The sequence below is a fragment of the Francisella uliginis genome (assembly GCF_001895265.1).
GTDB classification, from domain to species: domain Bacteria; phylum Pseudomonadota; class Gammaproteobacteria; order Francisellales; family Francisellaceae; genus Francisella; species Francisella uliginis.
In genome coordinates this window covers 57,672-115,342 of record NZ_CP016796.1, presented here as the reverse complement: position 1 = coordinate 115,342, position 57,671 = coordinate 57,672, and the positions used below count along the sequence as shown (strand labels likewise).

Below are 57,671 nucleotides of genomic sequence, written 5' to 3'. Positions count from 1 at the left end.
TAAATCTACCAGTTCAGCTTCTAGCGAGATACCCTCACCATAGATAAGCTCAAACTCTGCTTGTTTAAATGGTGGAGCTACTTTATTTTTGACAATCTTAACTTTGATCTCATTACCGTTGATATCAGTACCATCTTTAATAGCACCACCTTTTCTAACTTCTAAACGCACAGATGAATAGAATTTAAGAGCATTTCCACCAGTGGTAGTTTCAGGGTTACCGAACATAACACCTATCTTCATACGAATTTGGTTAATAAACATAACCAAAGTATTTGATCGCTTAATGTTAGCTGTTAACTTTCTCAAAGCTTGTGACATTAATCTTGCTTGTAGACCCATATGAGAGTCACCCATATCACCTTCAATCTCAGCTTTTGGCGTCAAAGCTGCTACTGAGTCAACGACCACTATATCAACTCCTCCGGAGCGTACAAGCATATCAGCTATTTCCAAAGCTTGTTCACCAGTATCTGGCTGAGAAACAATTAAATTCTCAACATCAACACCTAAAAGTTTAGCGTATTTAGGATCTAATGCATGCTCTGCATCAACGAATGCTGCTGTGCCACCTTGCTTTTGACACTGAGCAATAGCTAATAAAGTAAGAGTTGTCTTACCTGAAGACTCATGACCATATATTTCGATTACACGACCCTTGGGATATCCACCAATTCCTAGTGCCACATCTAGAGCTATAACACCTGATGGTACAACTTCTATATCATGAGCCGCTTGCTGATCTCCAAGCTTCATAACAGAACCTTTACCAAACTGTTTTTCAATTTGGGCAAGGGCTGACTCTAGAGCTTTTTCTTTACTCATAATTACTAATCCCTAATTTATATTAATGCTGTTTACCATCTGTAGATTCTTGCAATGAGTCTTGATACATAGCATCAAAATTCACTGCAGATAAGCATAACTGAGGGAACCCTCCACTTAATACTAAATCAGAAACTGCTTCACGCGCATAGTGATAAAGTATATTTGGACAAAATGCTTTTTTAGCATGCTCAATTTGCTCTTCTTGCATATGAGATACTGTAAAAATACCTGCTTGTTTTACTTCTATCTCAAAAGCAGTCATTCCATCATTTTCTACTTTTATTTCAAGAGTTAAAACACTTTCGTAAGTGTTTTCTTCTGGAAGATTTACAGCATCTACTTTTAAGTCAGTATGTAACTCAGGTCTCCACGCTGTAGCCCAGATTTTATCAGAATTAGGTATAGAAAAAGAAAGATCTTTTACATAAACTTTTTGAATTTGAAATTGTGGTTGTTGTTGATCCATTTTAATGATCCTTAATAGTTTTTATTTCGCTAATGATTTAACTGGGTAGCTAGCTTGCATCCATGCACTTAAGCCACCTTTAAGTACAAATACCTGCTCAAAACCTTCTTTACGTAGCTCTTGCATCGCCTTTGTAGCATTATCCCCATAAACTACAACTGGCTTTGACTTATACTTAGCCATTTTTTTATGCTTCTGTGAAATTTCATCTAGCTGGATATTTTGTGCGCCGATAATATGAGCTTTAGCAAAAGCTTCCTGGTCTCTTAGATCCAAATATACACCTTTACCTTTATTTACAGTCATTACTGCATCTGCAACAGATAATGTATACTGAGATTTCTTAGTTTGAGTTAGCTCAAAAACTATATATATCGCTAACAACAAGATAAAAGATAAACAAAACACTAAGTTTTGTGAAACAAAATAGCCTAAATTTTCCATACGTAATTGTCTTTTATAATTATTTCTAAATATAGATTAAGATTATACATAGCTTTAGATCTAAAAAAAAGAAGCATTTAATTTAATAAATAGAAGGATTTTAAGAAAGATAAAAAATATTATTATAGATTACTGCATTTTAGCAACGATTTGCTTAGTAACATCGATACCATCTACGTTATATAAGCTCATTTCAGCAGGTAGTACAGCATCACAACCTTTATCCTTAGCAACATCTCCTGAAGCTTTTGTTAAAGCATCTTTGAATGCATCTGCATCATCAGAAGCCATTTTTTGAACCTCATTCATTAAGTTTTGGTACTGCTGCATAGCTTTTTCAAGATCTGCTTGTGCTTGCTGCTTATCTTGATCTTCTGTTTTATCTGCAGCTTCTGCTTGAGACTTATCACCTTTAGCATCATCAGAAGCAACATCATCTTTCTCTTCAGTGTAAGAGTTTACTTTTTGTTGTAAAGTAGTGATTGTTTTCTTAAGCTTATCCATTTGAGGTTTTAGCTTTTGTTGATCTGCTGTAACTTTTGCTTTACCAAGTGGAGAAGTCTCGAAAATATCTTGAACATTTGCGAAACATACGCCACCAGCCATAGCTGTTGAAGCAGAAACCATTAAACCACCAGCAATCATTGCTCCTAAAACTGTCTTTTTCATAGTTTTTCCTTACCTTTGTTAGTTTGAAAACTTCTTTTAATATCGATTATAGTCATGGTTTTTAGATGTTTCAACATTTATTTAAAGCTAAAGCTACTCTCTGACAAAGCTTTGTAGTAAACACTATTGCCTAACTTATTTGATACTGCTGTTAAAAAATCTAATGGCTGAGTATAATCAACAACCTCTAAATTTTCTAATTTCTCTCTTTTAAGTTGGTTAACAGATGCAAACCCATCTATAAGCCCTATCTTTTTAGCTTCTATACCACTAAAAGGAGCTCCTGAAAAAGTTGTTGCCATAGATTTATCTTTTAATCTATCACCTCTAGATTCTTCAACTGCATTTATAAAAACTTTATGTGTCTCATCAAGGAGTTTTTTAAACTGTTTTGTTTGACTAGGCTTTTCTGGTGAAAAAGGATCTAAGAAATCCTTGTTATTTCCCGATGTGTAAGTTCTTCTTTGAATACCTAATTTGTCCATAAGACCCGTAAAGCCAAACCCACTACCTACAACGCCTATAGATCCTGTAATTGTCATCTTATTTACATAAACTTCTTTAGCCCCAACTGCTACATAATACCCACCACTTGCACAAACATCTGTACATACAGCATACATAGGTATCTTAGGATGTTTTTCTTGAAGATATCTCATATGAGAATATATTTCATCTGACTGTACTGGAGATCCTCCTGGACTATCTACTTCAACAATTACAGCTTTTGTAAATTTACTTGCATAAGCATCATCTAAACTCTTAATAATCCTATCTGCATTTGCCTCAGAATCTTCAGCTATTACACCTTGAACTTTAACTAAAGCTATATGAGGAGAAAGTTCTTTAGATGAGGATCCAAATAACCCTGGAACTATCATGATTAATATAAACAAAACCACTATAGTTCTAACAAAAAGTTTCCAACGTCTTTTACTTTGTACATCCTTAATATGTACTTTTGCTAGTTTCTCTAAAGTCTCATTAGAAATGTTATTTTCCATTTCAGCTCCATATTTGTTAATATTTACAAAATAAATTTTAAACGCATTTTAATAAAAAAACATTAGCTAAATTCGGAGATAATAAAATGCCAATGACTTTAGAAACAAAATCTAATAATTTAGGCTTAAAAAATATTCAGAGACACATTTTTTTATGTTGTGATCAAGAAAGACAAAAATGCTGTGCAGGAGATGTTTCGTTAAAATCATGGGAATATCTAAAAAAAAGGCTTCAAGAGTTAAATTTATCACAAAAAGGTCATATTTACAGATCAAAAACATACTGCCTAAGAATCTGTCAAAATGGTCCTATTGCAGTCGTTCACCCTGATAATGTCTGGTATCACTCATGCACTCCAGATGTCTTAGAAGAAATTATCCAAAAGCATTTAATCAATGGTGAAATAGTCGAAAAATACGCATTTAGTAAGCCTCAAGAATAATTTCCAAACCTTTCCTATCTCTATACAACTCTTCACTTGTTAACTCTTGTAGATGCTTCTAATCATATGTATATTTGAATTTATTATGAGATATTTCATATAAGAGATATTCTATGAACGAATATATAACCGGCAAAAAGGTTTTTAACACTGTAAAACAAGCATCTAACGTTGCTGAGTATGTTATTGCTAGGCTTGTAGATTTAGGAATTACAAATTCATTCTGTGTCCCTGGAGATTTTTCATTCTCAATTGATAGAGCCCTTATTAATAATCCAAAATTAACAAATATCATCAATGCTAATGAGTTAAACGCTAGCTACGCAGCAGATGGTTATGCTCGAGCTAAAGGTGCTGCTATAATATCTACAACATATGCCGTTGGAGAACTTAGCGCCCTAAATGGAATAATGGGATCAAAAGCTGAAAATTTGGCTGTATTTCATATAGTTGGCACCCCTAACGATATTGCTGTTGCTAAAAGAAGGCAAGTACATCATACATTAGGTGATGGTCAGTTTAATACTTTTTCAAATATCTCTGCCACCTCTGCCTGTGTTTCAGCGAAAATAACCCCAGATAACGCGCGTAGAGAAATGAATAGAGTTATCGCAGAGGCTTTTAAACAACGCAAACCTGCCTATATCTGTATATCGCTAGATGATGGTAAAAGAAAAGTTACAGATAACACACCAGATGACTTTGATTGTTCTAATATACAAAGCGACTCTTTACAGCTTGAAAAAGCTTATAAGTTTTTACATGATAAGCTTAGCGGTACAAAAAAAGTCGTCGCTATCCCATCTATTAAACTTGATCGATTTAATGTAACTGACAAAGCTATTAGTTTAATTGAGAAATTAAACATCCCTTTTGCAATAATGCCTCATGATAAAAGTGTAATATCAGAAAATCACCCTAACTATGTAGGCTTTTATGCAGGCAGCCTGTCTGATAAAGGTACTTCTAAAATAGTTGAGGTCGCTGACATAGTCTTAAACATAGGTGATGCACTATGGTCAGACTTTAACACCTCGGCTTTCACAAACAAACTTGATTTAGATAAAGTGATAAACTTAGCTCCTAGTTTCGTCGAATCACATGAAAATTATTTCAAAGATGTCTATCTATCCGATTTGATAGATAAGCTACTAGAAATGCCAGAAAACATAAATTATCAGCCAAAACATTCAAAACCTAAAGTAAAACAATATTCTTTAGAAAAAAAACCAGTTACTCTAGAAAATCTATATGCACAATTAAGCGATTTTCTAAAAGACTCGGATAATATTGTTGTTGAAACAGGATCTTCATCATTAAACTTTGTCAAACACCCTTTACCACAAGGTACAAAATACTATAATCAAACATTATGGGGATCAATTGGCTGGGCAACACCTGCAACCTTAGGAATTGCTTTAGCAAAACCAAGCTCAAGAACCATATTACTGACTGGTGAAGGTTCGCACCAACTAACTCTTAATGAATTAGGAGTTATGGGAAGATATGATATAAATCCTATAATTATCTGTATTAATAATAATGGTTATACTGTTGAAAGAGCTCTAGAGCTTGATCCAGACCCTAATTATGATGATATAGCTCAATTAAACTACACCCTATTACCCAAAGCATTTGGATGTAAAGACTGGATGTCTATCAAAGTTAGCACAGAAATTGAGCTAGCTAATGCTTTGAAAAATGCTGGCAAACATACCAAAGGTGTTTACATTGAAGTTATAGCAGATAAATATGATTATGGTGAGACACTTGATTTCTATAATCATAATCTTAAACAGATGTATGGTGATGGCTAAAAACAATACCATCAACAACTTATATTGTCCTTATAGCTATAAGCTTGTCGAAATTTAACATATCCTTTAATTAAGTAAAAAAACAAGAGTATAATTCATATTCAAGATCTATAGTGATATACTGTATTTCATAATCTTCAGGGCAGGGTGAAATTCCCTACCGGCGGTAACTGTTCTACAGAAGCCCGCGAGCGCTTTCTAAGGTAACTTAGAAAGGTCAAGCAGATTTGGTGAGAATCCAAAGCCGACAGTATAGTCTGGATGGAAGAAGATTGGTAAAACTCAGAGTAATTTAATGCTTATACCAATATAGCTATTGGTTTTTGTGTTATGTCGCGTTTTCCTTTCCCCTGCCCTAAATGCAACTAAAAATTAGATGGGCAAATGAAAAATATTGACAGATATTATATGCAACAGGCTTTAATTTTGGCAAATAGGGGTAGACTAACAGTTTCCCCAAACCCAATGGTTGGTTGTATTATAGTAAAAAATGGCGCTATTATTTCTGAAGGCTGGCATTCTATAGCAGGTAAATCTCATGCCGAGATATACGCTTTAAACAAAGCAGGTAGCCAAGCAAAAGACTCTACAGTATATGTAACTCTTGAACCATGCTGTCATCAAGGTAGAACGGCTCCATGTACAGACGCACTAATTAAAGCAGGTGTTAAAAGAGTTATTGTTGCAACTCTTGATCCTAACCCTAAGGTAGCAGGTAATGGTGTCAAAAAACTTAAAAATGCTGGCATAGAAGTTAATGTAGGACTTTTAGAAAAAAAAGCACAACAACTAAATAAAATATTCTTTCACTACCAGAAAAACAAAACACCATTTGTATATGCTAAATGGGCAATGTCATTAGATGGCAAAATAGCTGTTAATGCGGGTGATTCTAAGAAGATCAGCTCTGATGAGGCTTTTATAAATACTCATCAATTACGTAATATTTGTGATGCTATCCTAGTTGGCAAACAAACGCTTATTGAAGATAATCCAAGCCTAAATGTGCGTATAAGCATTAATAAACTTAAAAATCCTACAAGATTTATTCTATTTAGCAAAATTAGTGAAGTTGATAATAACTGGAAAGTTCTAGATCAAAACATTGCTAAGACTATTTTTGTTTGTAGCGAGATTTCTGATAAAGCAAAAACTCAGCTTAATCATCTAGGAGTCGAGTATTGGGAACTATCCTCTGGAAATAATCAAGTTTGTTTGGAAAGCTTATTAGAAAAAATGGGGAATATGGGTCTAACAAGCCTTCTTATAGAAGGTGGTAAGAGAACTCTTGAAAACTTTATTAATCAAAAGCTTATAAATGAATTTGATACTTACCTAAGCCCAGTAATGATAGCCGATCATAACCCCAAAGAAAGTTTATGTTTTAATAAAGTGTCAAGGCTAGGTGATGACATTCTTATAAACTCTAGTTTTAAGGAAAATAAAAATGTTTAGTGGTATTGTTCAACAGCTCGGAGAAGTAAGAAAAATATCTACACACAAAAATGTTAAGTATTTTGAAATCGCTTTTAGTAATAGTCAAAAATGCAAAATAGGTGATAGCGTAGCAATAAATGGCGTTTGCTTAACTGTTACGCAACTAAAAGATAATGATATAGCTAGTTTTGATGCTGTCCCAGAAACTCTTGATAAAACCAATTTAAACCAACTTGAGCTAGGTAGCTGTGTAAATACTGAGCTTGCTCTTTGCTATGGAGATACTGTCGGCGGCCATATGGTTCAAGGCCATGTTGATGAAAAAGGTATAATTAAAAGCATCTCTGATGTTGGTGGTGCTTGGTTGATTGAAATATCCGCTTCAAGAGATTTTATTAAATATTTAGTAAATAAGGGTTTTGTAACTATTGATGGTATGAGTATAACAATAGTTGAAGTTTTAGATAAATCTTTCACAGTAACACTTATACCTCATACTATTGATGCAACTATTGCAAAAAATTACATCCAAGGTTCTATAATAAATCTTGAGGCAGATGCAACAGGAAAATATATTTATAAATATATACAAGGATTCAAAGAAAATGTTTAAACAAATAAAACACAATGTTGAAAATGCTATAAACGCTCTTAAACAAGGTACTCCTGTGGTTGTGCTTGATGACTACGATCGCGAGAATGAAGGAGACATGATACTACCTGGTCAAAAAGCCACTGAGGAAAATATCGCTTTCATGTTAGAGCATACAAGTGGTATTGTATGTTTATCTATGGATTCAAAGCAAGCCAGCCAACTAAACCTATCGCCTATGGTTGCTGCTGATAAAAATAATAGTACATTCTCAACACCTTTCACAATAACAATTGAGGCTAAAGAAGGTGTTACAACAGGGGTATCTGCCAAAGATAGAGCACATACTATTCAAGTTGCATCAAAACCAGATGCTAAAGCTGATGAACTTGCTCGCCCTGGCCATATTTTCCCTCTTATTGCAAATGATAAAGGTGTATTAGGTCGTAACGGCCATACCGAGGCAACAGTCGATCTTATGAAGCTTAGTGGTTTTAATAGTGCTGGTGTTTTATGTGAGCTTATGAACAAAGATGGCTCTATGATGAAAGCTCAACAACTTGAAGAGTTCGCTAAAAAACATAAACTACCACTACTAACAATTGCCGAGCTATATCAATATCGTTTAGCTACTGAAATCCTTATTGAAAAGTCAGCCAGTTCTATAATTCCTTTTGATCAAGTTGGTGAGCTTGAAATGACTGTATATAAAGACAAATTCAGCAATGAAGAAGTTGTTGTATTATCTAAACCTTATAAAGGTGACAAACCTCTTGTAAGAATGCACTCATCATGTATAACTGGAGATCTTTTTGGATCATTGCGTTGCGACTGCCAAGCACAACTTAAAAAAGCTATGCAAATGATAAATGAAGAAGGTGGATATCTAATATATTTAGATCAAGAAGGTCGAGGTATTGGTCTAACAAACAAGTTAAAAGCATATAATCTACAAATGCATGAAAATATGGATACTATTGAGGCAAATGTTGCTTTAGGTCTTCCTATCGATGCTAGAAAATATGATCTAGCTATACAAGTACTAAAATATAACCAGATAGATAGTTGTAGACTTATCTCTAATAACCCTAAAAAAATTAATGCTTTGGAAACTGTTGGAATACATGCAGAGCCAGTAGCTTGTGAGGCTTTTGTTAATTCACATAATAAAAGCTATTTAATGACGAAAAAAGATAAAATGAAACACACCATCAAAGGACTATAAGGTATAGGCATGGAAAAATTAGCAATTGTTGTAAGTGAATTTAACTCTTTAATTACAGATAAAATGTTAGAAGGAGCTTTGGAAGAAGCTTACTCTCAAGGATTAAAAGACAGTCAAATTTATATTAAAAAGGTCCCTGGAGCTGTCGAGCTTCCATATGCTGCTAAGCTTTTAGCTGAGACATCAAAGTTTGATGCTGTAGTGCTATTAGGTTGTGTAATTCGAGGTGAAACGGATCACTATGACTATGTATGTGACCAAGTAAGCTATGGTACTCAAAGAGTTATGCATGAATATAATTTACCAGTAATTTTTGGTATATTAACTACACATAACAAAGAACAAGCCTTAGAAAGAGTCGGCGGTAAAAAAGGTCACAAAGGTAAATACTGTGTCCAAGCAGCGTTGACTATGGCAAAAATGAAAAAAGATATATTAGAACAAGGAGTATAAATATGTCTTTGGAAATCTTAAAATATCCTCACCCTGTTTTAAAAGAGGTAGCTGAGGAGGTTAAGAAAGAAGAAATAAACGATCAACTACGTGCAACTCTAGATGAAATGCGCGAGATGATGCTTGAAGCAAATGGTGCTGGTCTAGCAGCAATACAGGTAGGTATCAAAAAAAGATTTTTTATAATGTTTGATAACTTAGATGATTCTGCTCCAGAGATTATAGCTATTATAAACCCTCAGATAATAGAACAAGATGGTGAAGTGATTGATGAGGAGGGTTGTCTTTCTTTCCCTGGAGTCTCTGCAAAAGTAAAAAGAGCTACAAGCATTAAAATATCTGCTTTAAATGAGTATGGTGAAGAGGTTATAATTGAAAAAGAAGGTTTTTTAGCTCGCTGTATACAACATGAGATAGACCATCTCAATGGTATAACATTTTTTGATCACCTAGGCTCTCTTAAAAGGAAAATGATAGAGAAAAAATATAAGAAACTTATGAAGGAAAATTCTCGAATATAGTTTTTTAACCATTTTGGTAAACAAAGCTTTACTTTTAATGGCAGCTAGGCAAAATTATTTTTGTAAAAGTGTAACGTGGAATTAATATGCGCAATTTTTTTAAAAAAACATCATTACTTTTATTTGTTCTAATAGTAGCATCATGCGGCATGCTAACTGGCGATAAATTCGTTTATGTCGGCCATGGGAAAAATACTCCTGATTATCAGCTATACTATGATAAAACTCGCAAAATGTTTGTCCTTATAGATAAAAGAAATGGCTGTTTCCAGAAGGATGATACGGGAACATGTTTTGCTTTAACATTACAACAAGCAAGAGAGTTTAGGCAAAAAGTATTAGTCAAAATGATTGAGATAGATCTAAGACTAGCAAAAGATAATTATGGTAGCTATGCTATCCATGAGCTACAAAAAGCTGGAATAACAACTGTTAATAAACCAATCAAGATAGAAGATGTATATGCAACACCTATTAGACAAATTGTTATCGATAGAAAGCAGCAATATCATCTAGTCAGACAAAAGTACAAAGTACAGGCTAATCTTGTTGCAATGGTTATGACTGATGATAATGGTGAAAAACGTATAAAAGTTGCTTATACTGTTGACTTCCCTGGATTAGAAAAACGCTATGGTACAGAACTTAGACCATTTGTTATAGATCCTGAATATTTATATACTCATATGACGATAGATACAGTACATGAAGCACACTATATGCAAAAAGATGTACTAAACAATCAAAAACAAGTTAAGAAAGAAATTGCGAATTATCTTAATGACGTTGTAGATCAGGACCAAAAAGCCAATGCTAAGGGAGATCCTGAGGAAAATATTGCTAATGAGATAGCTGCCCAAGATAGTGACATAGTAACTAAGAGTGATCTTAAAAAAGATAAGTCATCGAGCAATATAAGCAGTGGCAGCTCTGTAGCTACCGCTAAAAGGCTAGATGATGAAGATACAGATAACAATACATCTAATTCTCAAAGTAGTAGTGATTCTACAACTAGTAAAAGCACAGATAGCAATGCCTCTAGTTCAGTAAATAGTGGTAGCTCTATAGCAACAAACGACTCTGAAGATAGTGGTAGTGATTTTGGTTCAGTAAATCAAAAGAATACCGCTATTATTGGAAAACTAGATAGTGAATAAAAATGGTTTCATTACAATCTAAGCCAAGCCTTACTTTTCTTAAACTATAATCCCTCCACCTAGACAAACATCTTCATTATAAAAAACTACTGACTGACCTGGGGTAATAGCTCTTTGCGGTTGCTCGAAGAGTACTTTCACTAAACCACCTTGCATTACACTAACTTCACAAGGCTGATCTTTTTGTCTATAACGAACTTTAGCTTTACATTTAAACTTATCTGCAGGAGGATGGCCTGCAACCCAGCTTAAATCTATGGCCTCCAAAGAATCTTTGAAAAGCATCGGATGATCATGGCCTTGTACAGCAACAAGTACATTATTTTCTAGGTCTTTTTTTGCAGCGAACCAGGGTATTTCAGGACGATTTTTTACACCTCCAATACCTAGACCCTGCCTTTGACCTATTGTGTAATACATAAGCCCATCATGCTTGCCAATCTTTATACCATTTTCATCATGAATTTCACCTTTTTGAGCTGGTAAATATTTAGATAGAAATTCTTTGAACTTACGCTCACCAATAAAGCAAATGCCCGTACTATCTTTTTTGTCAAAAGTAACAAGATTATTATCTTTTGCTATTTGACGAACTTTTCCTTTCTCAATATCCCCTATCGGAAATATTGTTTGTTTTAACTGCTCTTGGCCAAGAGTATATAAAAAGTATGTTTGATCTTTATTATCATCCAAACCTTTGACAAGCTGTACAGAACCACCCTCTAATACGCGTGTACGCGCATAATGGCCCGTCGCTATATAATCACCACCAAGCAGATGAACATAACTTAGAAAAGCTTTAAATTTGATTTCTTTATTACATAAAATATCAGGGTTTGGTGTTCTACCTGCTTTATACTCAGTTAGAAAATGCTCAAAAACATTATCCCAGTACTCTGCTGCAAAATTTATTTTTTTAAAAGGAATGCCTATAGAATCACAAACTGCTTGAGCATCAGCGATATCCTGCTCGGCTGAACAAAATTCTTCGGTATCATCCTCTTCCCAATTTTTCATAAAAACACCGGTTACATCATAGCCTTGTTGCTTTAGTAACAAGGCTGAAACTGATGAATCAACGCCCCCTGAAATACCTACTACTACTTTTTTTGACATAAAATACTCTTATAAATACTTATTGATACAAATTATATATTAAACATAGTAGTCATTACAAAATATGCCAATAAATTTATTGTAATGATTGAGATTAACAAAGGCTTTATAGATAATATCAACATTCTTTATAAGACAAACACAAGTTATCTTAATGACGAGTATCATTAAAAACAAAAACAAGCTTAAAGCTTTACGATATATATTACTGTTCATAATCTTTTCTATAATTATAGGACATTTTTTAGCAGCAATTGCATTAGCTCTATATGCCATACAGCAATATTTATTAAGAAAACTAAAACCTAAAAGACCCAAGCTCTGGGAAAGTATTAGTTCGATAATAATAGTACTAGTCGCAATAGTACTACCGGTAATATATAAAGCAGGATATACAACTTATCACTGTGATAATGTAAAAGATACCTTAAGTGAAATTTTTAATAGAGTAAATAATAACTCTTTAGTTGGAGATTCTATTTCATTTTCTAATATTGAGCAAATTGATTTTTCTAATAACACGAGAACATGCCAGGCAAAAATTTTTATCAATAAAAAGCCTATAGGAAATACAAAATATATTATTGAGAATAAAGGGTTTAATCGTAATTTAGTAAGAATTACATCTTTTACCCCATCGTCAGATTAATAATTTTAATTTAGTCGAGATTATTTCTTTAATACTGATAAGAAGGCTTCCTGAGGAATTTCAACAGAACCAATATTTTTCATTCTCTTTTTACCTTCTTTCTGCTTCTCTAGAAGTTTCTTCTTACGCGAAACATCACCACCGTAACATTTTGCTAGGACATTCTTACGTAAAGCTTTAACAGTACTTCTAGCAACAATAGTACCGCCTACAGCTGCTTGGATAGCAACTTCAAACATCTGTCTTGGAATAAGCTCTTTTAGTCTTTCAACTAGCTCTCTACCTTTATATTTTGCTTGATCTTTATGTACAATACTTGCCAAAGCATCAACCTTATCGCCATTGATAAGCACATCTAGACGCACCATATTCGCAGCTTCATAACGAATAAGCTCATAGTCTAACGAGCCATATCCTTTAGTTACAGATTTTAAAGTATCAAAAAAGTCAGAAACAACCTCAATCATTGGCAAATCATAAGTTATTGAAACTTGATTACCAACATAGTTCATATCAACTTGTGTTCCACGCTTCTCAACACAGATTGTAATCACACTACCAACAAAATCTTTTGGCACAAGGATATTAGCTCTAACAATTGGTTCATGTATCTCTGCAATAGCCCCTGGTTCTGGTAATTTTGATGGATTATCAACCTCAATAGTTTCACCATCCTTTTTAACTGCTTTATAAACAACAGTTGGTGCTGAAGTGATTAAATCAAGGTTATACTCTCTCTCTAATCTTTCTTGGATAATTTCCATATGCAACATACCCAAGAAACCGCACCTAAAGCCAAACCCTAAGGCTTGAGATACTTCTGGTTCAAAGAATAATGAAGCATCATTTAAACTTAACTTCTCTAGTGCTTCTCTAAAATCTGGATAATCATCTGAACTTATAGTAAACATCCCTGCATAAACTTGAGGTTGAACCTTCTTAAATCCTGGCACCGGCTTATCTGTAGGGTTATGCGTATGTGTAAGAGTATCACCAACAGGAGCACCGTGAATATCCTTGATACCCGCGATAATAAAGCCAACCTCTCCTGCCTTTAGATGATCAAGATCTTTCATTTTCGGCGTAAATACACCTACTCTATCAGCCTGATAAGAGACTCCTGTTGACATAACTTTGAACTTCTCACCTTTTTTCAAAGTACCATTTTTGATTCTAACTAATGAAACAACCCCTAAATAGTTATCAAACCATGAATCAATGATTAAAGCTTGTAGCTTATCATTAACATCACCTTGTGGTGCAGGAACTTTAGCAACAATTGTTTCTAAAACATCTTCGACACCTATACCAGTTTTTGCACTACACGTAGTCGCACCTGTGGCATCAATACCAATTATATCTTCAATCTCTTCAGCAACTCTATCAGGCTCAGCTGATGGAAGGTCTATTTTATTTAAAATAGGTATAACCTCTAAATCTTGATCAATAGCTGTATAGCAGTTAGCAACAGTTTGTGCCTCAACTCCCTGAGCTGCATCAACTACAAGCAAAGCTCCTTCACAAGCTGCCAATGAGCGTGAAACCTCATATGAGAAATCCACATGTCCTGGAGTATCAATAAAATTAAGTTGGTATGTTTGACCATCTTTAGCCGTATAATCTAAGGTTACAGACTGTGCTTTGATTGTAATTCCACGCTCTCTCTCTATATCCATAGAGTCAAGTACTTGTTCTTTCATCTCACGCTCAGTCAATCCATTACACACCTGGATAAATCTATCTGAAAGAGTTGATTTACCATGATCAATATGGGCTATTATTGAGAAGTTTCTTATATTTTTCATATATATGTATACTTTATCAGTTATTTATAATTTATAAATCTAGCTAACTATTATGCTATAAAATGATATTAAAATGTAGTGATAGTGCTATTTAAATAAGTAAATATTCATTAATTATGTTATATTTTTTATTGACAAAAAAGTTCAATGTATGCAAAATACTTTAGCTATTATATTTATATATTTGTGTTTCTCGATTTATCCCCCAGAGAAACTAAAGTTATAAAAAGTTAAAAAAATTAAAACTGGAGAATAAAATTGGCTAACTCAAAACAAGCGAAAAAAAGAATTATTCAAGCTGAAAGAAATCGTCAACACAATGTTGCTCGTCGTTCAATGATGAGAACTTTCTTGAAAAAAACAACTAACGCTATAGAAAAAGGCGATGTTGAAGCTGCAAAAGAAAACTTCACAAAAGTAGTTCCTTTACTAGATAAGTATGCTACTAAAGGTTTAATCCATAAAAATAAAGCAGCTAGACATAAGTCTCGTCTAAGTGCTAAAATCAAAGCTCTTTCTGCTGCTTAATTATTTTTTATCACTTTTCTATAAATATTTCCTATTTCTTGTATTATTATATCTTTTAGAGTTACAAAAAGTGTAATAACACAATACCTACAATTAAAATTTGTTATACACTGATAATATTCAGATATCGGAAAAATTAGATAGGTTTAGTAAAAACCTACACCCTACTCTTGTTGAAACAATTAAAATAGATACTGAATTTTATTTTGGCCTCTAGAATACAGGCTCTTTAGTTGGTGGTGCATAGTTCCCAGAGATCCCAACTAGTTTATCTTGGTTATTGAATGTCAATATTAGCTTTGATTCGCTAAAGTTACTAGACTGCATATCTTTTTTATAAGTGTTTATATAGATAAATTTATTAGGATTAAAGGTATCAATAATATCTGGCGAACCTAATATATATATAACTTCACTCTTTGTCATGTTAGGTTTAATTTCAAGAAGCTTTTTATTTGATATTTTTTTACCTTGAGGAACTGGCGCAGTATATGGTTCTATACATCCTGATAGAAAAAAACTAATAGTAGCCAAGATAATAATTTTTGTCAGTTTTTTTAGGTTCATTTTATTAATCTTCTAGGCCTGCAAATAATTTTTGATCAATAATATCACATAAACAATGTATTATAAGGAAGTGATTTTCTTGTATACTTGCAATACTATCAGATGGAACTCTCAATTCAATATCTTCTGGATTATACATGTTTTGTAATCTTCCACCACCTGCTCCTGTTAAAGCTATAACTTTCATTTCTAAATCATGAGCCTCTTCAACAGCTTTAAGTATATTCTCTGAGTTACCTGTAGTAGATATAACTAATAAAATATCATCTTCATTACCAAGTGCCGCAACTTGTTTAGAAAATACCTCTGCAAAGCCATAATGATTACCCACTGCGGTAATAGTTGCCATATCTCCTGTCAAAGAAATGGCAGGTAACGGAGGTCTTTCCATCTCAAAATGATTTAATAATTTTGATGAAAAATGCTGTGCTATAGCACCAGAACCACCATTGCCACATACCAAGATCTTTCCACCATTCTCTAGGCAGGAGACCATTGCTTTTGCAGCCTGAGCTATCGCAGGTGGCAAAACATTCGCTGTTTCTATCTTCGCTTGTATGCTACTTTCGAAATAACTATTAACCTTATCTAAAGAAGTCATTTTTTACTCTATATTTAAGTCCTAGAAAAATTTTACTATATTAGATTTTTGATAGCCAGTGTAATAGCCAGTATTTCAAATTAATCTATGTTTATATTAAAAAGTCATTTTTTATATTACAATATCTATAAGGTTTTTTTAGAGGTTAGCAATTTTTTACCGTGCAAATTAATAAATCTCACTCCGGCATTTCGTTATTAGAGATTTTGTTTGTAATTGCTATAATTGCGTTAATAGCTTCAATATCTATCCCTGTCTATTCTAATTATACCATTAGATCAAAGATATCTAATCAGTTAAGTTTTATGGGTGCAATTAAACAAGATGTCTCTAATGCAATCATTAATAATTCTAGTGTCTCCACTATTAACATAGATGACCCTCACATAAATGTTGATGATAATGCAGATATTTATCGAGATATTGGTAGCTCTGGAGCACAGACCGTTACAGGAGAGGCGTATATACTACTTAGATCTACTGTTAATGGTAGTATTATAGAATGGAAATGCATAATTACTGGAGAAAATATCACACAATCGATGGTTCCATCAACATGTCGTGGCTATGGTATCAACTTTTATAATGCACTTAGTCAGAACTCCTTAATTCCTGATGGATATGGTTTCCAATGGGGAGATAACCCTGCCCCAGATGGTTTTTTAGCATTTATAGACTCTGATCATCCTTTTACGGGTGATTGGTATACTGATGGTGGCAAGCTTGAAGTCTGGAATGGTTTTGAAAACTCTGATGGCAGAGAGGCTGCTATTGAGCTAGATGGGCACGCAAATGAAATTGTTGAACTATCTCATGATCTAAATACCGAAGGATTTAAAAAAATGAACTTAAGCTTTGAATATTACTCTCGTACAGGAGGTGAATCAGGAGGCTTTGAGGTTCTTTTGGGTGATGAAGTAGTTTATACACAAGAAGATTTTTCACCTGACTGGCAAAATATCAGTATTGATTTAGAAAACAATGATGATGCGCCAAACAAGAAACTGACTATTCGAGAGGCTGGAGCCGATGACAGTGTAGGCGCTATTATTGATCTTAAAACTATAAAAGTTACCCCTACCGAATTAATCTAAAGCTGCTATAAAAATATTTATCTTAAGCTTTTTCTAGGTACTCTAAGAATAAAACTAATTTTAGCTGTCCTAAGTAAAGATAAACTACTACAATCTAGGCAATTCTCAAATGCTGTTACAGTAATTGCTAATTTTGCAGATTCGACAAAAAATTATAATAAAATAAGCATTCCAGCAAAAAGTGTAGTTATTCTACGAAATAATAAAATAGCCCAACGTTTTACTGCTACAGGCTTTAAATAAACTTTATTATTTAATATTTTACAAAGAAAACTTGATTAGAAATGAATCTTAAGCATCAACTTGTATAATTTTGATAGCAGTACCAGTATTCTTCTTTATGGATTGAAAAATATCATTGTTTTTATTTTTTGCTATCAAATTAACACTTAAAGATGCCTTTAATTTTAAAGTCGTATTTTTGTTTCTAATAGAGTTAAAAACTAAACTCATTTCATAGCCTATTTTTTGCTCTATTGACATCCATAAATCTTTTATTGTTTCTCTTATTTCCTTATCATCTATCTTGCACAAAACATCTTCCATCCCAATCCGAGTAACATAATCAAGACATTCAGGCTTATAATGCTTATTTATTAATATTTCTAAATCTTTAACTCTATTATCCGCTGTCAGTATACAAAATTTAGTTATCATCTTTATAACCCCACTATTAAATTTTATATTAAAACTACTTGAGGTTTTTAAACAGGGATATATTAGAAATTATATTTTTATTTAATAAAACTAATACCAGTCCCAATTCAATAACCGCTAGCCCCTTTTATAAATTCGTAACAAGCTATCTGTAATTAAGTATACTTAAAAAATCTTAATTGTCAATTTACATAAATAAAATATATACAAAAATACATATAAGTTAATTTACTGAACAATAGTTTTGGTTTTATCTAAATTCACTCTTTAAGACTGTTGATTTAATCTGCCAATAAATTTATGAATTTTGTAAAATATAGCTATAGCAGTAGATATTTATATTTTAACAGTTATGGATTTTTTCTTTTTAGGATTAGAAGAATCATTAGGTAGTGATAATAAGTTTGTAAAGCTAAACAAGTTAGTTACCTTTGAAAAGTTTAGGAAAACACTTAAAGGTATCTATACTCAAGATATGACAAGGCAAGGTAGACCCGCCTATGATAGTATAATGATGTTTAAACTTTTGTTACTAGGGCAGTGGTATAGTCTAAGCGATAGAGAATTAGCATCTAGTTTAAGGCTAAGAATTGATTTCATGTATTTCACAGGTTTTACGCCAACGTCTAACTTACCTGATTATAGTACTATTAATAAGTTCAGAAACTTATTAATAGAAAAGAAAAAATATAAAAGGCTACTTAAAGAATTTAACAAACAGCTAGAAGCATTAGGCTTATCGATAAATAATGCCAAAGGTGCAATTATAGATGCTACCTTAGTTGAATCTGCAGGCAGACCTAATAAGCATATGGATAATCCAGTAGAAGATAGAAAAGAAGACAAAACCTCTATTCCTGATATTTCATATGGTAAAGATGTAGATGCAAGATGGATTAAGAAAGGTAATAAGAGTCATTATGGCTATAAAGTTTTTGCTAGTGTAGATGATAAGTATGGTTTCATACAAACAATACATACAGAGTCAGCAGAAGTCTATGAGGCTCATAGATTAGAAACAATGTTAGAAGATATTAACTGTAAACAGTTATTAGCAGATAAGGTATATGATACTGCTGCTAATAGAGAATTACTAAAAGCTAACAAAATTAATAATCGTGTACTTAAAAAAGCAGTTAGAAATAAACCACTAACTAAGAGACAAAAATTACGAAACATTCTTATATCTAAAGTTAGATATAAGGTTGAACAATGCTTTGGCACGATGAAAAGAAAGTTTAACTTTACTAGAGCTAGTTACTTCTCTACAGTAAAAGTAAGTGCACAAGCTTTGTTAAAAGCTATATGTTTTAACGCATTAAAAGCTGTCAATTTAATGGCTTAACTAGGATAGGTGTATTCATATCGGTACAAAATGCCGATATGAAACACAAAATAAGGATTTTAAAGTCAGATTTCTCTAAAAATACTCAAGATTAAGAGACATGAAAAAGGTCTTAGATTAACTCAACAGCCTTTTTTTTGTTTAAAAAGTTCTAGAAATTAAATAAATGTAATATTATTCACCAATTGCGTATATAAGATTGAGTAACTATATTAGAAATTTAGTCTGATATAGTTAATCCGAATGACTTATGTAAAATAAAACCTGTCATTCCGGACTTGATCCGGAATCTCCTAGCCAAAGTAAAGAGATCCTGAATCAAGTTCAGGATGACCGCATAAAAGTACACAATACAATCGGATTGACTATAAAACTGTAATAACGAATCAACTCTGCTACCTATTTTACTAAATAATTGCAACAGATCCTCTTAAAAAGTTACTATACGAAGAGAGATTTTTTCCAGGATATTGATTTTCTAATATTTCTTTAAGGACTTTATCTATTTTTTGAATCGACTGAATAGACTCTAAAGGTGATGATACATTATCTTCACTATGAAAATACTTAAACTTTATATCCTCACCTATCGCAACATTTGGACATGTACTTGCTAAATTTGTTAATTCTTTATTCAGCTTAACTAGCATTGCTAGCTCTTGATTTGCGCTCTGAATACCTCGAGAAATATATCTAATATTTCTTATATCTGGAACTGATAATGAATAATATATTGGTATATTATTTTCTCGCATACTAACATCATATTTTTTTGCATACATAATGATTGGGGCATTCTCACCAATTTGATAAACCTCATTATAAGCATTTTGTATCTGCTTTATTGGTAAGTAATCTTCATTATCGTGGGCAAAAACATACCCATGTTTAGACAATGACAGAATGTTTAAAATGCGCCTTACGGTTTCTATACTATATGGTCCACATTTGATAGATCTAATCTTATTAAGATAGCTATCCCAAAATTTTTCGATATTAAACCTATATTTTTCTATAAAACTCTGTTTATAAATATATTTATAAAATTTGCACCACTTTTCGTCATCAATATGCTTAAACCAAGAGTCTGAGAAAAAAAGTAACTCTGAAGTCCATTTATAAGGCTGTAACTTACTATTAGCAATTCCTTTAAATACTTCCCAATGTTCATATATGCTCTTCTTTGGTGAAGGTACATCTATTTTATAATGGGATAAAAGTCTTTTATGAGACCTGCTATCTGATATCTTCGGTACCATAAACGCACTTCTTACACCAGAAACATATTTTGATGAACAATAAAAAGGAAAACCTTCTAGAAATGTTATAGTTTTATCTAAAAATAATAAGTCTCCTGGCACATAAGTATGAAAGTTTGAGGGCTCTCCATCATAATCATCGAACCTCTCAGTAACACGGCTTAACTGCAGAGCAAGTAACAGGTTTTCATCAAGATTTTCACTAAAAAACCTGCTTATATCTTCTCCATAATTACTTTGCATAAGAAATAAAGGGTAATTACTGTCTGGAGAAATTTCACAAATAATATTATATAATTCAGGAGAAATATCTCTCACCTTTTCAGAAACTTCCTGCCAGACTACACTTTTAATCATTACTCAATTACAACTCCTTTGGTAAATACTCATCTAACATTACATTTATATTTTTCACTAAATATGGCTTCTCATAATACTTTGTAATTCCATAAAGTTTATAGTCTTTTTTAGAATTAGCTTTGCCAGAATTAACCAATATTGGACAAATAAAGTTATTTCTTACTTTTTGGATTTGTCTAATCTTAAGTGCTAATTCATAACCATTACAGTCTTCTAAACCAATATCTAATATAATAAAATCATAACATTTAGAAGTTATTAAAGAAATAGCCTGACTCTCATTCGAACAATTCTCAATAGCATAACCATATATTTCAAGCAATTCATTGAGCGATCTTTCAGAATCATAGTCATCTTCAATAGATAAAAAGTTAAGTGGTTGATCTTGACTCAGCTTTTCAAGGAAATACTTTCGCGTAAAAACATTCCAACTTTCGCCAATAACCTTATAAAAATCTGCTTTTACTTCATCTAAAGATAAATATTCTGTAAATACATTACTATTAACATCTTTAGTTTCACAATCTGATACACTTAAAAAACAGATATTCTGAAAAGTAAGAGTCGATAGGTCAAAATCAGATGTAAGACTATCTTGATCAATTAGAACTATCTGATAATTGCCATATTCAAGCACTTCATTTAATCTATTAATTTGATTCGCTGGCAGATAATCCAATTTATACAATGGGTTCGACTTTATTTGTAAATTTTCACCTAGATATAAAACGTTAAAATAAAATAAATTTGAACCTTGTTCCACATCTTCACAACTAGTGCCGATAATATTATTTAAAACATTTTCCATCCTATTAGATAAACGTATTAAACCTTTAATAGACTCTTCCTGTATAGTTAAATGCTCCATACTAGAAAGTGTTGTTGTATAAGCATATAAACCATTTAGAATTTCCTTAAGCTGATGAGTTTCAATTTTATCCATAATATTTATACCCAAAAAAGAAAATTAGTGCATAAGGTTATTATATATAAACTCTAAACAGTTTCGAGCTTAATCTAGTAAATTCTCAAAAATAATATTATTTTTTTTTTGGTTAACTTAAATATAATGCTTAGAAGTTTAGAATTAAATAAAAAACTAACTATTTTAAAACTTATTATAGATAATTAGGACCAAACAAATAATAGGTAGTATGGCACACATCAGTAAGAAGCTCCAAATGTATTCAAATGGTATATACCCCATTATAGAAACTCCTATAACAGCCGTCAGCATATTTATAAAGTTCATTGCCGCAGAAGCATTTGATTTACATTCGATTGCGGTCGATGCAAGATGTGATGCTGTAGGATATATAAAGTTACATACAAAATACATCAACGTTATTAGTATAAAAAATATAATAGGGGTCATATCATTACTTAGCTTTAACCCAATCGTAATCGCAATCAAAATAAGAAAACAAATCAAAGCTATAATAAGTATTTTATAGCTCTCATATTTATTTATTATTTTAGCTACTAATATAGAGCCTAATATAATTCCTATGATAGTCATAGATGTCCATATACTATATTCAGCACTATTTAAATTAAACATACTATGAGCTATAAAAGGCCCTGCTGCAGAATAGCAATAACTAAAAACTGTCATTACACCTAATGTCAATGCAAACACTATTAGCTTAAAGCTACTAAAAGCATCTTTATAACCATCAATAATAGCTGAGACTTTTAAATTAAAACCAAAGTCTTTTTTATTTTCATATAAAAAACTAGCTCCAAACATTATTACAGCATGAAATAACAACACATAGAAACAGTAACTCCAATTGCTATAAGTATTAATTAAACCACCTATTAATGTAGCTAAGGTTACGGACACTGCAAATGATATAGATGCATAAGATAAAGCTAATTTAGCTTTTTGAGGAGCTACTGAGTTATTCAATATAATAAAAGTACACACCAACCCTGCTGATGCCCCTACAGCTGTTATAAATCTTCCCATAAGTAACATAACCATAGAGGATGCTAGTAAACAAATTAGTATACCAATAACATTTATAACCATTCCTATTCTTAGAGTAGTAACATCGCCATATTTCTTTGCTATCGGTCCATATATTATTTGACCTGCTACATATCCTATAAGAAAAACACTCACCAGCCACTCAACCGCGCCGCTAGATAATCCAAACTCTCTAGAAATGCTTGGTAAAGCAGGGTTTATAATAACTGCTGAAGCACTGGCTATACTAATATAAGTTAATAAAATTATAATTTTATAATTTTTCATACTTTATCTTTTATTTATTTTTTTGATAAACATATAGTAAACTAAAAATAATTCTTTACAATAACCAATATATTTAACTTAAGTTTACTTTTTCTAAACAATGAAGAGCTATAAAAAAATTCCCATATCTTTATTTGAGGTTTTTCATGAACTTGTCCTATATGGTAGCTTTACAAAGACAGCAAAAGCTCTTGGTGTTACAAAGGCAGCGATAAGTCACTCAATAAAATTGCTTGAAAAAGAATTAAAAGTTGATCTAATAAACCGAACAACAAGGACTTTATCACTTACCCATGAGGGTAATATCTTATTTGATTATTGTGTTAATCTACAACAAGAAATAATAAAAGTAAGAGATTTAGCAGAGTCATTCCATAATGAACCATCAGGTATATTAAGAATAAGTACTAAACCTTTTTTTGCTCGGAAAGTCCTCTTAAAACTAATAAAAGAATATTCTAAAAAATTTCCTAAGGTACAGGTAGAAGTAAGTGTTGAAGAAAAGCTACCTAATTTTAAGGCTCAGGAAGTTGATATTGTTTTAGGAGTTAACTGGCCGCCCCCAGAAGATATTGTTGCACGTAAAATTGCAAAAACGAGATATGTCTTGTGCGTAAGTCCTGAGTATATTAATAAAAATGGTAGCCCGAAAAATTTAGAAGACTTATCTAACCATAATTACATTCCTCATAATTCTAGAGCTACTCCTTTAGTAAATATCAAAAATAATATTAAAGTTAATATCGCTAATCCAACATTATCAGCAGATAGTACTGACTTTATAAAAGAATGTATTTTAGATGGTATGGGCATAGCTCAATTTCATGAATATATTGTCAAAAAAGAAATTCAAGAAGGAAGGTTAGTTGAAATATTAACCAATGAATTTTTTAATGAACAAGAATTATTCATATATTATCCAAAAAATAAATTTGTCCAACCTAAAATAAGAGAATTCGTCAATCTAGTTATCAATAGTAAACTTCTAGCTACTAAAGTCTAAAAATCATATCATTTTATTATCAATCATTATAGTTTAGAATAAATCAAAACTATTTAATAATATAGTCGTTAATGATATCTGTACTACGTGAAAAAATCATTATTGAATCTTTTTTACTAACACTACTACTTGGAACTATTTCTCTATTAGGATATTTATTTTTACCTAAGGTTTTATATTTTAATTTAATTGCTATGATTGCTTTATCTGCAACACCAATTCATGGGGCTTATAAAAAACCTTACTCATATATACTAATCTCGGTTATATTAACAACGATTTCATTAATAATAGGTATATACATATCAAACAAGTCTGAGTTAATACCTCTCTGTACTATAGCTATGGGTATTCTAGCAGTATATCTGCCAACTCGTTACCCCCAAATTCCAGAAATTCTCACTAAATTCTGTTTCATTGCATATATCTCAAGCGCATTAACACATAACTCCAACAATCTAAGCACTATTTTGTTTGCTTTTTGTATAGTTGTAATAGTGTTACTTTTTTACTATTTCATAACTAATCAATTACTATATAAAAAACAAAAAACTCTTATTAGAGAGAAAGTCCAAGAGCCTTACCATCATTCTCTATATGTTGTAATTATTTCTCTAATTATTGGATATTTTATAACTAACCTCATGATTTTCTATTTACCAAACACAAGTTCTTGGTGGATTTTAATGACTATTGTTTTAGTTATAGGCTTCTCTTATGAAGGAATAAAAAAGACGGCTATTAAAAGAGGTATTGCTAATATCATAGGCCCAATTTTAATTGTTCTTATGATGATACCAATAAAAGAGTATTTCCATCTACAAATCGCTTTACTACTTATATTATTTTTTTTAGTAAACTGCTTAATTTCTTACTATCTATTATTATCTTTATTTGTTTCATGCATGATTATTAGTTGGCATATTGTTATATCATCGTCACAGCAGTTATATGCAATTGCACTAAGCAGATCACTTGAAACTCTAATCGCCGTATGTATTGTATTAAGTGTAAGTTGGATATATAAAAGAACAATATTTAGACTTTATAAAAATTAAGTATTTGCTCTACTTAGAAGAGAAAAATTATTTAGCTGGCCTTTCTCCAAATAGACTACTACCTATCCTCACATCTGTACTACCATGCTGTATAGCTAACTCATAATCAGCACTCATTCCCATAGATAGCCTACTCAACTTCAAACCTTGAGGTAACCCAGTGTTAACTTGATCAAAAAAGCTTTTCATCCTCTTGAAACTCTCTTGTGGTAAAACAGATTTGGCTGGGATACACATCAACCCAACAACCTTTATATTAGTTAAACTTTCTGATCTTTTGATACAATCAATAACATCATTACATTGTGAAGACTTAAAACCTGACTTATTAGGATCATCATCAATATTTATCTGTAAAAACACATCCACCGTTTTTTTTAGCTGAGATGCCGATTTATTGATTTTTTCAAGATGCTCTATTTTTTCAACACTTTGTATCGAATCAACATACTTTACTATATGCTTTATTTTCCGTGATTGTAAAGAACCTATAAAGTGCCATCTCAAGTTAGGAAGTTGTTGAGCTTTTTGCTCAAGCTCTTGGAAGTAATTTTCACCAAAATCTTTTTGTCCTAGATCTGCTAAATATCCTATCTTTTCTAGTGACTGGTATTTACTCACAGCTAGAAGATTTGCATGACTAGCTATATTTTTAGTAATTGTTGTATAAGCTTGTTTTATATACTCTTTATTTAGCATCTTTTTTTCTCATTACTATTAGATTTCTTTCAGCTTTTAAGAAGGGAACTTTTATTTTAAATTTTTGCGTATCTAATGGCAGCTTTGCTAGGTTTTGCTCTTCTAAGTCAGGGCCTTTCATTGCCAGCATTTGATTATCAGCAGTTAAAAACTGCTTACATAACTCATAGAAGGTATCAACGGAACTAAATGCTCGTGAAATAATATTATCAAAACTTCCACCTAACTCCTCAACCCTAGAGTTCATAGGATTTATATTATTCAAACCTAAGGTTTTCTTGACATTTTTAAGAAACATAATCTTTTTACCGACACTATCAACTAATGTGAATTGATGATCTGGATATAAAATAGCAAGAACTACACCAGGTAAGCCGCCTCCAGTTCCAACATCTATAGTTGATGAACCTTTTAGATATTTAGCAACAGCTAAGCTATCAAATAAATGCTTGACCAACATATCATCAATATTTTTGATCGCCGTCATATTATAGACTTTATTCCATTTTTCTAATAATTTTAGGTAGTCTATCCATAAGTTAATTTGAGTTTCACTAGCTTTAATATCTAACTCTATCAAAGCTTGTTTAATTTTGTTATTCATATCCATTTTCTAGAAATATAGTTCTTATATAAGCTATAATAAGTTATATTATAAGCTTTATAAAAAATAGTTGGGATTTAAAATTTAATTAAATCCTAAAACTGATGCGTATAGTATGATTTTATCAAGGAAATTTGGTGCCGCAATGATTATCTCTGGCACCTGTATCGGAGCTGGAATGTTAGCTATTCCAGCGACCGTCGCTAGCTGTGGTTTTTTTATTGGTTCTGTATTAATTATTAGTATTTGGGCTTTAATGACATTTACAGCTTTAGTTCTAGCAGAAGTAAACTTAAAAATGGATGATGGCTCAAACTTCATAGAGATGACAAGTAAAACGCTTGGCCCTATTGGTGTTGGAATAGTCTGGGTTTGTTATGTTCTACTACTTTACTCTCTTGTTGCTGCCTATACAGTTGGCGGAGGAGCTTTATTATCTACAACATTAGATAGCTTAAATATTAATCTATCTGAGAAATTTACTGGCATTATTTTTATATTAATACTTGGGGTATTTATCTATATTAGCACCAGAGTGGTTGATCATGTCAACAAACTCATGTTGACAGGTAAGCTTCTAGCATTCTTTTTATTAATTGCGGTGTTAGTTCCTCACGTTTCAACTGATCACTTAACATATCAAATTAAAAATCCAAATTTTATTTGGGCAGCATTCCCAATCCTTTTAACTTCTTTTGGCTTTCATCACATTGTTCCAACACTTAGAACATACGTCGGTTCAAATAGAAGTTCTCTACGCCAGGCAATTATATTAGGTAGTTCAGTACCTTTAGTAATATATTTACTTTGGATCTTTGCAACTCTTGGATCGCTACCTGTAGCAACGCCAACAGGAATCTTAGGTAAAGAATCTGGCGAGATAACATCTGTAATAGTTACTCACTTTAAAGGAACATCAAGTTACATTTCCACAATATCATTCTTTTTTGGCTTTTTTGCTTTAGCAACTTCTTTTTTAGGTGTGGCATTAGGATTATTTGATTTTAACCGTAGTACATATAAAATCTCAAAAAATTTACATAAACATAAGGTTCTTGCTTTTGTAATTACTTTTTTACCAGCATACCTATATGCAGTCATATATCCTGATGGTTTCAAATCAGCATTAGGCTACGCAAGTATTTTTGTTGCTGTGTTGCAAGTTGCTCTACCTGTAATGATGCTTTGGGTAATTAACTACCGTAAGAAAAAAGATTTTTTTAGTACATCTACTATAACTATAGTCGTAGTAGCTATCGCAATTATTATAATTTCTTTACAAGTTTTCAGCTCTTTTGAATTACTACCTACGTTAAACTAAAGACTATGGTTCTTAATTTTCATATTGTAGGTTATTAAAATCACAATACCTACAAATATTGGTAGAATAACTGAAGGGAATAACATCAAAGTGAAGTGCTCGCCTGATATTCTTACCCAAGCAAAGCCAACAGCATTTCCTATAACAAACATTGTCATACAAGTAGCAAAGAAAGGTATCTTCCAAACATTTGATCTATCGCCACGTAGAACTCGCCCTATCTCAATACCAAAATCTGTTGCTGTACCTGTCATATGGGTTGTCCGAGCAAAGCCTCCGAAAAATATCGTCGTAAAACTATTTTGCATACCCATAGCAACAGCTAAGAATAAATCATCAATCACACGATGATTACTAAAAATATCTATTAATAATGTTCCAGTTAACATCACAGCACTCTGCAAAACCAAAGTCTTGGTATGGTCTTCTGAAATAACATATGCATCAGTCTTCATTATGACGCCATTTACAGCGGCACCAACAACAAAGCCAAAGACAAGAATAGCCACTTTATATACAAAGAGCCAATCAGACCCAGCAATACTATGCCCAAGAATTCTTAAGTTACCTGACATTACAGCCACACTGGCACCAAAAGAGTTATACAAAACTACACTATCAATCCAACCAGAGTTAAAAATTAATATAACCGTAATAAAACAGGTAAAAGCCATTTTTTTCGTCAACACAATGTAGCTCCTTTTTATTAGCGTTTTAGAAATATTATATAGGCTTTATAATAAAAATCATTTTTTTATTTTAGTTTCCTTAGCTTGAGTCTTTACTAAGCATTTTAAACCTTGTGTTTTCTTAGATAAAGATCGAACTAAAGAAATTCTTTTTGTAAATAATTGTTGAGTTAAACGCATATTTACCCTCCCTTTAATTTTTTTAAAACCAACATCTTATCCAACTTTCCAGAAGAGGAAAGATAAATAATACAAAGAGAGTAAAACCTTGTCAATATAAAAACACAAAAAAACAACTATTTTATACTATCATCTATTAGCTCATCAAACTTCTCTTGAGATAAGAATTTTAGCTGTTTATTTGCTTCTTTTAGAGAAATATCTTCTTGATAAGCATAGTGTGCTAGTTCTGATGCTTTGTCATAACCTATAAAAGGGGCAATAGCTGTCACTAGCATTAAAGAATTATGTAGATAATAATTTATTTTTTTCTTATTAGGTATCATTCCTTTAATCAAGTAATCTGAAAAATTAAGCATACTATCTGATAACATCTGAACTGACTGTATAATGTTAAATATTATTAATGGTTTATACACATTCATCTCTAAATATCCAGCTGAGCCTGCCATAGCAACAGCTACGTCTAATCCCATAACTTGAGTTGCTACCATAGCCATGGCTTCACACTGAGTTGGATTGACCTTACCAGGCATAATGGATGATCCAGGCTCATTTTCAGGCAATATCAGCTCAAACAAACCTGCCCTAGGTCCACAACTAAGGATACGAATATCATTAGCAATTTTAAATAAAGAGTTAGCTAAGACTTTTAATGTGCTCATTAAAGCGACTAAAGCATCATGCGACCCTTGTACTTCAAATTTATTAGCTGCTGTAATAAAAGGTTGTTGTGTGATTTTGGCAATATTTTCGGCAACAAGTTTAGCGAAACCTTGTGGTGCATTGATTCCTGTTCCAACTGCTGTACCTCCTAAAGCCAACTCATAGACATCCCCCAAAGCTAGCTCTATGCGTTTAATATTTTTCTCAAGCAATGCCGCATAACCACCAAATTCCTCACCTAACTTCATAGGTACAGCATCTTGCATATGGGTTCTACCAATTTTAGTTATATCCATCCAAGCTTGCGCTTTGTCCTGTAAGTGACTCCTCATATATTTAACTGTTGGAAGTAGTTTCTGAGAAACTGCTATTACTGCAGCAATATTCATCGCTGTTGGAAAGCTATCATTTGAAGATTGAGACTTATTAACATCATCATTTGGATGAATAGGATTTTTAGTTCCTTTTTTATTACCATATAACTCATTTGCTCTGTTAGCTATGACCTCATTAACATTCATATTTAACTGAGTACCGCTACCTGTCATCCAAACATATAATGGAAAGTTATCATCTAACTTACCTTCTAATACTTCGTCAGATGCCCTAATGATCAGGCCACTCTTTTGCTCTGATAGTATACCTAGTTTATGATTTGTAATAGCAGAGGCTTTCTTAATAATAGCCATAGCTCTAACTACTTCTAATGGCATCTTATCATTGCCAATTGAGAAATATTTTAATGATCTTTGGGTTTGAGCACCCCAATACTTATTATTCTCAACTTTAATATCTCCTAAACTATCAGTTTCTACTCGCATCTCTTACTCCCCTATACACATATATATCAAATTTAACATTTTTATGCTGTGCTCAGAAGAACTATATATTTTTAAGTACCTTCTAGTTAAAATTAAATACTATTAAAAAACTCTCAAAAGGATAGATCATGCAAACTTTAGATGCATTAAAAAATCGTAAATGTGTTAGAGATTTTTTGTCTAAGCAAATTCCTCAAGATATCTTTGAAAAACTTTTCGAGGCTGCAAAATGGACACCTTCAAGTAAAAATACTCAACCATGGAAAATTGCTGTAGTTAGTGGTCAAAAGAAAATAGATCTAATGAATAAAATTCTAAACGCTTGTGAAAATGGTGAAAAACCAAGGATGGAATATAATTATGATGGTGATACCCCCTTAGAGGGTGAATTAAAAGAAAGAGCTATTAAGTGTGGTCACGATCTATATACTGCATTAAATATCTCTCGAGAAGATAAAGAGAAACGTATCAAACAATGGAAAAAAAACTACATCTCCTTCGATTCTCCATCAGCTATTTTTATATTTAAATATCCTACTGACAGTATTAGTAGTTATATGGACTGTGGCATGCTAGTACAATCTATCTTACTTGCCGCTACAGATTTAGGACTTGCAACATGCCCACAAGCATCACTAGGACATTATCCTGATATTGTTAAAAAAGAACTAACTGGCTTTGATGACTGTACACTAATATGTGGAATAGCCATAGGTTATGAAAATACCTCAGCAGCTGTAAACAACTACCGTACAGAAAGACAAAGTATTAAAAACCTTATCAGTTTTTTCTAATCTCTTTAGTAAACTTCAATATGATGCTATTATTAAAACATTAAAATTAAATTTAATTTAATGATAGATATGGGCGTACTCAGCAAAGATATTATTGAAGCAACTCGCTACTTCCTAAAATTAGTTGAACTAGGCTCGTATAGTTCAGTCAAAAAATATTATGGTGTTGAGCTTAACACTATAAAAAATAAAATTGAAAATTTAGAAAGGTTTCTTGATATAAAGCTTATTATGAACATACAAAACCGTATCTCACCAACAACTGATGGTATGAAATACTACCACTCTTGTAATAAGACTTTTAAAGATCTAGAAGATACTATCCAAAATGTAAAGCAAAGTGGCTTTAGAGAGCGCAAATCAATAAAGATTCTTGGAGCTCCATTATTTCTAAAGATTGTTATTGATTTAGTACTTCCACAAATCCAAGAGATCAATGAAGAATCTTTTAACTTTGCTTTAGATAGTTATCAAATTGATAACCTAAATGGTAGTCAATATCAGTTTGATTCATATAGTGTTATTCAAATTTTTAATAAACATCTCGAGTTTTTAGACTTAGATGATTGGATAGTTTGCTCATCAGTAGAAGCTATAAAATTACCTGCTCACATATATGGTAATAAAGAACTTATCAAAGATATGCATAACAATCCTCAAAAGATTATGGAAGCACCTATCGTTTTTAATAGATATGACTTTTCTTTAGGAGTTACCGAGTTTAAGCATGGTTCAGAAACTTATAAATTTAATTTAGATAATGTTAAATATACAGTTGATAATGAAATACAAAAAGCAAACCTACTTAAAAGTAAAAATGTAATTGGCTTTATGCCTAAATTCTATCATGATGCCGTACTAAGAGACTACGAACATATGGCAAAAATAGAGGGAGTTGAAGTTGAGTTTCCTCTAGAACCACATCTAGTATTAGTATATAAACACTCAAAATATAAAGATGAGTTGATAAATATCGTTAGGGCTGGTATTGATAAAATAAGACGCAAATATATATATACATAACCAAAAACTACTTCTTTAAAACTCTATTTACTATTAAGCTTTCGATAGTAGCTACACTAGCATGAATAAATATAATAGCTAAGCCAATATAGGCAAAATATTCATGTAGTTCTTTAATTTCGATAACATCTGCTCTTGGCATCACATCAAGAATTGAAGGTAAGCCAAAAGGAATTACATAAGTTCCTTTTGCACTAATCAAACACCAGCCTAAAATAGGCATCAATATTAACCACACATACAAAAATACATGAACAAGCTTTGAAGCAATACTTCTAAAAGAATTATAGTACAACCTTTGGCCTATAATTGGAAACGTTACAAATTTTCTAATCACAAGTCTTAAGATAGTTAAAAATAAAACTAAAAATCCTATATATAAATGAGAGCTCTTCATAGCATCATGAAATAGTGTATGTTTGCCAAAAGTACTTCTAAACTCAATAGATATAAAAGCTAGAAATATCAAAATAACAGTAAGCCAATGTATGTAAACCATTAACCGATTAAGCTTTGTATGCATGCAACTAAGTAATAATTATTAAATAATCTATGATTATAATGATTTTTAGAAATAAAAGGAAAAATAATTATATAAAGCTCTTCTTAGAAAGTACCAAATATATTAAATAATATTATATAAATAACACTAGTAACAGCTATACATGCCGGAATAGTTAAAATCCATGCTATAGCCATTTTTCTAACAACTTTCCAGTTAACACCAGAATCAGCATAACCAGCACCCATTATTGAACCTGATGCTACTTGAGTTGTACTAACAGGTAAACCTATATGAGAAGCTGCTAGAACCAAAGCACCTGAGCTTAACTCGGCAGATACAGCATTTACCGGCTCCAGCTTAGATAGTTTAGCACTTAAGGTCTTTATTATCTTCTTTCCTCCTGAAAGAGTACCTAACCCCATTGCAATACCACATAATATAATTACCCAAGTAGGTACTTCAGTAGTACTTACTAGTCCTGCACTTAACAAAGCTAACGTAATTATTGACATTGTTTTTTGGGCATCATTTGAGCCATGAGAAAAAGAAAGTAAACTAGTAGATACAACCTGCATCTCTCTTATATATTTATTTGTCCTTCTAACACCACTTAATCTGATAAAAATATTCAGTAGAACTATACAAATAATTAGCGCTAAGAAAAAGGCCATTATTGGCGAACTAACCATAGGAATCAAAACCTTATTAACAACAGTCATATAGTTAACATCTTGATAACTAGCTCCGATAATCACAGCTCCAACTAATGAACCTATTAGAGCATGCGATGAACTTGATGGAATACCAAAACTCCAGGTAAAGAAGTTCCAACTAATAGCTCCTAAAAGAGCTGAAATTAATACAATATCTGTAACAACATTGGTATCTACTAGACCTTTTGAAATAGTTGCAGCCACTGCAGTTCCAAAGAAAGCTCCTAAGAAATTAAAAAATGCTGCTAAGCCTATTGCTTGACCAGGCGTCAAAGACTTTGTCGCAATTGGTGTTGCAACTACATTCGCCGCATCATGAAAACCATTAGTAAACTCAAAAAATAAAGCAACTATAATAATCGCGACTAAAACTATTGAAATCATATGGCAAATACCTTTTTAAACTTCTTTGACATGAATTCTCATTATTGACTCAGCTATTGAAGTACAAGTTGAAATAGCATTCTCAATAGCTTTGTAGATATCTTTAACCTTCATTATAAATATTACATCGCCCTCTTCAAAGTGAGAGAAGCGTTTAAGAGCATGAGCCAGGTCTTCCAAAACATTTTCATCTAAAGCTGTCAATCTAATATATAAGTTTTTCAAATCTTTCTTATTGCCTTTTGCAAAAGCTTTCATCATATCATCTAAAACTTTTGTCATTTTACGCAATGTTTCAACACAGTTTGCTAAGTATAGATTTACATCACCTCTTTCCTCTTCCATCAGGATCTGCATATACCTATGTATCTTAACAATTCTTTTATTTAGCTTTAGTAATAAAGTTATTACATTATGTAACTCAACTCTATCAATTGGTGTAACAAAATGTCTCGCTAATTCATGATCCATCTTATTAGCAACTTCAACAGTTACTGTTCTAGTTAACCTTAGCTCTTCAGAAAGCTCTGATAGAGTTAGGTTATCTTTTTCTTTAACTATTTGGCCTAGAATTCTAGCTGAGTCTTCAACGGCTTCTGTTGCCTCTATCATTAACTCAAAAAATATCTTATCTTGACTTGGGATCAGACTCTTAACCAGTTTGCGCAACATTTATATAATCTCCTAACTATGTTTTTGCATATTTGACACTCAAAGTTTATAACAAAGAAATAAGCAAAGACAACAAGAAATTATTATTTTTTTTATATTATTATTTTTATTGTTTTAGTAGCAAAACTAATATATTATATTGTGCTTTTTAGTGAGAAAAACTCTTTTTTAAGAAAAGAGAGAATATAGTTTAAACTACTCTCTTAAAAATTGAAAGAGTATTTTTTATGTTAAGAATTTAAGCTCTTATATTCACTAATAAATAAAATTCATATAAAGAGTTACAACCCATATTATAAACTCTATAGTAAAAGATACAAAAACTAATGCTGAGCCAGCATCTTTAGCTTTCTTTGCTAACTCATGATAATCCTTTGTTATCAAATCAACCACTCTTTCTATAGCGCTATTTATAATCTCTGAAAATACTGGCAAAAATGATACTAGTTGAAGAACAAATTTAGAGTTTATACTTAAAGGAAGTATCCAAATAAAGATAGTCAAAACTACAAATAATAAAAGTTGTAACCTAAATGATTTTTCATTTCTGAAAATATCTGATAAACCACTAAGTGCATACTTTGTATTATTAAAAAGAGTAAATTTAGGTTTATTTAACATCTTTAAAAGCCCTTATATAGAAAATTTAAATCATTTTCTTTAGATCATTCATAATATCAAAGGCTTCATTAGGCTCAACAAGTTTAAACCTAAACTTAGTCCCCGGAGCAAATTGCGCAAGCTTACTTATATCTGGCTCAATAACATTTACAACTCTAGGATAGCCTCCTACGGTTTGGCGATGCCTCATTAAGACTATAGGTCCTCCTGGAGATAGTTGCACTGTTCCATCAGAGACAGGCTGAGATATCATTTCAACTTTCTGTGTATCTAAGTTTGTCCCATTTAAAGGTAGTCCCATTTGACTAGAGTTTGGTGAAATCTCCCATGACTGCTCAAAAAAAGCGTTATCTTTTAAAATAAAATACTCTGGCCCCTTTATTACTCTTATGAAATTATTCTGATAATTAAGATTTACAAATTCATCTAATTTTTCAGACCTTTTACTACCAATCAGTTGCTGTAAATCTGGCTCAAATGCTATAGCTAAAACAATTGTTCTAAAGCCTTTTTTTGTACCTTTAAACTCTAAATTCTCATCCTTACTAAGCTTACAAACTCGATTATATGGAATATTTTGTGAGTCAGTTTCTGTTCTTTCATAAGAGGCTCCACATATAACCATTAGCAGGTCTCTATTGGCTTTTATTTTAGATGGATAAATCATTTCTATTGCTTGAAAACTATTAGGCTTTTTCAATAAATTATAAGCCGTAATAAAGCTTAATTGATCCTGTGCACCTTTAGGAGACACTCCCTTATCTTGAGTCCCAAATTCTCTTAATGAAATAGGAAAAGACAATCCTCCATTAACTGAAAAAAGATCTGTCATAACTAGCCTTTTGCTTGATTAAGTTCTTTTGCTAACTCTAAAGCTATCTCGCTATCAGAATGTATACATATCGTTTGTGAATCAAAAGCTATTTTTTCACCATTCACATTTATAAAACCTCCTGCTAACTCACGATACTGCTTAACTGCTTTTTGTACCTCTTTAATTTCTGCATTTGGTTGACCCCTAGGTACAAGCATAGGATTATTATTCTTATCTAATAGATAACCTCTTTCAGCAAAGCTTTCTTTTATTGTTTTTATACCATTTTTTTCAGCATATTCTTTCAAAAGACCGAAAGGACTAACCAATAGCTCTTGAACGTCATTTTTGACACACCAAGAAACAAATGTTCTAACTAAGTCTTCATTAACATTAAGCTCGTTGTATAAAGCTCCATGTGGTTTTATTGCTTTTATATTTCGACCAAAAAGAGCAAATTGCTCATCAAAAGAGTTACATAACTCATTATCAGGTATTTTGATAACTTTTCTACCAAAATTTTCTTTATCTGGATACGATATATGCGCTGTTATTTTTACATTATTCTTTTTGCAAAGATCTACGTAGTAATCAACACTTTGTTTATCTCCAGCATGGCCTCCACAAGCAATATTTGCAATGTCTATATATCTCACCAATTGATCATCAACAGCATGAGCAACGCCTCTTTCACCTAGATCACAATTTATCAAAAGCATTTTATATCTCCCTAAAAACTATTTTATCTCCAGGCCTAAGCTTAGAGAAACCTTTAAAATCTGATATACCAATTATATTCCACCCACTAGGTGTTTGCTCTGGAAAGATAGTTGTTTGAGCCCCTCCAATACCAACAGATCCTGCAACAATTCTATTCCTAGGAGTCTCTAATCTAGGTAATGACAGGCTTTTATCTAGTCCTAGTAAATATGGCAAGTATGGTTTAAAACCAAGCATCGCAATATGGTACTCATTTTGAGTATGTCTTTTTACAATTTCAGACACTGCCAACCCAAGTTTCTCTGCTGCTAACTCCAAATCTTGACCGTTATATTTAACATCTATATTATGAGTTTGTGACTCTATCACCTGATTATAATCAACATTCTGTATTCTATTTAAGATAGCCTCTTTAAGCTCAAGAGGATCACTATAATCAAAATGAAAAGCAACAGAATTATATGATGGTACAATATCATAGATATTAAACTTACTACAAAACTGATCATCTGCTATGATGCTTTTATATATTTTAAGGACTTTTAAGTTATCTTCTAAAGATAACTCATCGCCTAAGTTATAAACAAAGCAGTTTTGACCTAAAAAATACTCTTTCATAACAACTATTACCTAATTAACTTTACTAGTAATTTCTTTACAAGTCTCTGGCTCAAGCTTATATAAAGTAAATAAACCTACAACAGCACTTATACATATAATCCCAACAGCCATATAATCAGATATATGCTGAGCTAGATAAAAACATACAAAAGGTAAAAGCCCTCCATAAACTCCAAAGCCAATATTATAAGCTAAAGCAAAGCCAGTATAACGTATATCCTTAGGAAAACTCTCAGTGAAGATTACCATAATATTGCCATAAAATATTCCAAAAATAGCAGCCATCACTATAAAGAATAAAATTAGCAGATCACTATTAGACTTATATAGCCCATATATTGGTAAAGGTAATAACAACATTAAAACTAAGCCTGTAGCTATTATAGATTTAATATTAAAAAACTTAGTTAATTTAGCAGAAAAAGTACATGAGCCGATAAAAACAACTAAACTTATTGTTGTTAGAATAGCGACATCAACATTTTTATGGCCAAGTATCTGTGTAATAATATTTGGCAATATTGTTATTTGGAAATATGCAACAACAGCACCAGGGAAACATAACAACATCATAAAGACTATACTTTTCCAATATTTAATAACCAAGTGTACTAACTTTATTTGCTGCTTTTCAGTCTTTTTAGTATCACTATCACCACTATGTTTTATAAAGAAAGACATTACTACAAGGATAATTGCTATAGCAAACAAAATTCTCCAACCTCCTGCTGCCATAAGATCATCAGGAATAAAGTATCTAATAATTTGAAAGCTAACAATTGCCAACAATATCCCACCAAAAGCACTTGCTATTACATTTGCAGATGCTTTTGCTTTACCTAATATAGTATTTTCTTCTTCTACAAGAATAACTACCGAACCACTATACTGTCCACCAATAGCTATACCTTGGAGTATTCTAAATACAACCAGTAATATTGGTGCTAAAAAGCCAATCATTGCATAAGATGGTAATAGAGCCATACCAACAGTAGGAACACCCATAAAAAACGCAGCCCATGCAAGAGCCGTTGTTCTTGATTTTTTATCACCAATATAGCCAAAGATAATACCACCAAAAGGTCTAGCTAAAAAACCTGCAGCAAAAGCTCCAAACGCAGCTAAAAAATTAGCAAATGGACTATCAAGGTTAGGGAAAAATGCATTACCAATATATCCAGCACAAAACGAATATACTGTAAACTCATACCACTCAGCTGAGCTTGCTAAAAGTACTAATAATTTCTTCATTATTCAACTAATTATTTAAGAACAATACTTCTATTTAAGTATATTTTTCGGCAAAAATACACTTTTAATAAGAAATTAATAAAGATTTTTGAAATTTTATTTAATGAAAAGATATAATATTTATAAGAAAATAATTTTTTATTTAAGTCTTACTACTAGAACGTCAACATTTGCTTCATGTAAGATGCTGTTTGCAGTTGAGCCTAAGAAGAATCTGCCTATAGCGCCTCTTCTATGACTTCCTACAACAATTAGATCATTTTTACTTTCTTCAGCTTTTTCCAATAGGCTATTAGAAATCCCACCAATCATTACTGACTTCTCACCGTTTATATTGTTTTTCTCAGCAAATTTTTCTAAAGCTTCTTCAACTTTTGCAGTCTCATAAGTCATCAAAGAGATACTGTCATTTGGTATAACAAACGCTGTATCTAGCTTCGCATCATAGAGCTTAGCAACTTCTTTTGCCTTATCAACTACAGCACATGAATCATTTTCAAGATCTGTAGGTACTAGTAGTTTCTTATAATTATGAGCTTTACTTACAGCAGCTTCATCTTCACTAACCCTTACAGTTAGCACATCACATTTAGCCTTATGTAAGACAGCATTAGCAACAGAACCTAAAAGTAGGTTTATACCATGAGTAGCATGAGAACCTAGCACAATTACATCACATTGACTTTCTTCTGCGAATGTAACAATTTCTGCTGCAGGATTACCAACAAGCACTTCATGCTCAACTTTAATACCTGAAATTTTAGCTACTAGCTTATCTAGCTCTTCTTTTGCTTCTTTCTCTATTGAATGCTGGAAATCGACTATTGATGGCGCAAACGGCGCTACACAATCGATAACTGTAACTACTTTTAGAACTTCTGTATTATTTTTCTTAGCGAAGTCTACAGCAGAATTAATTACAACATCTGCATTCTCATAAACATTTACCGCTAATAAAACCTTTTTATACGCCATGACGACTTCTCCTAACATGTCTTCCTTTAACTTCATTATAACAAACAAAAATAAAAAAGCATTTAATTACACATCAAATTTTATTTTTATAAATTACTTCAAAATATTTCCATATTTCACTAGGTAATTCTTGATTTAGCTCAAACGTATATTCAAGCATTTTCTTAGGTTCTAAAAGCTCTCTAGCATCTAAACATTTTGAAATTGTACCTAAATATAGATATTCATCATTCTTGTTTGTCCTAGCAAAAACATACCTTGTATAAATATCTTTCGTTAAGTTTTTTTCTAACTTATCATTTAAATTCTTCCCTACTTTAGAGTAATAGGTAAATATTTTTGACGAAATAAATTTATTATCATGCTGTGTGAATTTTTTATTTTCATCAAAAGTCATAAAAAGAAGAACTTTATCATCAAAAGCTCTATATCCAGCTAAGTTAACTCCTCCATTGGTATAATCTTGGTTTAGCAGATGAGCAATATCCTTTTTTGAATACTTACTATACATTGCTAAACCTTGGTGTTTATAATGATTATACTTTTCTAGATACACCAACTTATTATATTCAAGCAAATCTCTAAGTTGAGATTCTAGGAAGCTACTATCTTTTATTAAATCTGCTACTACAAGTATAACTTTACCACTACTTATAGATATCAAAGGTTCATAATCTTGTCTTGCAGCATTAACTGTAAATATATCTAAAGATAGGTGTTTTAGAGCATTTTCAAAACTATCGATATCAAAGTCATTTAGTTTTCTTCTAATATCTGACTCAAGTTGAGATACTTCCAATTTATCACAAACTAACAAACTCTCTAAGACTAATATTTCATATAACCTTTTTGCTGGTGTAAATTCTTTAGAAACAAATTTCAAAACTAAATATTGTCTTCTACTAAGCTCTGCGATAGTTTCCTTAAAAGATTTCAATACATCATAGTATGTGTCTTTGGCAGATAAAATCACTTCTGGAGATATAAAATTATATTTTTGAAAATCGACTAATGTTGGTATTCCTCCAAGCTCTTTTTTCAATTGCTTATAATCTCTTTTAATATTTTTTAGCTGTGAAAAATTTGTTACCTGAATATTTTTATAAATAATTTCTTTAGCAATGCTGGTAAATGTTATTGTACTTTGTCCCACTATATAGCTATTTGGTGAGACAACAAACTTTTTAAGTTCATCTCTGTCATAACTATTATTCTGGCTTAATGCTACAGGAATAAGAAAGTTATTATCATAATTTGCAATAAAATCTAGAACCACAACGAAATGTTTATTTTTATACTTGCGTAAACCTCTGCCTAGCTGTTGAATGTAAACTATAGCACTTTGTGTTGGACGAAGTAATATAACTTGATTTACACATGGAATATCAATACCTTCGTTAAAAATATCGACTGTGACTATCACCTCTAACTTATTTGACTCAAGTTGATTTATAATGTCTGATCGATATTTTTCCGAATCTTGGCTTGTTAAGGCTTTGGCACTTATCCCTTTTTCAGTTAATTTAGTAGCCAACTGTTTTGCTTCACTAACATTACTTACAAACATTAATGCACTTCGATGATTACCACTAAACTTATAAATATTCATCTTAGCTATGATATGCTCAACACGATCATCGTTAATCAGCTTTGAGAAATCTTTAGCTAACGACTTTTCTGACTCAATATAGAAATCCTCTATAGCAAAATAATGAAATGGGCACAGTAAGTCTTCTTCTAGAGCCTGATGTAATCTAATCTCATAAGCAATGTTATAGTCAAATAACTTAAATATATCCGCTTCATCTGTGCGCTCCGGAGTAGCGGTCATCCCAAGTAAAAACTTAGGTTTAAAGTAATCAAGTACTCTTTTATAGCTATTTGCTTCTGCATGATGTACCTCATCAATAACTATATAATCAAATTCCCTTTTTAAAAAACCCTCTAAAACTTTTGGATTTTTAAGTGTTTGTATGGTTGCAAATAAGTATTCTGTAGAGTCTTTTTTATCTCCTGTATATAAACCTAGAGTTTTATCTTTAATAACTTTAGCAAAAGTTTCTTTAGCCTTCATTGCTATATTTGTTCGATGAACTATAAAAAGACAACGCTTAGGCTTAATTTTTGCAACATCAAAAGCGCTTAAGAAAGTTTTACCTGTACCTGTAGCGCTTATTATCAAAGCTTTACCTTTACTATCTTTTCTTAAAGCCTCTAGATTATCTAAAGCTTCTCTTTGGATTTTGTTTGGGCTTATTTCACTGTTTTGTAGATATATATTTTGAATAGTCTGTAAACTTTGTTGTTTTTGATATATTTTTCTATACTCATCGATAAAGTCACTAACCAACTTAGCTTGACTAAAGAGTTTATTAAACTCTGATAAAGCTTGTTTGATAATTTCATCATTCTGATTAGCCTCAAAGAGAATATTCCACTCACTATTTACTGTTAGAGCAGATTGAGTTAGATTTGAGCTACCTAACATTACCTGCCAACTTTGCTTATTTCTAAAAAAGAATCCCTTAGCGTGGAAGTTTTCTTTATCTAAAATCTTAAGCTCGATATTATTAAACTCAAGAAGAGTATCCAATGCTTTAGGTTCTGTGAAGTTTAAGTAACATCCCGTTAAAATCTTACCTTTTATATTATTAGCTTGTAGCTGGCGCAAAGATTCTAAGATACACAAAACTCCACTAAGTGTCACAAATGCAACACTTATTATAAACTCATCACAATTATTTAGCTGATCATTTAGTTCTGTTACGATTTTAAAATGTTTTGAATTTGTAAGAAATCTCTTAGAGTTTTTACTCATACTATATTTGGACAGGAACTGCAGAATTTAAATTTGTACTGCCTGAGCTTTTACCCCAACAGTAAATACCTTTATTTTGTTTCGCAATACCACAAACATATGTTTTAGATACACTTAATCTACTAAATTTAATATCTGTTTTAACTTTCTGTGGTTTACTAAAGTGTCCTCTTTTTCCATTACCAATCTCTCCCTGCTCACCATCTCCCCAACAATATGCACTTCCTTGCTTGTCTAAAGCACAAGCATACTTACTCTGACCATATACTTTTTCAAACTTATTCTTATCACTGAAGTTCATACCTAAAGAATCTGAAGTTTGAGCTTGTTGTTGCTCCTCTGGCTCTTCAGTATTCTTATCATTAATACAGTAAATGTTGTAATCTTTATCCATAAAGCATTTTGAGCCACTCTTCTGACTAAGACCTTTGGCTTTTTGAAGTTGTTTATAATGCTCTTCTATTTGTTTAGCATTATCATTATCAGAGTCAGCTTCGATAATATCATGATGACCAACCCTAAGCTCGCCAGAAGCATAATAAGCTATATTTTTATTATATTCATTATTCCTATTGTAGGCTGAAAAGAAACTTTGGGTAAAGGTTTCAAGAGCAAAAGCACTACTATATATCAATAAAAGTGCAATTATTATTATATTTTTTTTCATAAATAATCTTCTTAATATTATTTTTTAAATTTTAACTGGCACTGAGGAATCTAAGTTTACAGTACCTTTTTTACTTTTACCCCAACAGTATACATCATTAGATTTCTTGGCAACTCCACAAGTATATGTTCTTGCCATAATTAATCTACTAAACTGCATATCTGTTTTGACTTTTTGTGGCTCATTGAAAAGACCTTTTTCTCCATTTCCAACTTCACCATTACTACCATCTCCCCAACAATAAGCATGATTATGTTCATCTAATGCACAAGCATAATGTGCTTTTGTGTATACTTTTTTAAACTTAACATTTGTATCAACTTTTTGTGGAGTTTTTGCTTTGCTTTTTATGTTAGGCGTACCAAGTTGACCTCTTTTATTACTACCCCAACAGTAAACCTCATCACCATCGTCTAGAGCACAGTTAAAATCATCTCCTTGACGAATATTTTTAGATTTTTTAAGCTTCTCAAGATGCTCTCTCATTTCCTTACTAAGTCTTTTACCACCATCACTAGTCGTATCTTTCCTAAGCTTATAATCTCCACATCTTATTTGTCCTGAAGCATCATAGCTACAATTATAATTTTCAGACTCATCCTTACTGAAGTTCAAACCATACTTCTGAATTTTTGCATCATCTCGATAATTATTATTTTTAGGTGAGAAGTTATCAGTTGAATGATTATGTTCATCAAAAAAAGACTGCGTAAATGTAGCAAATGCATGAGTACATAAAAGTACAGCAGCTAGAAGAACTATAATTTTTTTCATAAATAAAAGTTAATTTTTAAAATTCCATATAAATGTTAAGTAATGATAAATCAAAATACTCACAAGTAAAATTCTATAAAAAGATTTTTTGCTCCCAATAACGCAAAAAACTAAAGAATCTCTCTTCTTTTGTATAATTCTCTCTATCAACGTAAGGTTTTGTTATAAGTATTGGGTAGCACCCAGCTATAAAGCATGCTAAAGCTCCCGTCAAGAGTCTATCATCAACAAGAGCAACTTCTTGTGGCTCACAAGCTACTGTGTATATAATCTTATTGAGACCATCAGGGTAAGGCTTTTTTGCAACCCCCGATATAAATCTAATTCTAGGAAAGTATTTCTTAAAATACTCGAGTCTTTCTTGAGTTGGCTTATTTGAAAGGATAAATATATTACTCTCGTCAAATTTAGTAACAAAGTCATCTAGCCACTGTTTAACTTCAGCAAGAATTTCTGGCTTACCATGGCTAGCCAACACTCCATCAAAATCTAAAGCCAAATAACTAACTTTCTTGTCACTTAAGAATTCAGGCGTCAAGTGAATAACTCTTTCTAAGCAATTGCTATACTTTAGAGATTTAAGCATTTTTCTATGCCTAAACATTTGTTTAATAGTATATAAAGATCGACTAAGCATTTTTTTTCAAATCCATATCTTTTTTCAAATATAAAGCTTTTTGATAAATATCATTTTTTTTAAGTTTTAATAGCTCTGATGTTAATTTAACAGCTTTTTTTAAAGGTAACTCATCAAGTAGTGCTTCTAGTAATAAGTCTTGATCAATATTTGATGAATCTGATGTACTTATATTATTACAGTCAACGATGACAACAAATTCACCTTTTAACTTTTCTGGATAATCCTTAAAAAACTCTATCACATGAGCTGGTTTACCATTAACAAAAGTCTCAAACTGTTTTGTTAGCTCTTTTGCAACAGCTATATCTACATTTGGTAAAATACTATCTAAGTCCTCTAGTAAATACTCTATCCTATGCACAGACTCATAGAGTATAACTGTTGTATTTAGTTTTTTAAGATCTTGTATTTGCTCTTGTCTTTTTGCTTTCTTTGCAGATAAAAAACCTTTAAACATAAAACTATCAGAAGGCAATCCAGCAGCCGATAAAGCTGTGGTTACTGCACTAACACCAGGAATGGGAACTACTTTGTAATTATCACTACGTAAGTTTGCTACTATCTTATATCCAGGATCAGATATTAATGGAGTGCCTGCATCACTAACTAAAGCAACCTTTTTTCCATCATCCAAAAACTCTTTAACCTGTTGCACCCTGGACTCCTCATTAAAATCATGACACGATACTAGCTTTTGTTCCGCTCGTATATTAAGGTTCATTAAAAGCTTTGCTGTTACACGAGTATCTTCAGCTAAAATCACATCAGCTGATTTTAGTACATCCATAGCACGGAGAGTTATATCTCCTAGATTACCTATTGGTGTCGCAACAACATAAAGAGTTGAACTACCTATACTATTCACCTAACATCTCCACCAGGTTTGTAACATCTCCTGCTCCTTGTACTAAGATAATCGAATTATCATCAATAATTTCTTTTAAAGTAACCAAAACTCTGCTAAAACTATCTACTAAAATACAGTTAGTAAGTTTTTTGGCTATATCTTTACTTTCTGCTCCTTGAATAACCTCTTCACCAGCTGAATAAGTTGGAAGTAAAACTAACTGATCCGATAAACAAAGAGCCTTTGGCCAATCTTTAAATAGATCTCTATTTCTTGTATATCTATGCGGCTGAAAAATATGAATAATCTTTTTATTAGGAAATCTATCTCTAACAGCCGACAAACAGTTAACCACCTCGACAGGATGGTGGCCATAATCATCGATTACTTGAATTTTATGTCCTAAAATAGTTTTTGTATACAGGTCAAACCTTCTTGCTACACCTTCAACACTTAATAATGCTTTTCTTATATCTTTATACTCAAAGCCGAGATCTAAACAGCTAATGATACATGCTGTGGAATTCTGGACATTATACTTCCCTGGTAACTGAATAGTAAAATCTAAATCACTACCCTTATAACAAACTTTAAAATTAGTATAATTATTTGCTACATAGTAATCTTTTATCTGAGCATCGGCTTCTTTCGAAAAACCATATAGAACTATATTTTTATCATCCAATGAATCTTTTGCTAATAAATCATTACACCCTTTATCATCAGCGCATAGATAAATATTCTTAATGGTTTCCTTAGAAAGAAATAGCAAAAAATTGTCTAAAAGATTAGCGTAGCTATTTTGATAAGTTGTCATATGATCGAGATCAATATTAGTAACTACAGCAGATTGCGGATTTAAATGCAAAAATGATGCGTCACTTTCATCAGCTTCAACAACTAACTTATCTGTACCATTAACTTGTATATTTGAGTCAAAATGTTTGACCACTCCACCAACAACAAAACTACTACTCTTATCAAGATGACATAACAATGTTGCCAATATACTAGATGTTGTTGTTTTACCATGAGTTCCTGTTACAGCAATACTATGATTAAAATTTTTCATCAAAATTGCTAAAAACATTGCTCTTTGTAGACACTCTATACCAAGCGTTTTAGCTTCTTGTAGTAAATGATTTTTAGCAGGGATTGCACTTGAATAGACAACCATATCATAACTAGACAAGCTAATATTATTTGTTGTAGTAAAGATTTTGATTCCTAAAGACTTAAGTTTAGATGTCAGCTTAGTAGAGCTACTATCATAACCCTCAACAACAGCTCCAAGATTTCTCGCAGCTATCGCAAGAGCTGAAACCCCTATACCACCTACACCAAGAAATAATATTTTTTTATCCAAACCCGTCTATACAGCAAGTATGCAAACATTTTATATATTAGATATAATATCACACCAGCTCTATCAGTCACAGTCCTCGCCAATATTTAAACACTGCTTTACTTAGCTCTTGCAACATACCTTTACCATCAGCAGCATGTATATTATTATCTTGACACCATTTTGTAAAAGTAGTCCCACCATCTGCGTACATTAAGTCATAAGCAAAAGCGTTTTTAGAAAAGTTAGTTGTTTTTAATGGCAGCATCTCTTGGTAAATACTTGATGATGTCGAGTTAATAACAATATCAAAAATACCTGAGATATCTGAGAAATCTTCAATATTTATGGAAAAATCCAATTTAAATAAATCAGCAATAGCTTGTGCTTTCTGCCTAGTTCTATTTGTAATAGTTAGCGAAGCTGGTGACTCTTTTATTATTGCTGCGACAACTGCTTTTGCTGCACCACCTGCTCCAACTACAAGAATTCTTTTATCCTTAAATTCAACTTTATAATTATTTTTAATGTCATTAACAATTCCTAAACCATCATAATTTAGAGCTATCATCTTACGTTCAGGAGTAAAGATAACATTACTAGCGGCACCGACCTTTTTAGCTGTCGTATCAGAGCCATCAGCTAAGTCAAAAACCTTTTCCTTATGAGGAACCGTTACACTTAAGCCTTTAATTTGATTATTATTTTTAAACTCTGTAATCTTCTCTTCCAGATCTTCAGGTTTAACTTCTACAGCAGTAAAAACAATATCTTGATTATATTGCCTTGCTAACTCCATCTGAATTTTTGGTGATAAACTGTGTTTTACAGGATACCCAATAACATGGTATAAATCTGACATTAATAACTCTTTATCAATTTAGAATAGTAAGATTATATCATGCTAAAAAACATGATTAACTTGATTAGCGCATAAAAAATAAATATCATTAGGCACATAAAAAAGTAAAATATTCAAATATTTAAAATGAAAAAAATAATAATAACGTTAGGTTTAAGTGTATTTTTATCTACTGGTTTTAGCTTACAAGTATCAAGCGGATCAACTCAGAAAGTAGACTCTAATAGTAAAAGAGCCCCTACTACAATGAATGCAGCACCGATAAATCTAACTAAAGAACAACAAGCTAAACAAAATAAAATACAAATAGATCAACCTAAGCAAAAAGAACAACTTGTAGGTTCTAGCTCTTCTACATGGACTCCTGCATACCTTAAAGTTAAAAAGTTCAAAAAATGTTTAAGCACTGAAGAATACAGAGGTTGGCAAGGTTACTGCCTACCAAGCAAGCAACCTAAAAAGTGTCCTGATGCATCATGGAGCGAACTAAACAAAATGAACTTAATTCCTTGCTCAAAAAGCAATTAACCACTTTTACAAATACAAATAATATTTGACTAATCGCGGTCTTTTCTATAGAATACCGAAACTATTTCTGTGATTTATAAAATAAAGAAAATTTTAAAGAGGAAAATAAAATGAAAAGAACATTTCAACCTTCAAACTTAAAAAGAAAAAGAACTCATGGTTTCCGTGCTCGCATGAAAACTCTAAGCGGAAGAAAAGTTATCAAAAACAGAAGAGCTAAAGGTAGAGCTAAACTTAGTGCATAATTTTTGTTTAACAAAACAAAATATACTTAACAAGAGTGAGATCAAACAGGCTTTTGATAGCGTTGAAAATAAGCTAAGCACTTTACACTTTACGTTTTTGCTAAGCAAAAGAAATATTAAAGATCCTGGCATATGCGTGATCTTACCTAAAAAAAGCATCAAAAAAGCTACCAAAAGAAATCTTTGTCGAAGACTTGTTAAAGAGTTTTTTCGTTTAAACAAACTTTTCTTAGACCAAAAGAGCCTGATTGTACTGAGCAAAAAACCAGCATCTCAAGCTACTAAGGAAGAATTGTGGCAATCTATAGAAAAATTCTATCATTTTTTAAAAGAATCACAGTAGTTCCTTTTATACTATTAATCAAGTTCTATCGTTACTGTATTAGTCCCTTTATACCTGCTAGATGTAGATATTATCCAACTTGTTCTGAATATGCTCTAGAAGCTCTAAAATCTCATGGTATACTAAAGGGATTGTATTTAACTACACGTAGGCTCTTGCGTTGTCATCCATTAGCAAAAAGAGACTACTTTGACCCAGTTCCGGCAAAAACAAAAGGTTTAAAAAAATAATGAAAGCTAACCATATAAGAATATTACTATTAGTCACAATAGCAATAATGTTTATATCTCTAATGGGCAGATGGGAACAAACATTCCCTTCAAATAATAATGAGCAGCAACAAACAGCTAAAACTCAAGAGAATAGCCATTACACAAAATCAGCTGACTCTACTAAGACAAGTAACACAACCAAGGATCAAACTCCTAGCTTAACAGCGAAAACTAGCTTCTCAAAATATGATAAAGCTGATAGCGTAACTATAAACACTAAAGTTTTCAAAAACCTGAAAGTTAGCCTGCTAAATGGCGCTATTACTTCAGCATCTTTAAAAGACTACACAATTAGCTTAAAAGATAAAACTCCGATGAACCTTTTAACAGAAAAACAAGGTTCTGAATATATTGCAAAAAGCAGTATTGTTATAGACAGAAAGCCTGTAAATGTAGAGTTTAAGAATCAAGGCATTAAAAAAGAAGGCGATAAGCAGATTCTAATTCTATCTGGCTCTGTAGATGGTCTAAATATAACAAGAACATATACTTTTGATGATACTAAATATAATATTTCTATATCTCAAAAAATTACTAATACTAGTTCAAAATCTATTGATGTAATAGTTGATGATTCACTAGCTAGAGATTTTGATCCTGCCGGAGATAGCTTTAGCTTATTAAATGCTCATAGCTACACATTTACTGGTGTTGCTTATTCAACTCCACAAGATAAATTCAGAAAAGAGTCATTTAAAGATATATCTAAAACTGATGGCAAACCAACAGTTATTGATAACAACGGCCAGGGTTGGGTAGCCTTTTTAGAGCACTACTTTATGACTGCTTGGATACCACAATCATCAAACTCAAAAATATACTACAAAAACCTTAATGGTGATGTTTTTGAAGCTGGCGAATATACTAGCGTTACAATAGCCCCAAATCAATCACAAGATATATCTTCTGTACTTTATTCAGGTCCTATCATTAAAGATAACCTAGTTAGTCTAGCACCAAACCTAGAAAAAACTCTAGATTATGGTATGTTATCATTTTTCTCAGAAATCATTTTCTGGGTTATGAGTCATATTCATGCCTTAGTTGGTAACTGGGGTCTATCTATTATCCTAGTTACTGTACTTATTAAACTAATATTCTACCCTCTTTCTGCTAAGAGCTATCGCTCTATGGCAAAAATGAGAATGCTACAACCAAGAATTAAGCGTCTTCAAGAAACATACAAAGACGACCGCCAAGCTCTTGGTAAGAAAATGATGGAAATGTACAAAGAGGAAAAAGTTAATCCTCTTGGTGGATGTCTACCAATGCTAATCCAGATCCCAATATTTATCTCATTATATTGGGTACTATTAGAATCTGTAGAGTTAAGACATGCTCCATTTATTTTCTGGATTCATGACTTATCAATGAAGGACCCATACTTTGTACTTCCTGTATTAATGGGTCTATCAATGTTCTTACAACAAAGACTTTCTCCAGCTCCAGCTGACCCTATGCAAGCTAAGATAATGATGTTCCTACCTGTAATATTTACATTCTTATTTGCATCATTCCCATCTGGACTTGTGTTATACTGGTTAACAAACAACCTGATAAGTATCTTACAACAATGGTTGATAACAAGGCACTATCAAGCAACACATAAAAAATAACTAAAGCCTATGGATAAATCTTTTCTAAAACCAAAATACTGGGGAATATGGATCATAGTTGGCTTATGTAAAGCTATTGTAAACATACTCCCATATAAAGCTCTAATGCGACTTGCTATTGGCATTGGTTTCTTAGCAAAACCTCTAGCAAAAAAGCGTAATCAAATTGCTGTTACTAACTTAAAAATAGCATTCCCTGAAAAATCAGACCAAGAGATAAAAAAACTTGCTGATGAAAGTTATAAATCAGCATGCATGGCAGGCTTTGAAAGCTTAATATCATGGTTTATGTCAGATAAGAATTTTAAGAAGTTAAATATAGATACTTCAGAATTTGACACTTTTATCAATACCCATAATGACCCCAATAAGACTCTTTTAGCCTTAGGGTTTCACTTTCATTCCTTAGAAATTGCAGGAAGATATGTTGGTGATAACATTAAGCCTCTTTCGATAATGTACCAAAAGCATAGTAGTCCCTTAATGGAGCATATTATTACATCTTCTCGAGAAAAATATATTGATAAATGTTTCCAACGTAAGAATATAGTCTCTGTAATAAAGAGTCTAAAAAGAGGTATGACTATGTGGTATGCTCCTGATCAAGATTTCAAAGAGCATATTATCTTCGTAGATTTCTTTAGTAAACTTTGTTCTACTTTAACAGTGACTCCATGGCTTGCTCAAAAAACTGGGGCAACAGTAGTGCCTATGTATTATGTTAGAAAAAAAGATTTATCAGGATATAAGCTAATTTCTTGTGAACCAATTGAGTTCACAGGAGACCCTTATAAAGATGCAAATATGACCAATAGATTCCTTGAGAATGCTATCCGCAAATACCCAGAGCAGTACCTGTGGCAACACCGACGCTATAAAACAAGGCCTGAAGGTGAAGAGAAAATCTATTAATATTAATTATTTTCGACAATATTAGAAATGCCCGAACATAGTTTTAAAGTAGACAGAGATTAAAAAAATGGATAAATCTTTATTAAAACCAAAATATTGGGGAATATGGATTCTAATTGGCATATCTAAAATACTTGTCAACACGCTGTCATATAAAGCTCTCATGCATCTTGCTGTTTTTATAGGTTACTTAACAAAACCTATAATTAAAAAACGCCAAAAAATAACCATGATTAACTTAAAAATTGCTTTTCCTGAAAAATCAGATAGAGAAATAAAAAAGTTAGCGAATGAAAGTTATAAGTCAGCATGTATGGCAGGGTTTGAAAGTTTAATTGCATGGTTTATGTCAGAGAAAAACTTCAAGAAAATAAAATTTGATGACTCTGAACTTACTACTTTCATAAATGCTCACAATGATAAAAGCAGTCCTACTATTTGCCTAGGCTTCCATTTTCATTCTTTAGAAATTGTTGGTAGACACTCAGGCATAAACTACTCACCTCTAACACTTATGTATCAGATGCATAAAAACCCATTAATGGAACATTTAATCACCTCATCACGAAAAAAATATGTTAGTGAATGTTTCCAAAGAAAAAATATCATTCCAGTTATAAAAAGCCTTAAAAGAAAGACTACTTTGTGGTATGCCCCAGATCAAGACTTTAAAGAGCATATAGTTTTTGCACCATTTTTTGGTAAACTTTGTGCTACTCTTAAAGTAACTCCATGGCTTGCCAAAAAAACTGGTGCTGTTGTTGTTCCAACATACTACGTTAGAAACCCTGACCTATCTGGTTATCGAATAATATCTGGAGATCCTTTAGTATTCACTGGAGATGACCACGAAGATGCAATAATGACTAATAGGTTTCTTGAAAATGCTATTCGTAAATATCCAGAACAGTATCTGTGGCAACATCGCCGCTATAAGACAAGACCTGCAGGTGAAGAAAAGATTTATTAGTTATTTATGATTGATGAGCTATATGTTAAACTTTTAGATAGTACCTTAACTGAAGAATAAAATGAGCAATAAAAATTTTAAACCTAAAAACTGGGGAATATGGCTTATAGTAGGCATAATGAATTGCACTGCAAAGTTGCCTTTATTTACACATAAGTATATTGTGTTAGTTATTGGGTTTATAATTAAACCTTTCTTAAAAAGTCGCAACGAAATTGCTCGAGAAAACCTTAAAATTGCTTATCCAGAAAAATCAGATAAAGAAATAAATAAATTAGTTAAAAAAAGCTACTATTCAATGGTTTTATCAGGAGCAGAAACTAACGCTGCTTGGCTTTTATCAAAAAAAAGGTTTAATAAAATAAAGTTTGAATGGAGTGAAGGCTCTAGAGAAAGATTCGAAAAATACCATAGCGATCCTAATCAAAAACTAATTATATTAGGCTTTCATTTTCATTGTATTGAAATAATTGGTAGATACATGGGTCAAGAATTTCCTCCTTTTACAGTGATGTACCAAAAAAATGGCAACCCTCTTATTGAAGATTTAATAAAAGACTATCGCGAAAGAAACCTTTATAAATGTTTAGATAGCAAAAACTTTATATCTGTAATTAGAAGCCTAAAAAAAGGTTATACTATGTGGTATGCTCCTGATCAAGATTTTGGTTTAGAAAGCTCTGGAATTGAAAATTCAGTTTTTGCACCATTTTTTGGTAAGCTTTGTTCGACCCTTACAGTAACTCCGTGGCTTGCCCAAAAAACTGGTGCTGTTGTTGTTCCAGCATATTATGTAAGAGAAAAATGCTTAAAAAAATATAAAATTGTAACTGGTGAGCCTTTAGAGTTTACAGGTGATGCCTACAAAGATGCTGAAATTACTAATAAGTTTCTTGAGGATGCTATTCGTAAATATCCAGAACAGTATCTATGGCAACATCGCCGTTACAGAACAAGACCAAATGGAGAGCCGCAAATTTACTAAGGCTTATAAGAATGTTAAAAAAGAAGTTATTACTTATAGTTAGAGGCTTTTCTTTAGTTGAGCTAATGGTTGTAATAGCAATTATTGCTATTCTTGCATCTATTGGTATACCAACTTATAACAACTTTATTTTAAAAAGTCACCGTAGTGAAGCAAAATCAGAATTATTATCAGCATCAAATGCAGCAGATAATTTTGAAATTCGTAATGGTTCATTCCCATCTGGTAGTAATATAAATTCTTTTTATCACGCAAATACGCAAAGTGGGCTTTATACATTATCATATTGCTCGGGAGATTCATGCCCTAACTCTAGTGTTGACTATACAATAACTGCTACAGCTCAAGGGTCTCAAACATCAGATACTCCTTGCACAAGTATGGAATTACAAGTTAATGGTGCTATTGTTGATAAAACCCCTACAGAATGTTGGGACTAAAGAATACTTAATTAAAAATCAAGGACTACAAAAATGGCAAATTATAGTACAAATGAATTTAAAGGTGGCTTAAAAGTTTTAATAGACGGTAACCCTATGGTTATTGTTGAAAATGAGTTTGTTAAACCAGGTAAGGGTCAAGCTTTTAATAGAGTTAAACTTAAAAACTTGCTTAACGACCGTATTATAGAGAAAACTTTTAAGTCAGGTGAGTCTGTTGAGGCAGCAGATGTAGAGGAATTAAGCGCCGTATATTCATATTTTGATGGTGATAGCTACGTATTCATGCACCCAGAAACATTTGAACAATATATGGTTTCTGAAGAAGGACTAGGTGAGACTAAAAAATGGCTAAAAGATCAAGATGAATATCAAGTTGTTTTATTTAATGGTCAGCCTATTTCAATTATTCCACCTAATTTTGTAAATCTTGAGATTATCGAAACAGATCCAGGCTTAAAAGGTGATACTGCTGGTACTGGTGGCAAACCTGCAACATTATCTACTGGTGCTGTTGTAAGAGTTCCTCTTTTTGTACAAACTGGTGAAATTATAAAGGTTGATACTAGAACATCTAGCTATGTATCTAGAGTTAAGGACTAGTAAGTTATGCAATCTTCAAATAACTTAATTTGGATTGACCTAGAAATGACAGGTCTTGATGTAGAAGAGTGTAAAATCATTGAGATCGCAGCAATTATTACAGATAAAGACTTAAATATCATTGCTGAGGCTGAACCAATCGCTATTTATCAACCAGATGAAGTTTTAGAAACTATGAATGAATGGTGCATCAAAACTCACGGGGAAACTGGTCTTACGCAAAGAGTCAAGGATAGTAAAACATCTCTTGAAGAAGCTGAACTAAAGATTCTTGATTTTATCAAACAATATGTTCCATACCAAAGCTCACCATTATGTGGTAACTCAATATGGCAAGATAGAAGATTTTTAGCTAAATACATGCCTAAGATTGATGACTATTGCCACTATAGAATGCTTGATGTCACAAGTTTAAAGCTTCTAAACGAATACTGGGGTGATGGTGAGTTTTTTAATAAAAAAGCCACACATAAAGCTTTAGATGATATTCAAGAATCAATTGCTGAACTAAAGTTTTATAGAAAAAAACTACTCTCACTTTAAAGAGCTAATACAAATGAAAAAAATATCACTTTTAATTGTCTCTAGCTTGCTAATAGCTAGTTGCTCTACCCATCCGCTTGGCATATCTGATGAAACATGGCAGGCAATGACTCCTGAGCAACAAGCTCAAGCATACCAAAAGCAAGCTGATATAAATGCAAAGCAACAAGCACAAGAACTAGCATACAAACAGCAACAAGAGCAAGAAATTGCGAATATAAAAGCTAACCCTAAGTATGGACAATATATCCAATGTGTAATTAGAAAAGGTAAATATCAAGCTTTTATTAATAACTGGGATGATATTCAAGCATTTAGTTTTGATGCTATAAAAGGTAAAACAACTACAGCTAACCTAACATACTATCAAAATAATAATAAATTTTTTAATGAGAACCAACAACTCTATATTTCATTCACAGGAACTCAAATTAAAATTTGTAAAGACCAAAATGCTTTTTCAGATGACTGTTCAGTAATAACAGCAACAATGCCTCAATATGCAAAAGGCGCTAGAATAAAAATAGATTCTGGAATTCTTAAAGGTACTGCTAGATGTGACATGGTCTATGATGGCAATAATAGATCTAAAAATGGAAATGCAAACATCATAATCAATGTTTGATAATAATTCTCATTATCGTATACCACAATCAAATATCTTTTGCTATACTTGTTACACAAAATTACTTTTAGCTAATAAATACATTCTAGAGAACTAATTATGAAATATGCTTTGGTTGGCAACCCTAATTGTGGTAAAACAACAATATTCAACTCTCTAACTGGACTTAACCAAAAGGTTGGTAACTGGTCAGGTGTAACTGTTGATAAGAAAATAGGTGCTTTTAACTCAAATGAAAAAAAGATAGAGATTGTTGATATTCCAGGTATTTATTCTCTATCTGTCTCAGACGAGAATTCTATTGATGAGCAAATAGCATATTCTTTTATAGTCAATGAAAAACCAAATGCGATCATTAATGTAGTTGACGCATCAAATTTAAATAGAAGCCTATATTTGACTATCCAGCTTATAGAACTTGGTTTGCCAGTCATTTTAGCTGTTAATATGATAGATGTCGCGACTAAAAAAGGTATTGTCATTCACTATGATAAGTTGGAAAAAGCTTTAGGATGTAAAGTTTTACCTATAGTTGGTTCAAAAAATATTGGCATACAGGATCTAAAGCAAACTTTAGCAAACTCACAAAATACACCTAGCTTTGATCTAACTAAATACTACCCTAAGACTGTTTTTGATTTAGAAAAGCAAATTAGTGAACTACGTCAAAATAAGATAGGTAGCTTATGGCTTACTACAGAGCTTCTAGATGGTAGAGATATTCAAATTGCTCAAGAATTAGATACTGAAAGTTTAGGTAGCTTAGAAGAATCTATAAACAAAAGTCAAACTTTTGATATTGCCAAATCGCGTTATCAAGCAGTTGCTGATATTGTAAATATTTCAACTGAAAATAAAAAAGTTTCTCGAATTAACCTTACAAAAACATTCGATGCAATATGCATGAATAAGTACCTGGGTGTTCCTGTTTTTCTACTTATGATGTACTTAATGTTTTTATTCTCAATTACTTTAGGAGCGGCTGTACAACCTTTATTTGATGATTTCTCTAGCGCTATTTTTGTTGATGGAGTCGCTTATTATTCAAATCTAATTGGTTTACCAATAACTATCACGCACATATTATCACAAGGTTTTGGTACCGGTATTAATACTGTTTTAGCATTTATACCTCAAATTGGCTTTTTATTTATATTCCTATCGATACTTGAAGACTCTGGATATATGTCACGAGCTGCTTTTGTTATGGATAGATTTATGCAGTCAATTGGCTTATCAGGTAAAGCTTTTGTCCCTCTAATTGTTGGCTTTGGTTGTAATGTAGCCTCTGTAATGGCTGCTAGAACTCTAGAGACACGAAAAGATCGCCTTATGACTATCATGATGTCGCCTTTTATGTCTTGTGGTGCAAGGTTGGCTATATTTTCAGTTTTTGCGACAGCCTTTTTTCCAAATCATGGTGCATCAGTGATCTTCTTACTATATATCACTGGTATAGTAGGTGCTATAATAACAGGCTATGTAATTAAATTTACTTTCCTAAAAGGTGATACATCTCCATTTATTTTAGATATACCAAACTATCACGTACCTCATGCTAAAACAATCATGTTATATAGCTGGAATAGACTAAAATCTTTCCTTCTTCGAGCAGGTAAGGTTATTATACCTGTAGCAATTATTGTTGGAAGCTTAAACAGTATTTATATATCTAAGAATGAAACTCTTTTAAGCTATGGAAGTAAAGAGATTACCCCTATATTAAACCCTATTGGTGTCAGTAACGATAACTGGCCAGCAACTGTAGGCTTAGTAACTGGGACACTAGCAAAAGAAGTTGTTGTTGGTACTCTAAATACTATCTACACTCAAGCAGATGACGATGGTATACCAAAAAGCTTTAGTGCCATAGATAGCTTCAAAGAGGCAATAAGCACTACAATTGATAACTTTAAACATATTGATTTTAACCCAATAACTTCAAATGAAGCTGATGCAAATATGAGTACTACTGCAATGGGCAATATGGTTAGTAAGTTTGGCTCAAGTATCGCTGCTTTCTCATATCTACTTTTTGTATTGTTATATATTCCATGTATATCAGTAATAGGTGCCACAGTTAGAGAAGCTACGCGAGGATGGGCTATTTTATCAATAATTTGGAGCACATCGATTGCATATGTAGCTGCATTATTGGTTTATCAAACAGCTAATATTATCAATACTCCTGTGAAATCAATAAGC

63 protein-coding genes and 1 riboswitch (2 of these 64 cut by a window edge) are annotated in these 57,671 nt (G+C 32.0%); of the genes, 30 read left to right on the top strand and 33 right to left on the bottom strand.

Annotated elements, in window-relative coordinates; all coding sequences use genetic code 11:
* The 5 genes from recA to F7310_RS00580 form a co-directional block, all read right to left on the bottom strand.
* Positions 1-825, bottom strand: the 5' portion of a protein-coding gene (gene recA / locus F7310_RS00600; protein ID WP_072711145.1) for a recombinase RecA. The gene continues 210 nt to the left of window position 1, outside the view; 825 of the gene's 1,035 nt are visible here — the first part of the coding sequence; the start codon lies at positions 823-825; its stop codon lies off the left edge, out of view.
* A gap of 22 nt (positions 826-847) precedes the next feature.
* Positions 848-1,294 carry a protein-export chaperone SecB gene (secB, locus tag F7310_RS00595; RefSeq protein ID WP_072711144.1) on the bottom strand — a complete coding sequence of 149 codons (447 nt, stop codon included), beginning with the start codon at positions 1,292-1,294 and terminating at the stop codon, positions 848-850.
* Between the two features lie 21 nt (positions 1,295-1,315).
* On the bottom strand, positions 1,316-1,738 hold the full coding sequence (locus F7310_RS00590; protein ID WP_072711143.1) for a rhodanese-like domain-containing protein: 423 nt from the start codon (positions 1,736-1,738) through the stop codon (positions 1,316-1,318).
* 129 nt (positions 1,739-1,867) lie between these two features.
* The gene (locus F7310_RS00585) at positions 1,868-2,407 is read right to left on the bottom strand and encodes an OmpH/Skp family outer membrane protein (RefSeq protein WP_072711142.1); all 540 of its coding nucleotides are present in this window, start codon (positions 2,405-2,407) and stop codon (positions 1,868-1,870) included.
* Positions 2,408-2,484: 77 nt separating this feature from the next.
* Positions 2,485-3,411 carry a S49 family peptidase gene (locus F7310_RS00580; protein ID WP_072711141.1) on the bottom strand — a complete coding sequence of 309 codons (927 nt, stop codon included), beginning with the start codon at positions 3,409-3,411 and terminating at the stop codon, positions 2,485-2,487.
* A gap of 86 nt (positions 3,412-3,497) precedes the next feature.
* Between F7310_RS00580 and F7310_RS00575 the strand changes: the two genes are divergently transcribed.
* From F7310_RS00575 to F7310_RS00540, 8 genes are all read left to right on the top strand, one after another.
* Positions 3,498-3,854 (top strand): (2Fe-2S) ferredoxin domain-containing protein, encoded by a 357-nt coding sequence (locus F7310_RS00575; RefSeq protein WP_072711140.1) that lies wholly within the window; start codon positions 3,498-3,500, stop codon positions 3,852-3,854.
* A gap of 113 nt (positions 3,855-3,967) precedes the next feature.
* Positions 3,968-5,671 carry an alpha-keto acid decarboxylase family protein gene (locus F7310_RS00570; RefSeq protein WP_072711139.1) on the top strand — a complete coding sequence of 568 codons (1,704 nt, stop codon included), beginning with the start codon at positions 3,968-3,970 and terminating at the stop codon, positions 5,669-5,671.
* 129 nt (positions 5,672-5,800) lie between these two features.
* Positions 5,801-5,948, top strand: a riboswitch (FMN riboswitch).
* 107 nt (positions 5,949-6,055) lie between these two features.
* Complete coding sequence (ribD, locus tag F7310_RS00565; protein ID WP_072711138.1) at positions 6,056-7,126, top strand: bifunctional diaminohydroxyphosphoribosylaminopyrimidine deaminase/5-amino-6-(5-phosphoribosylamino)uracil reductase RibD; 1,071 nt, start codon at positions 6,056-6,058, stop codon at positions 7,124-7,126.
* Positions 7,119-7,721, top strand: a complete 603-nt coding sequence (locus tag F7310_RS00560; RefSeq protein ID WP_072711137.1) for a riboflavin synthase — start codon at positions 7,119-7,121, stop codon at positions 7,719-7,721. Before ribD ends, F7310_RS00560 begins: the two co-directional genes overlap by 8 nt.
* On the top strand, positions 7,714-8,925 hold the full coding sequence (ribB, locus tag F7310_RS00555) for a 3,4-dihydroxy-2-butanone-4-phosphate synthase (protein ID WP_072711136.1): 1,212 nt from the start codon (positions 7,714-7,716) through the stop codon (positions 8,923-8,925). The genes F7310_RS00560 and ribB overlap by 8 nt, the downstream gene beginning before the upstream one ends.
* Before the next feature lie 9 nt (positions 8,926-8,934).
* A complete protein-coding gene (ribH, locus tag F7310_RS00550) occupies positions 8,935-9,378 on the top strand; it encodes a 6,7-dimethyl-8-ribityllumazine synthase (RefSeq protein WP_072711135.1) in 444 nt (147 codons plus the stop codon).
* 2 nt (positions 9,379-9,380) lie between these two features.
* Complete coding sequence (def, locus tag F7310_RS00545; protein ID WP_072711134.1) at positions 9,381-9,899, top strand: peptide deformylase; 519 nt, start codon at positions 9,381-9,383, stop codon at positions 9,897-9,899.
* A gap of 86 nt (positions 9,900-9,985) precedes the next feature.
* Complete coding sequence (locus F7310_RS00540; protein ID WP_072711133.1) at positions 9,986-11,056, top strand: FTN_0109 family protein; 1,071 nt, start codon at positions 9,986-9,988, stop codon at positions 11,054-11,056.
* Positions 11,057-11,095: 39 nt separating this feature from the next.
* On the opposite strand, the gene mnmA is transcribed toward F7310_RS00540, so the two are convergent.
* Positions 11,096-12,172 carry a tRNA 2-thiouridine(34) synthase MnmA gene (gene mnmA / locus F7310_RS00535; RefSeq protein WP_072711132.1) on the bottom strand — a complete coding sequence of 359 codons (1,077 nt, stop codon included), beginning with the start codon at positions 12,170-12,172 and terminating at the stop codon, positions 11,096-11,098.
* A gap of 154 nt (positions 12,173-12,326) precedes the next feature.
* Here mnmA and F7310_RS00530 point away from each other — a divergent pair, with 154 nt between their 5' ends.
* Entirely contained in the window at positions 12,327-12,821 is a 495-nt protein-coding gene (locus F7310_RS00530; RefSeq protein WP_072711131.1) for a hypothetical protein, read from the top strand.
* 20 nt (positions 12,822-12,841) lie between these two features.
* Here the strand turns inward: F7310_RS00530 and lepA are convergent, their stop codons facing one another.
* Entirely contained in the window at positions 12,842-14,626 is a 1,785-nt protein-coding gene (lepA, locus tag F7310_RS00525; protein WP_072711130.1) for a translation elongation factor 4, read from the bottom strand.
* A 258-nt stretch (positions 14,627-14,884) separates the two neighbouring features.
* Between lepA and rpsT the strand changes: the two genes are divergently transcribed.
* Complete coding sequence (rpsT, locus tag F7310_RS00520) at positions 14,885-15,154, top strand: 30S ribosomal protein S20 (protein WP_072711129.1); 270 nt, start codon at positions 14,885-14,887, stop codon at positions 15,152-15,154.
* A 213-nt stretch (positions 15,155-15,367) separates the two neighbouring features.
* On the opposite strand, the gene F7310_RS00515 is transcribed toward rpsT, so the two are convergent.
* On the bottom strand, positions 15,368-15,721 hold the full coding sequence (locus F7310_RS00515) for an outer membrane protein assembly factor BamE (RefSeq protein ID WP_072711128.1): 354 nt from the start codon (positions 15,719-15,721) through the stop codon (positions 15,368-15,370).
* A gap of 4 nt (positions 15,722-15,725) precedes the next feature.
* The gene (locus F7310_RS00510) at positions 15,726-16,322 is read right to left on the bottom strand and encodes an SIS domain-containing protein (RefSeq protein WP_072711127.1); all 597 of its coding nucleotides are present in this window, start codon (positions 16,320-16,322) and stop codon (positions 15,726-15,728) included.
* Between the two features lie 161 nt (positions 16,323-16,483).
* On the opposite strand from F7310_RS00510, the gene F7310_RS10635 reads away from it, so the two are divergent.
* Entirely contained in the window at positions 16,484-17,416 is a 933-nt protein-coding gene (locus F7310_RS10635; RefSeq protein WP_236939876.1) for a type IV pili fiber building block protein, read from the top strand.
* A gap of 291 nt (positions 17,417-17,707) precedes the next feature.
* Here the strand turns inward: F7310_RS10635 and F7310_RS00500 are convergent, their stop codons facing one another.
* The gene (locus F7310_RS00500) at positions 17,708-18,073 is read right to left on the bottom strand and encodes a hypothetical protein (RefSeq protein ID WP_072711126.1); all 366 of its coding nucleotides are present in this window, start codon (positions 18,071-18,073) and stop codon (positions 17,708-17,710) included.
* A gap of 352 nt (positions 18,074-18,425) precedes the next feature.
* On the opposite strand from F7310_RS00500, the gene F7310_RS00495 reads away from it, so the two are divergent.
* The gene (locus F7310_RS00495; protein ID WP_072711125.1) at positions 18,426-19,418 is read left to right on the top strand and encodes an IS5 family transposase; all 993 of its coding nucleotides are present in this window, start codon (positions 18,426-18,428) and stop codon (positions 19,416-19,418) included.
* Positions 19,419-19,825: 407 nt separating this feature from the next.
* Here the strand turns inward: F7310_RS00495 and F7310_RS00490 are convergent, their stop codons facing one another.
* The 3 genes from F7310_RS00490 to F7310_RS00480 form a co-directional block, all read right to left on the bottom strand.
* Positions 19,826-21,034 (bottom strand): hypothetical protein, encoded by a 1,209-nt coding sequence (locus F7310_RS00490; RefSeq protein WP_072711124.1) that lies wholly within the window; start codon positions 21,032-21,034, stop codon positions 19,826-19,828.
* Positions 21,035-21,041: 7 nt separating this feature from the next.
* On the bottom strand, positions 21,042-21,980 hold the full coding sequence (locus F7310_RS00485; RefSeq protein WP_072711123.1) for a response regulator: 939 nt from the start codon (positions 21,978-21,980) through the stop codon (positions 21,042-21,044).
* A 165-nt stretch (positions 21,981-22,145) separates the two neighbouring features.
* Positions 22,146-23,297, bottom strand: a complete 1,152-nt coding sequence (locus F7310_RS00480; protein WP_072711122.1) for a multidrug effflux MFS transporter — start codon at positions 23,295-23,297, stop codon at positions 22,146-22,148.
* Positions 23,298-23,397: 100 nt separating this feature from the next.
* Between F7310_RS00480 and F7310_RS00475 the strand changes: the two genes are divergently transcribed.
* Both F7310_RS00475 and F7310_RS00470 read left to right on the top strand, forming a co-directional pair.
* On the top strand, positions 23,398-24,300 hold the full coding sequence (locus tag F7310_RS00475; RefSeq protein ID WP_072711121.1) for a LysR family transcriptional regulator: 903 nt from the start codon (positions 23,398-23,400) through the stop codon (positions 24,298-24,300).
* Positions 24,301-24,371: 71 nt separating this feature from the next.
* Positions 24,372-25,358, top strand: coding sequence for an FUSC family protein (locus F7310_RS00470; RefSeq protein WP_072711120.1), 987 nt, complete (start codon positions 24,372-24,374; stop codon positions 25,356-25,358).
* A 27-nt stretch (positions 25,359-25,385) separates the two neighbouring features.
* On the opposite strand, the gene F7310_RS00465 is transcribed toward F7310_RS00470, so the two are convergent.
* Positions 25,386-26,057, bottom strand: a complete 672-nt coding sequence (locus tag F7310_RS00465; RefSeq protein WP_072711119.1) for a YggS family pyridoxal phosphate-dependent enzyme — start codon at positions 26,055-26,057, stop codon at positions 25,386-25,388.
* Positions 26,047-26,661: a 16S rRNA (guanine(527)-N(7))-methyltransferase RsmG gene (rsmG, locus tag F7310_RS00460; RefSeq protein WP_414653984.1), complete on the bottom strand. Its 615-nt coding sequence runs from the start codon at positions 26,659-26,661 to the stop codon at positions 26,047-26,049. The genes F7310_RS00465 and rsmG overlap by 11 nt, the downstream gene beginning before the upstream one ends.
* Positions 26,662-26,776: 115 nt before the next feature.
* Between rsmG and F7310_RS00455 the strand changes: the two genes are divergently transcribed.
* On the top strand, positions 26,777-27,982 hold the full coding sequence (locus F7310_RS00455) for an amino acid permease (protein WP_072711117.1): 1,206 nt from the start codon (positions 26,777-26,779) through the stop codon (positions 27,980-27,982).
* Here F7310_RS00455 and F7310_RS00450 read toward each other — a convergent pair.
* Together F7310_RS00450 and fumC are read right to left on the bottom strand one after the other, a co-directional pair.
* Positions 27,979-28,671 carry a YoaK family protein gene (locus tag F7310_RS00450; RefSeq protein WP_072711116.1) on the bottom strand — a complete coding sequence of 231 codons (693 nt, stop codon included), beginning with the start codon at positions 28,669-28,671 and terminating at the stop codon, positions 27,979-27,981. The two genes, F7310_RS00455 and F7310_RS00450, sit on opposite strands and share 4 nt — an antisense overlap.
* A 296-nt stretch (positions 28,672-28,967) precedes the next feature.
* Positions 28,968-30,338: a class II fumarate hydratase gene (gene fumC, locus F7310_RS00445; protein WP_072711115.1), complete on the bottom strand. Its 1,371-nt coding sequence runs from the start codon at positions 30,336-30,338 to the stop codon at positions 28,968-28,970.
* A gap of 128 nt (positions 30,339-30,466) precedes the next feature.
* On the opposite strand from fumC, the gene F7310_RS00440 reads away from it, so the two are divergent.
* Positions 30,467-31,132, top strand: coding sequence for a nitroreductase (locus tag F7310_RS00440; protein ID WP_072711114.1), 666 nt, complete (start codon positions 30,467-30,469; stop codon positions 31,130-31,132).
* 69 nt (positions 31,133-31,201) lie between these two features.
* Positions 31,202-32,155 (top strand): LysR family transcriptional regulator, encoded by a 954-nt coding sequence (locus tag F7310_RS00435; protein WP_072713500.1) that lies wholly within the window; start codon positions 31,202-31,204, stop codon positions 32,153-32,155.
* Between the two features lie 7 nt (positions 32,156-32,162).
* Here F7310_RS00435 and F7310_RS00430 read toward each other — a convergent pair whose 3' ends face one another.
* From F7310_RS00430 to aroE, 16 genes are all read right to left on the bottom strand, one after another.
* The gene (locus tag F7310_RS00430; protein WP_236939874.1) at positions 32,163-32,654 is read right to left on the bottom strand and encodes a cytochrome b; all 492 of its coding nucleotides are present in this window, start codon (positions 32,652-32,654) and stop codon (positions 32,163-32,165) included.
* A 107-nt stretch (positions 32,655-32,761) separates the two neighbouring features.
* A complete protein-coding gene (locus F7310_RS00425; RefSeq protein ID WP_072711112.1) occupies positions 32,762-33,757 on the bottom strand; it encodes an inorganic phosphate transporter in 996 nt (331 codons plus the stop codon).
* A 15-nt stretch (positions 33,758-33,772) separates the two neighbouring features.
* Positions 33,773-34,429: a PhoU family transcriptional regulator gene (locus F7310_RS00420; RefSeq protein ID WP_072711111.1), complete on the bottom strand. Its 657-nt coding sequence runs from the start codon at positions 34,427-34,429 to the stop codon at positions 33,773-33,775.
* A gap of 255 nt (positions 34,430-34,684) precedes the next feature.
* Entirely contained in the window at positions 34,685-35,050 is a 366-nt protein-coding gene (locus F7310_RS00415; protein WP_072711110.1) for a diacylglycerol kinase, read from the bottom strand.
* Between the two features lie 25 nt (positions 35,051-35,075).
* Positions 35,076-35,882 (bottom strand): 5-oxoprolinase subunit C family protein, encoded by an 807-nt coding sequence (locus F7310_RS00410; RefSeq protein WP_072711109.1) that lies wholly within the window; start codon positions 35,880-35,882, stop codon positions 35,076-35,078.
* 2 nt (positions 35,883-35,884) lie between these two features.
* Positions 35,885-36,583 (bottom strand): 5-oxoprolinase subunit PxpA, encoded by a 699-nt coding sequence (locus tag F7310_RS00405; RefSeq protein ID WP_072711108.1) that lies wholly within the window; start codon positions 36,581-36,583, stop codon positions 35,885-35,887.
* A 1-nt stretch (position 36,584) separates the two neighbouring features.
* On the bottom strand, positions 36,585-37,202 hold the full coding sequence (locus tag F7310_RS00400; RefSeq protein ID WP_072711107.1) for a 5-oxoprolinase subunit B family protein: 618 nt from the start codon (positions 37,200-37,202) through the stop codon (positions 36,585-36,587).
* Between the two features lie 12 nt (positions 37,203-37,214).
* Positions 37,215-38,456 carry an MFS transporter gene (locus tag F7310_RS00395; protein WP_072711106.1) on the bottom strand — a complete coding sequence of 414 codons (1,242 nt, stop codon included), beginning with the start codon at positions 38,454-38,456 and terminating at the stop codon, positions 37,215-37,217.
* 138 nt (positions 38,457-38,594) lie between these two features.
* On the bottom strand, positions 38,595-39,431 hold the full coding sequence (locus tag F7310_RS00390) for a universal stress protein (RefSeq protein WP_072711105.1): 837 nt from the start codon (positions 39,429-39,431) through the stop codon (positions 38,595-38,597).
* A gap of 73 nt (positions 39,432-39,504) precedes the next feature.
* On the bottom strand, positions 39,505-42,249 hold the full coding sequence (locus F7310_RS00385) for a DUF3427 domain-containing protein (RefSeq protein ID WP_072711104.1): 2,745 nt from the start codon (positions 42,247-42,249) through the stop codon (positions 39,505-39,507).
* A gap of 1 nt (position 42,250) precedes the next feature.
* Positions 42,251-42,916 (bottom strand): RCC1 domain-containing protein, encoded by a 666-nt coding sequence (locus F7310_RS00380; protein WP_072711103.1) that lies wholly within the window; start codon positions 42,914-42,916, stop codon positions 42,251-42,253.
* Positions 42,917-42,940: 24 nt separating this feature from the next.
* Entirely contained in the window at positions 42,941-43,690 is a 750-nt protein-coding gene (locus tag F7310_RS00375; protein WP_072711102.1) for an RCC1 domain-containing protein, read from the bottom strand.
* A 73-nt stretch (positions 43,691-43,763) separates the two neighbouring features.
* Positions 43,764-44,327, bottom strand: a complete 564-nt coding sequence (locus F7310_RS00370) for a YqeG family HAD IIIA-type phosphatase (RefSeq protein WP_072711101.1) — start codon at positions 44,325-44,327, stop codon at positions 43,764-43,766.
* Positions 44,320-45,195: a 16S rRNA (cytidine(1402)-2'-O)-methyltransferase gene (rsmI, locus tag F7310_RS00365; RefSeq protein ID WP_072711100.1), complete on the bottom strand. Its 876-nt coding sequence runs from the start codon at positions 45,193-45,195 to the stop codon at positions 44,320-44,322. The genes F7310_RS00370 and rsmI overlap by 8 nt, the downstream gene beginning before the upstream one ends.
* Positions 45,188-46,543: a UDP-N-acetylmuramate--L-alanine ligase gene (murC, locus tag F7310_RS00360; RefSeq protein WP_072711099.1), complete on the bottom strand. Its 1,356-nt coding sequence runs from the start codon at positions 46,541-46,543 to the stop codon at positions 45,188-45,190. The genes rsmI and murC overlap by 8 nt, the downstream gene beginning before the upstream one ends.
* A 67-nt stretch (positions 46,544-46,610) precedes the next feature.
* On the bottom strand, positions 46,611-47,384 hold the full coding sequence (gene aroE / locus F7310_RS00355; protein WP_072711098.1) for a shikimate dehydrogenase: 774 nt from the start codon (positions 47,382-47,384) through the stop codon (positions 46,611-46,613).
* 126 nt (positions 47,385-47,510) lie between these two features.
* Here aroE and F7310_RS00350 point away from each other — a divergent pair, with 126 nt between their 5' ends.
* The 13 genes from F7310_RS00350 to feoB form a co-directional block, all read left to right on the top strand.
* Positions 47,511-47,912, top strand: a complete 402-nt coding sequence (locus tag F7310_RS00350) for a hypothetical protein (RefSeq protein ID WP_072711097.1) — start codon at positions 47,511-47,513, stop codon at positions 47,910-47,912.
* Positions 47,913-48,022: 110 nt separating this feature from the next.
* Positions 48,023-48,157, top strand: coding sequence for a 50S ribosomal protein L34 (gene rpmH / locus F7310_RS00345; RefSeq protein ID WP_072711096.1), 135 nt, complete (start codon positions 48,023-48,025; stop codon positions 48,155-48,157).
* A complete protein-coding gene (gene rnpA / locus F7310_RS00340) occupies positions 48,150-48,500 on the top strand; it encodes a ribonuclease P protein component (RefSeq protein ID WP_072711095.1) in 351 nt (116 codons plus the stop codon). Before rpmH ends, rnpA begins: the two co-directional genes overlap by 8 nt.
* Positions 48,452-48,730 carry a membrane protein insertion efficiency factor YidD gene (gene yidD / locus F7310_RS00335; protein WP_072711094.1) on the top strand — a complete coding sequence of 93 codons (279 nt, stop codon included), beginning with the start codon at positions 48,452-48,454 and terminating at the stop codon, positions 48,728-48,730. Before rnpA ends, yidD begins: the two co-directional genes overlap by 49 nt.
* Entirely contained in the window at positions 48,730-50,388 is a 1,659-nt protein-coding gene (gene yidC / locus F7310_RS00330; protein WP_072711093.1) for a membrane protein insertase YidC, read from the top strand. The genes yidD and yidC overlap by 1 nt, the downstream gene beginning before the upstream one ends.
* A gap of 9 nt (positions 50,389-50,397) precedes the next feature.
* A complete protein-coding gene (locus tag F7310_RS00325; protein WP_072711092.1) occupies positions 50,398-51,300 on the top strand; it encodes a lysophospholipid acyltransferase family protein in 903 nt (300 codons plus the stop codon).
* Positions 51,301-51,367: 67 nt separating this feature from the next.
* Positions 51,368-52,270 (top strand): lysophospholipid acyltransferase family protein, encoded by a 903-nt coding sequence (locus tag F7310_RS00320; protein ID WP_072711091.1) that lies wholly within the window; start codon positions 51,368-51,370, stop codon positions 52,268-52,270.
* A gap of 61 nt (positions 52,271-52,331) precedes the next feature.
* Entirely contained in the window at positions 52,332-53,255 is a 924-nt protein-coding gene (locus F7310_RS00315; RefSeq protein WP_072711090.1) for a lysophospholipid acyltransferase family protein, read from the top strand.
* An 11-nt stretch (positions 53,256-53,266) separates the two neighbouring features.
* Entirely contained in the window at positions 53,267-53,695 is a 429-nt protein-coding gene (locus F7310_RS00310) for a type IV pilin protein (protein WP_072711089.1), read from the top strand.
* Positions 53,696-53,728: 33 nt separating this feature from the next.
* Positions 53,729-54,298 (top strand): elongation factor P, encoded by a 570-nt coding sequence (efp, locus tag F7310_RS00305; RefSeq protein ID WP_072711088.1) that lies wholly within the window; start codon positions 53,729-53,731, stop codon positions 54,296-54,298.
* A gap of 6 nt (positions 54,299-54,304) precedes the next feature.
* Positions 54,305-54,841, top strand: a complete 537-nt coding sequence (orn, locus tag F7310_RS00300; RefSeq protein WP_072711087.1) for an oligoribonuclease — start codon at positions 54,305-54,307, stop codon at positions 54,839-54,841.
* A 13-nt stretch (positions 54,842-54,854) separates the two neighbouring features.
* On the top strand, positions 54,855-55,466 hold the full coding sequence (locus F7310_RS00295) for a hypothetical protein (protein WP_173647410.1): 612 nt from the start codon (positions 54,855-54,857) through the stop codon (positions 55,464-55,466).
* Between the two features lie 99 nt (positions 55,467-55,565).
* Positions 55,566-57,671, top strand: partial view of a Fe(2+) transporter permease subunit FeoB gene (feoB, locus tag F7310_RS00290; protein ID WP_072711086.1) — the 5' portion only. 123 nt of this gene lie beyond the right edge of the window; the window shows 2,106 of its 2,229 coding nt (coding positions 1-2,106); its start codon is at positions 55,566-55,568; the stop codon falls past the right edge of the window.

Bases quoted from the DNA above. Each gene is read 5' to 3' on its own strand.
- F7310_RS00560 (WP_072711137.1), top strand. From the start codon at position 7,119: ATGTTTAGTGGTATTGTTCAACAGCTCGGAGAAGTAAGAAAAATATCT.
- F7310_RS00540 (WP_072711133.1), top strand. From the start codon at position 9,986: ATGCGCAATTTTTTTAAAAAAACATCATTACTTTTATTTGTTCTAATA.
- F7310_RS00395 (WP_072711106.1), bottom strand. From the start codon at position 38,456: ATGAAGAAATTATTAGTACTTTTAGCAAGCTCAGCTGAGTGGTATGAG.
- F7310_RS00410 (WP_072711109.1), bottom strand. From the start codon at position 35,882: ATGACAGATCTTTTTTCAGTTAATGGAGGATTGTCTTTTCCTATTTCA.
- F7310_RS00425 (WP_072711112.1), bottom strand. From the start codon at position 33,757: ATGATTTCAATAGTTTTAGTCGCGATTATTATAGTTGCTTTATTTTTT.
- F7310_RS00530 (WP_072711131.1), top strand. From the start codon at position 12,327: ATGACGAGTATCATTAAAAACAAAAACAAGCTTAAAGCTTTACGATAT.
- orn (WP_072711087.1), top strand. From the start codon at position 54,305: ATGCAATCTTCAAATAACTTAATTTGGATTGACCTAGAAATGACAGGT.
- rsmG (WP_414653984.1), bottom strand. From the start codon at position 26,661: ATGAATAACAAAATTAAACAAGCTTTGATAGAGTTAGATATTAAAGCT.
- F7310_RS00575 (WP_072711140.1), top strand. From the start codon at position 3,498: ATGCCAATGACTTTAGAAACAAAATCTAATAATTTAGGCTTAAAAAAT.
- F7310_RS00465 (WP_072711119.1), bottom strand. From the start codon at position 26,057: ATGCTAAATAAAGAGTATATAAAACAAGCTTATACAACAATTACTAAA.
- rpmH (WP_072711096.1), top strand. From the start codon at position 48,023: ATGAAAAGAACATTTCAACCTTCAAACTTAAAAAGAAAAAGAACTCAT.
- F7310_RS00295 (WP_173647410.1), top strand. From the start codon at position 54,855: ATGAAAAAAATATCACTTTTAATTGTCTCTAGCTTGCTAATAGCTAGT.
- def (WP_072711134.1), top strand. From the start codon at position 9,381: ATGTCTTTGGAAATCTTAAAATATCCTCACCCTGTTTTAAAAGAGGTA.
- F7310_RS00590 (WP_072711143.1), bottom strand. From the start codon at position 1,738: ATGGAAAATTTAGGCTATTTTGTTTCACAAAACTTAGTGTTTTGTTTA.
- ribB (WP_072711136.1), top strand. From the start codon at position 7,714: ATGTTTAAACAAATAAAACACAATGTTGAAAATGCTATAAACGCTCTT.
- F7310_RS00375 (WP_072711102.1), bottom strand. From the start codon at position 43,690: ATGAAAAAAATTATAGTTCTTCTAGCTGCTGTACTTTTATGTACTCAT.
- ribH (WP_072711135.1), top strand. From the start codon at position 8,935: ATGGAAAAATTAGCAATTGTTGTAAGTGAATTTAACTCTTTAATTACA.
- aroE (WP_072711098.1), bottom strand. From the start codon at position 47,384: ATGTCAGATTTATACCATGTTATTGGGTATCCTGTAAAACACAGTTTA.
- F7310_RS00315 (WP_072711090.1), top strand. From the start codon at position 52,332: ATGAGCAATAAAAATTTTAAACCTAAAAACTGGGGAATATGGCTTATA.
- F7310_RS00390 (WP_072711105.1), bottom strand. From the start codon at position 39,431: ATGGCGTATAAAAAGGTTTTATTAGCGGTAAATGTTTATGAGAATGCA.
- F7310_RS00430 (WP_236939874.1), bottom strand. From the start codon at position 32,654: ATGGTTTACATACATTGGCTTACTGTTATTTTGATATTTCTAGCTTTT.
- F7310_RS00490 (WP_072711124.1), bottom strand. From the start codon at position 21,034: ATGATTAAAAGTGTAGTCTGGCAGGAAGTTTCTGAAAAGGTGAGAGAT.
- F7310_RS00455 (WP_072711117.1), top strand. From the start codon at position 26,777: ATGATTTTATCAAGGAAATTTGGTGCCGCAATGATTATCTCTGGCACC.
- F7310_RS00470 (WP_072711120.1), top strand. From the start codon at position 24,372: ATGATATCTGTACTACGTGAAAAAATCATTATTGAATCTTTTTTACTA.
- F7310_RS00435 (WP_072713500.1), top strand. From the start codon at position 31,202: ATGGGCGTACTCAGCAAAGATATTATTGAAGCAACTCGCTACTTCCTA.
- F7310_RS00510 (WP_072711127.1), bottom strand. From the start codon at position 16,322: ATGACTTCTTTAGATAAGGTTAATAGTTATTTCGAAAGTAGCATACAA.
- F7310_RS00585 (WP_072711142.1), bottom strand. From the start codon at position 2,407: ATGAAAAAGACAGTTTTAGGAGCAATGATTGCTGGTGGTTTAATGGTT.
- fumC (WP_072711115.1), bottom strand. From the start codon at position 30,338: ATGCGAGTAGAAACTGATAGTTTAGGAGATATTAAAGTTGAGAATAAT.
- F7310_RS00515 (WP_072711128.1), bottom strand. From the start codon at position 15,721: ATGAACCTAAAAAAACTGACAAAAATTATTATCTTGGCTACTATTAGT.
- F7310_RS00440 (WP_072711114.1), top strand. From the start codon at position 30,467: ATGCAAACTTTAGATGCATTAAAAAATCGTAAATGTGTTAGAGATTTT.
- mnmA (WP_072711132.1), bottom strand. From the start codon at position 12,172: ATGTCAAAAAAAGTAGTAGTAGGTATTTCAGGGGGCGTTGATTCATCA.
- F7310_RS00480 (WP_072711122.1), bottom strand. From the start codon at position 23,297: ATGAAAAATTATAAAATTATAATTTTATTAACTTATATTAGTATAGCC.
- F7310_RS00320 (WP_072711091.1), top strand. From the start codon at position 51,368: ATGGATAAATCTTTATTAAAACCAAAATATTGGGGAATATGGATTCTA.
- F7310_RS00370 (WP_072711101.1), bottom strand. From the start codon at position 44,327: ATGCTTAGTCGATCTTTATATACTATTAAACAAATGTTTAGGCATAGA.
- F7310_RS00385 (WP_072711104.1), bottom strand. From the start codon at position 42,249: ATGAGTAAAAACTCTAAGAGATTTCTTACAAATTCAAAACATTTTAAA.
- F7310_RS00405 (WP_072711108.1), bottom strand. From the start codon at position 36,583: ATGCTTTTGATAAATTGTGATCTAGGTGAAAGAGGCGTTGCTCATGCT.
- F7310_RS00475 (WP_072711121.1), top strand. From the start codon at position 23,398: ATGAAGAGCTATAAAAAAATTCCCATATCTTTATTTGAGGTTTTTCAT.
- F7310_RS00500 (WP_072711126.1), bottom strand. From the start codon at position 18,073: ATGATAACTAAATTTTGTATACTGACAGCGGATAATAGAGTTAAAGAT.
- F7310_RS00420 (WP_072711111.1), bottom strand. From the start codon at position 34,429: ATGTTGCGCAAACTGGTTAAGAGTCTGATCCCAAGTCAAGATAAGATA.
- F7310_RS00380 (WP_072711103.1), bottom strand. From the start codon at position 42,916: ATGAAAAAAAATATAATAATAATTGCACTTTTATTGATATATAGTAGT.
- F7310_RS00400 (WP_072711107.1), bottom strand. From the start codon at position 37,202: ATGAAAGAGTATTTTTTAGGTCAAAACTGCTTTGTTTATAACTTAGGC.
- yidC (WP_072711093.1), top strand. From the start codon at position 48,730: ATGAAAGCTAACCATATAAGAATATTACTATTAGTCACAATAGCAATA.
- F7310_RS00495 (WP_072711125.1), top strand. From the start codon at position 18,426: ATGGATTTTTTCTTTTTAGGATTAGAAGAATCATTAGGTAGTGATAAT.
- F7310_RS00570 (WP_072711139.1), top strand. From the start codon at position 3,968: ATGAACGAATATATAACCGGCAAAAAGGTTTTTAACACTGTAAAACAA.
- F7310_RS00325 (WP_072711092.1), top strand. From the start codon at position 50,398: ATGGATAAATCTTTTCTAAAACCAAAATACTGGGGAATATGGATCATA.
- F7310_RS00350 (WP_072711097.1), top strand. From the start codon at position 47,511: ATGAAAAAAATAATAATAACGTTAGGTTTAAGTGTATTTTTATCTACT.
- F7310_RS00415 (WP_072711110.1), bottom strand. From the start codon at position 35,050: ATGTTAAATAAACCTAAATTTACTCTTTTTAATAATACAAAGTATGCA.
- F7310_RS00580 (WP_072711141.1), bottom strand. From the start codon at position 3,411: ATGGAAAATAACATTTCTAATGAGACTTTAGAGAAACTAGCAAAAGTA.
- F7310_RS00310 (WP_072711089.1), top strand. From the start codon at position 53,267: ATGTTAAAAAAGAAGTTATTACTTATAGTTAGAGGCTTTTCTTTAGTT.
- F7310_RS00485 (WP_072711123.1), bottom strand. From the start codon at position 21,980: ATGGATAAAATTGAAACTCATCAGCTTAAGGAAATTCTAAATGGTTTA.
- lepA (WP_072711130.1), bottom strand. From the start codon at position 14,626: ATGAAAAATATAAGAAACTTCTCAATAATAGCCCATATTGATCATGGT.
- efp (WP_072711088.1), top strand. From the start codon at position 53,729: ATGGCAAATTATAGTACAAATGAATTTAAAGGTGGCTTAAAAGTTTTA.
- ribD (WP_072711138.1), top strand. From the start codon at position 6,056: ATGAAAAATATTGACAGATATTATATGCAACAGGCTTTAATTTTGGCA.
- secB (WP_072711144.1), bottom strand. From the start codon at position 1,294: ATGGATCAACAACAACCACAATTTCAAATTCAAAAAGTTTATGTAAAA.